Raw genomic sequence first — 57671 nt, forward strand, 5'->3', positions numbered from 1 at the left:
CTTGCAAATGCAAGCCTCCCGGTTATCAGATATACTCATTGTTTATCGGATGAGCACTTTGCCTGTCGAACCGTCGGCACGGCGGAAAATGTAGATGCCGGCCGAGGGAGTGCCGTCTACGCGGCGTCCGCAGAGATCGAAGTATTCGGTAATACCTGCCGCATCGGCCTCTATATCGGCTATGCCTGACTCGGCCGTGCCCTCGATCTTGGCGAAGCGTCCCCATAGGCTGTTGGCCTTATAGGCTTCAAGAGCGCTTTCTGGCACCGTGAGAGTTGCTCCGGCAAAAACTTGGGTCGAGAAAACCGACGAGTTTGCGTAGGGTGCGGTGTCGCGGTTGATATTGATGGCCGTCACGTTGTCGCAGCCGGCAAACGAATTATCAGGAATTGACGAGACGGCCTCGCCGATATTGATGGTCTGGAGAGTGGAACGTTTTGAAAACGGCAGGCCATTGACATCAGTCGCAGTGCAGGTCCATGAGCGGTTGAGATTCAGAGTTTTAAGGCGGCACCATGCGTCATTGTTCGGATTGGCGGTATATATGCCATGTCCAAAAACGTCAGAGCCTAATTTCAGTGGCTGAGAGGCTTCTTCAATTGTTACGGTGGCCAATTTTGCGCAGTAGCTGAAAGCCTCATTCCCTATTTCCTGAACATTTCCGGGTATCTTCACATTAGTGAGACTGGAGCAACCGGCAAAAGCCATTTTGCTGATCGTGGTGACTGTGGAGCTGATAATGAGAGTTGTGGCCCTTGAGCAATAGTTGAAAGCATCATCGTGAATAATCTCAATGCCTTCTGGAATCACTATTGCGGTAAGTGCTGGGTTGGCGTTGAATGCCTCGCGGTTTATCTCACGCATTCCCGTGCTGATCCACAGAGCATAGAGACTCCGGTTGCCATATACTCCACGTGGCTCCACTTCTGTGACGCTGTTGGGAAGCCTGAGTTCGAAAAGTCTGAGTGTCTGCGAAATGGCACAGCTTTTGATGACAGTGACGGTCTCAGGAATTTTTAGCGCGGTCAGATAGCCATTGCCGTAGAATGCGCTGTCGCCAAGAGCTGTGACGGTGTATGCTGTGCCGTTGTATTCCACGGTTTCTGGTATCACTACCGAACTGAGCTGGGCATTTTTGTCGTGTCGGCCCACTTCACAGGTTTTGTCGGCTTCAGAGAGAATATTGTAGTTTAAGCCTTCATAGGTAAAGGTCACTTTGTCTGCTGCATGAAGGCCTAAGGCAGTGCCGAGACCGATTGCAGCCGATAAAATCTTGTTTCTCATTGGTAATGCGATGAATGAATTTGGTGTATGTTGCAAATATACGATGTTGGAGTCGTTTTTGCAATATTTCAATGAATATTTGCTAATTTTGCAATAACAAAACCATCCAGTCAAACCATGCAATCAGACACAGAAGTCAGCCCGGCTGACACTATATATAATATATGTGGTGGCGAAGACTCGCTTCATGACAGCTTCGACCGCGAACATCTCTGGCATCCCTACACATCGACCATCGATCCGCTGCCGACCTATAAGGTCGACTCGGCCTCCGGAGTGCGCCTGCGCCTTGCCGACGGCCGCGAGCTGATTGACGGCATGTCGTCATGGTGGTGTACCATCCACGGCTACAACCACCCGGTGATCAATGCCGCAGTAGAGCGTCAGATATCGAAGATGAGCCATGTGATGTTTGGAGGCCTCACCCATGAGCCGGCAATAGAGCTCGGCAAGCTCCTGCTGGAGATGGCTCCGCCGTCGATGAACAACATCTTCTATGCCGATTCCGGCTCGGTGGCCATCGAAGTGGCCATGAAAATGGCGGTGCAGGCATCGGTATCGCGTTCGGGCGACCATCGGAAGACCAATTTCGTCACCATCCGAAGCGGCTATCACGGCGACACCTGGAACGCTATGAGCGTCTGCGACCCCGTCACCGGTATGCACGGAGTCTTCGGCCCGGCGCTTCCCATCCGCTTCTTCGCCCCCGCTCCGCAGGTGACTTTTGACGGACTCTGGGATCCCGCCGACATAGAGCCTCTGGCCGAGATTATCCGCAGCCACAGGGACGAGCTCGCAGCCCTGATACTCGAACCCGTGGTGCAGGGTGCCGGAGGGATGCGCTTCTACCATCCGCAATATCTCCGCGAGGCGCGTCGTCTCTGTGACGAAGCCGGCATTTATCTGATATTCGACGAAATCGCCACCGGATTCTGGCGCACGGGCAAATGTTTCGCCTTGGAACACGCCGGAGTGGAGCCCGACATCATGTGTATAGGCAAAGGCCTGACCGCCGGCTATATGACCATGAGCGCCGTGATGACATCGCGTGATGTGGCCGACACCATCTCGCGAGGCGAGGCCGGTGTGATGATGCACGGCCCGACATTCATGGCCAACCCTCTGGCCTGCGCTGTGGCCGTGGCCTCGCTGAAACTGCTGCGCAGCCAGAACATGGAAGCTCGCATCAACCATATAGAAACCCTCATGCGGCGCCATCTGATAGCCGCCGTCAGAGTGCCAGGTGTCAGAGATGTCAGAGTGCTCGGCGCAATCGGCGTGATCGAGATGGAAGAGCCGGTCAACGTGGGCGAATTCCAGAAGCGCTGCGTGGAGCGCGGCATCTGGGTGAGACCCTTCGGCCGCAATGTCTACATAATGCCACCTTATATTATATCAGACTCCGACCTGCGGCGCCTGATAGAGCAGATGATCGAGTGCATAAAGTGAAAAAATACGCTGACATACTCGACTCGCTGCGCCTGGGCGGAAATCTGCGGACCATTCCTGAGGAATGTGTCGCGGAAGCTGTGACCGATTTCTCGTCAAACGACTATCTCGGACTGGCCGCGCGCCCGGAGCTGCAGGAGGAATTCTTTGCCGATCCGCAGCGGAGACGCATCCCCATGAGCTCATCGGCCTCGCGCCTGCTGAGCGCCCGCCAGCGGGAATATGATGCTCTCGAACGCCGCCTCGGCGAGCTTTACGGACGGCCTTGCCTGCTGATGAACAGCGGCTATCATGCCAACACGGGGCTGATAGCGGCCCTGGCTGACAGCCGGACCCTCATCGTGGCCGACAAGCTGGTCCATGCGAGCATCATCGACGGCATAGTCCTGTCAAAAGCGCCCTTCGAACGCTTCCGCCACAACGATCTCGGCCATCTCGAACGCATACTGGCCAAGGCGGCCGGAAAATATGACTCGGTGCTCATTGTGGCCGAAAGCGTCTACAGCATGGACGGTGACCGGGCCGACATCAGCGGTCTCGCCGCCCTGCGTCGGCGCACTCCGGGAGCCATGCTCTATATCGACGAGGCCCACGCCGTAGGAGCCGAAGGCCCCGGCGGACTCGGACTCTGTCGCGCCTCGGAATGCTACGCCGATGTCGACGTGGTTGTCGGCACTTTCGGCAAGGCATTCGCCTCGATGGGAGCCTTCTGCGCCGTCTCGCCCGTGGTCCGCGACTATCTCGTCAACCGTTCGCGCAGCCTGATCTTCTCCACCGCCCTGCCCCCCATTACGGCAGAGTGGACCCGCTTCCTGCTTGAAAAAATACTGCTCATGGACAGCGAGCGCGATCACCTGCGCCAACTCGGCCACCGCCTGCGCGAGAGTCTGCAGCCGCTCTCTCCTGACTTCACCATAACTCCAAGCCACATCCAGCCACTGGTCCTCGGCTCTGCCGAAAAGGCCGTCAGCTTTTCACGCAGGCTGCTCGACGCCGGGCTGAAAGTGCTCCCGATACGCACCCCGACGGTGCCTCCCGGCACCGAACGCCTGCGTATCAGCCTGAGCGCGGCCATGACCACCGCTGACATAGACCGCTTAGCCAATGAAATTTCACGTATTTCCGCCGACTGACCCGAATGCGCCTGAGCGCGCCATACTCATCTTTGCCGGATGGGGTATGGACGAAAAGCCTTTTGCCTCGCTGAAGCAGGAAGGCTACAGGATCATTGCCGTGTGGGACTACCGGGAGCCCGCATTTCCTCCCTCCCTTGTGGAGGAGCTTGAACAGTATCGCGAGATAGCCGTAATAGGCTGGTCGTTCGGCGTTCCGGCCGCCACCCGCTTTCTGGCCGCCCATCTTGAGCTTCCGGTCAGCGCCCGCATAGCCGTCAACGGCACCATGCACCCGGTCAGTGACTCTCTCGGCATACCCGAAGCCATTTTTCGCGGCACTCTCGCCGGACTGAGCGAAAAGACCCTCTCGAAATTCAACCTGCGCATGTGTGGCTCTGCGGAGAGCTACCGCAGATTCTCCCTGACCCTCCCCGCGCGCGACATCGACGGCCTGCGGGCCGAACTTGTGGCTGTGGAGAGCGCGGGCGATGCCTGCGGAGCCATCTGGGACACCGCAATAGTAGGCACAGCCGACCGCATCATTCCGCCAGAAAACCAGCTGCGCGCATGGCAAGGCGGCGAGGCTGTCGAGACTCTGACAGTAGCTGATGGCCCGCATCTGCCCGATTTTCAGGCTATAATCAATGAATTCATAACCGAAAAAGGCCTTGTGGCTGAAAAATTCGGCCGCGCCGGAGAGACCTATGATGACAATGCCGTGGTCCAGCGCCAGATTGCCGAAAAACTCTGCTCGAAGGCCATAGCGGCTGGTGGCGAGCATTGCCGCACAATCCTTGAGATAGGCTGCGGCACCGGGCTGACCACCCGCATGCTTGCCGAGGCCTTTCCTGATGCCGAAATCACGGGCTGGGACCTCCACATACCCCACGCTTTCAGCCGCGCAGCCGGCTGCGGCCGCATAAAAGCCCTTGAATGCGATGCGGAGACTCAGATCAGACAGCTGCCTGACGCCTCGGTCGACATGATCTTCTCGGCCTCCACGGTCCAGTGGTTCAACTCGCTGCCTGAATTCCTGCGCCAGACCGCAAGAGTGCTGCGTCCGGGAGGCCTGGCCTTCATCTCCACCTTCGGCCCGGCTACCATGCGCCAGATACGCGACATTCTCCCGCAGGCCACCCACTATCCGCCTGCCGCAACCCTCCGGCGCATGATACCCCCCTCGCTGCACACCCTGTGTTTCGAGGAAGAGGAGCGCACCCTGCGCTTTGGCTCGCCCCTCGAAGCCCTGCGCCACGTCAAACTCACAGGCGTCAATGCCCTGAGCAGCGACAACGGCGGCGCGCGGGCGCGCGAAGTGCTCCGCCTTTATCCCGCCGAGGCCGACGGAAGCGCCTCGCTGACCTATAACCCGATCTATATATCACTCAAGAGGGTGTTATTAAACACTCTCTAAAAAACTGAACTCAAAACCGACCTATGAGCCAGGCATATTTCATTTCAGGCATAGACACCGACGCCGGCAAGAGCTACGTCACCGGTTATCTTGCTTCACTCATTATGAAGGAAGGCAAGAGCGTGATCACCCAGAAATTCATCCAGACCGGCAACACCGGATTTTCGGAAGACATCGACCTGCACCGCAAGATTATGGGAGTGGAAATGCTGCCGGAGGACCTCGACCACACCACAGCTCCGGTTATCTTCTCCTATCCCGCCTCGGCCCAGCTGGCCGCGCGTCTTGACGGGCGTGAGATCGACCTCGCGGTGATCGACGAGGCCACCCGCAAACTCAAAGAGCGTTATGACATTGTGCTCATCGAGGGTGCCGGAGGACTGATGGTCCCGGTGACCGATGACTTCTTCACCATCGACTACGTAAGTTCGCGCAGACTGCCGCTCATACTTGTGGCCAACGGAGTGCTTGGGTCGATCAACCACACAGTGCTCTCGCTTGAGGCCATCAAAGCGCGCGGCATAGAACTTGCCGCGCTCATCTACAACGAGCATTTCGACACCGACCGCGTCATAGCCGAAGACACCCAGGGCTTTCTGCGCCGCTACGTAAGCCGCCACTTCCCCGCAGCCCGCTTCGCCACCGTCCCCAGCCTTCAGGACTGAGGAAATTACACAAATAATTCGTAACTTTGCGGCGATAAAAGACCCTAATCCACATCATGGACATCAACCAATACAGCATATCCATATCAAAGGAGGAGCTATCGGTGCTGCCGACAGTCGAGTTTCCAGGAAAGATCACTGTGCTTGACAACGTAGGTGACGCCCGCGCGGCCCTGCGCTATCTGCGCAAATGCGGCACCGTAGGCTTCGACACCGAGACCAAGCCAAATTTCCGCAAGGGACAGACCAACACCGTGTCGCTGATCCAGATCTCGACCCTCGACCACAGCTTCCTGTTCCGCCTCAACAAGCTCGGCTTCTTCCAGGAGATGCGCGAGTTCATGGAGACCGATGATGTGGTGAAGGTAGGGCTGTCGCTGCGCGACGATTTCCATGTGCTGCACCGCATAGCGGCCTTCGAGCCGCAGAATTTCGTAGATCTGCAGGCTGTGGTCAAAACATTCCGCATAAGCGATTCGAGCCTGCAGAAAATCTACGGCATTCTCTTCAGCGGGCGTATCTCCAAGAGTCAGCGTCTCAGCAACTGGGAAGCCGCCGAACTTTCGCCCGGACAGCAGAACTATGCCTCGATCGATGCATGGGCCTGTCTGAGGATCTACAATCTTCTGACTGACGGAGGCTTCGACCCGGCCGAGTCGGCCTATCTTCACCCTATTGTCACAGCCGACAGCAGCGATGCCGCCGACAGCGGCAACAACTGATCATAAAACCTTATCTTAAGTATAGCATGAAACTACGCCGTTCAACTTTCATCCCTCTCATTCTGCTTGTCTATCTCGCAGTGATGAGCTACATCGGGTTCCCCGAATACCGCCAGGGCCACTATTTCTACTATTTCGGAGTGATAGGCCTGACCCTCATTATTATAGCGCTGCTCCATCTCTTCCTCAAGAAGCGCGAACGGCAGCGACCGTAACCATCCTCCCACATAAAACCGACATTATCAGCCATGCAGATCAGAATTCCACGCGAAATCACCGAAACCGCCGCCTCGGCCGGCGCCGCCAAGGCCTCGCTTACAGTCAACAGTACCGGCCGCCTGCTGACAGCCGCCTGTCTCGCCGGGGCCTACATAGCTCTCGGCGGAATACTCTCGCTCGTGGTGGGCTTCGGGTTTCCGGAAATCACCGGCGGCAATCCATCGATGCAGAAACTGCTGAGCGGGTGCATGTTCCCGATCGGGCTGATACTCGTGGTGGTGCTCGGCGCCGAACTCTTCACCGGTAACAACGCTCTGCTGATACCTTCCTACATGAAGCGCGAGCATTCGATGGCCACGGTGGTGCGCAACTGGACGCTTGTCTACATCGGCAACTTCATCGGCGCGCTGCTGTTCACCTGGCTCATGGTCTATGCCTGCGGGCTGACTTCGGCCGAGCCTTACCACAGCGCGATCACCGGCATTGCCAAGGCCAAGGTGTCGATGCCCTGGCTCACAGTGCTACTCAAGGGCATAGGTGCCAACTGGTGTGTCTGTCTGGCCGTGTGGCTTGCCTTGGCCGGAAAGACCTTCTTCGAGAAGGCTCTCGGCTGCTGGCTTCCGGTGATGGCCTTCGTGGTGCTGGGCTACGAGCACTCGATAGCCAATATGTTTTTCATTCCGCTCGGTATGATGGAGGGGGCTGAGATAGGCATAGGCGAAGCAGTGTGGCGCAATCTCATCCCTGCCACAATAGGCAATATAATAGGTGGCGCCTTGCTTGTAGGCACCGTCTACGGCTATCTTCACGGAATCCGGCGCAAATAGTGTCTGACGGCTTCACCCACACATACACCGGCTCACAGACTGGATTTTGCCGTAATCAGAATTCAGAAAAGCAGTAGGGCAGGAGCGACTTGACCGAGGGGAAGATGAAGCAGCGCCCCGCGCCTGCAAGTATGACGGGCACGTCAGCTCCGGCGAGAGTCTCATATTCAAGCAACACCTGGCGGCAGGCTCCGCAGGGCGAGATGGGCGAGTCGAGTTCCTTTCCGTCTGTTCCGCGGGCCGCGATTGCTATGGTCTTGAATTTTGCATCGGGATAGGTGGAGTGGGCGTAGAACGCAGTGGTGCGTTCGGCGCAGGTTCCCGATGGATAGGCGGCGTTTTCCTGATTTGATCCGCTGAGCATCTCGCCGTTGTCGAGCAGTATGGCCGCTCCGACGCTGAATTTGCTGTAAGGCGCATAGCTGCGGAAGGTGGCTTTGCGGGCGAGGGTGACGAGTGTCTGCTGTTCTAGGCTGAGTTCCTCGAACGAGGCCTCGGTGACGGGTATGGTGATATCAAATGTCTTCATAATCGGGAGGATAAGTCGGAATCAGATATATTCTTGTTGTCTTTTATTGGTCCTTACGGTGTCGAAAAGCCGTCGGCAACCGTCCTGCAGGAGGTCGAGTACCAGTTCGAAGCCTTCGGAACCTTCATAGTAGGGATCGGGCACATGGTCGTAGCGCTCCGACGGGGCGAAGAAGGCTGACATGGGCACTATCTTGGCCTCGGCCTGTGGCGAGGGGGCTATCCGGCGCAGGTTGGAGATGTTTGAGGCATCCATTCCGATGACAATGTCGAAATCATCGAAATCCGACTCGCTTACCTGGCGGCAGCGGTGGTTCAGGTCGAGACCGCGCTGACGTGCGTGGAGGCGCATACGGCGGTCGGGCAGATCGCCCACGTGATAGCCTCCGGTTCCGGCCGAGTCGATGATCCATCTGTCAGCCTCGTCTTCGCGTTTCACAATATCGTGCATGATGCCGTCAGCCGCCGGCGAGCGGCAGATGTTGCCGAGGCAGACGAAGAGCACTCTCACCGCTTGCTCGGAGTGATAGATGCGCCGTAGGGCGTCGATTGTATTTTCAGTGTTGGTTCCGGTCATGTATATGATTCGTTCTGTCAGAAAGTGTCATTGAGCAGCCGGTTCCGGCCGTGGATGTCCGGATGAGGTCTCAGGCTGCATGGCAAGTGCAAATATACTAATAAAATTCCACATATATATAAACACTGACGCCCCGCGGCTTGTTGCATGGCGGGGCGTCAGTGGGGTTATTGAAAAGCAAGTTTTATGGAAATGCTGCGGTATCGTGGTGCCGGCTTACTGTTCGAGGTCGCGGGGCACGGCTACGATGCGGAGGTTGACACTGTTGATGAACGAGAGGATGTTGTCACGTTCGGGAGTGTCTTCCACGTCGGCTTCGATGCGGCGCATGGCGTTGAACACCGAGGTGCCGGTCTGATAGATGTGGCGGTAGCACTTGGCTATGTCATCGATGCGCTCCTCGTCCATGCCCTGTTTGCGCAGGATTGTGGCGTTGACGCCGAAATAGGATGTCGGGTTGTGGGCCATGATGCAGAAGGGAGGCACGTTGCCGGTGATGCGGCATCCGCCTTTGATGAGCACCCAGTCGCCGATGCGTGAATTCTCGTGGACCACTACGCTTGACGAGAGGATGGAGCATTCGCCGATCTCCACGTCGCCGGCAATCGATACGTTGTTGCCGATCACGTCCTTGCCCTTGAGGTGCGAGTCATGGCCTACGTGAGAGTTGGCCATCAGGAAGCAGTCGTCGCCGATGCGGGTGCCGCCTTCGGTCTCTATGCCGCGGTTGATGATGACGTTCTCGCGGATTACCACGTTGTCGCCGATGTAGCAGTATGTGAATCCACCCTTCCAGCGGAAGTCCTGGGGATCGGCTCCTACTATCGCGCTCTGAAAAACCTTGCAGTTCTTGCCGAGGCGTGTTCCGCGGATGATGCTTGCGAAGGGCATGATCACGGTGTTGTCTCCGATCACCACATCTTTGTCGATGTAGGCGAAAGGATGGATGGTTACGTTCTCGCCTATCTTGGCCGAGGGGTCGATGTGAGCTTTGTCGCTAATCATGTGTAATCAGTGTTAAGGGTTAGGATTCGTCAGCGTCCGCCGCCGAGGTTCTGATAGAGGTTGATGACAGACTGTGCGGCGGCCAGATTTGTGGTGATCTGTGCGGTCTGTGCTCCAAGCAGGTTCTTCTGGGCGGTGAGCACTTCGAGATATGTGGTCGAGCCGTCGAAGAGCAGGAGCTCGTTGGTGACTTCCACAGCCTTGGTGAGGTTCTCGACCTGGAGGGTGAGCCACTGCTGTTTCTGCATGCTCTTTTCGTAGACGGTCATGGCGTCGCTGATGTCAGCCGAGGCGCTCATGATGGCATATTCGAAGTTGTTGAGGGCCTGCTGCTGCTGAGCCTTTGCCGCTTGGAGGCGGGCTATGTTCTGTCCGCGGGCGAAGATGGGAGCGGTGAGGCTTCCGGCAAGCTGGAGGAACCATCCGTGGGGATTGAGGATGGCTGAGCCGAGCGCGTCGGTGAAACCGCCGTTGGCAGTGATGTTGAGGCTGGGATAGAAAGCGGCGCGGGCCGATGCGGTGGAGTAGAATGCCGATGCGAGGGTCATTTCAGAGGCGCGTACATCGGGGCGCACGGCGAGTTCTGCCATCGGAATGGCGGTGCGCTTCATCACGGGGACGTTCAGAGTGGCGTCAGGCGAGATGGTCCACTTCTGAGGCATTTCGTTGACCAGGAGCGAGAGGGTGTTGTTGGCCTCGTGGAGCGAGAGTTCGATGTCGGTGATTGTGGCCTCGATGCTGTAGTACTGGGCAAGGCTCTGCACCACGGCGTCTTCTCTCAGGCGTCCGGCTTCCTTGAGGTTGCGCATTACGTTGACGCTTTCCTTCCAGAGTTCGGAAGTCTCGCGCGAGAGTTTGAGCTGAGATTCGAGGGCTGCGATTGAATAGTAGCACTGGGCCACGCCTGCGATGATCTGCGAGCGGACGGCCTGTTCGTAGTATCTGGTCTGCATCTCAGCCACCTGTGCACCGCGTTTGGTGTTGAGGATCTTGCCGAAGATGTCTATCTCCCAGTTGACGGCGAGCGGGAGCTGGTAGTTCCAGCTCAGATCGCTGTGGCCATATTTGGCTCCGTTGACGCCGGGGGCGAAGGTGAGCGATGGGAGATAGCTGAGTTTTGCGCCTTTGAGCTGAGCGTGGGCAATGTCGACATTGAGTTTGGCGTTGCGGAGGTCTTTGTTGTTGGCCAGAGCGCGGTCAATGAGGTCGACGAGGGCCGGATCTGTGAACACCGAACGCCAAGAGAGGTTGCCGAAGGCGGTGGAGTCGTCCTGCTGCTTGAGAGCCTCGGCATATTCCTTTACAAGGTCGCTGTCGATTTTTTCGGCGTTGTATTTATTGTAGATTCCGCAGCCGGTGAGCACCGAAGTGCTCACGCCGACTGCAAGAATGAGTGAAAGCTGTTTGATTTTCATTTGTCTGAGTTGTTAGAATCAGTAACTCTGTTTTGGCCGGGATCAATGAGAGGGGGTGTACTGCTCGATTTCGTTTTCGATGCCTTCATTGTCAGTGTCTTCCCACTTGAGCGGAGTGATCTTTTCCTGGATCTTCTGGAAGATCACGAAGAGGGCGGGCACGATGAGCACCTGGAGGATCATGCCTATTAGCATACCGCCGATAGAGCCTGTGCCGAGGGCGCGGTTACCGTTTGCGCCGGCGCCGGTGGCGAACATCATCGGGAGAAGACCGATGATCATGGCCAGTGATGTCATGAGGATCGGGCGCAGACGGGCGGTGGCACCCTGGATGGCTGCGTTGACGATCGACATGCCTGTGCGGCGGCGTTCAACGGCGAATTCCACGATAAGGATGGCGTTCTTGGCAAGAAGACCGATGAGCATGATGAGCGCGATCTGCAGATAGATGTTGTTCGAGATGTCAAAGATCTGAGCGAAGATGAAGGTGCCCATGAGGCCGAAGGGAATCGAGAAGATAACCGCCCAGGGGAGGATGTAGCTTTCATACTGAGCCGAGAGAAGCAGGTAGACGAAGAGCAGACAGAGGCCGAAGATGATGGCGGTTGTCGAGCCTGCGCCTGACGAGGCTTCCTCGCGGGTCATACCTGAGTATTCATAGCCGAAGCCTGCGGGGAGAGTCTCGGCGGCCACTCGTTCGATTGCTGCGAGACAGTCGCCTGAGGTGTAGCCCGGAGCGGGCTGACCGGTCACGGAGATTGACTGGAACATGTTGAATCGGTTCAGAAGGTCGGGACCGTAGACCTTGGTCAGGGTGACGTAGTTGGACAGCGATGCCATTTCGTTGCCGTTGCGGATCTTGATGGCCGAGAGGGTTTCGGGGCTGACGCGCGATTCAGGCGCTGCCTGCATCATCACGCGATATATTTTGCCGAAACGGTTGAAGTTGGAGACGTACATACCGCCGTAGTAACCCTGGAGAGTGGAGAGTATGTCCTTGGGCGAGATGCCGGCCTGCTTGGCCTTGGCGGCGTCGATGTCGATCATATACTGCGGGAAGGCCGGGTTGAAGGTGGTGTAGGCCATCTGCACTTCAGGCTGCTGGTTGAGCTGTCCGAGGAAGCCTTGCACAACTCCGAAGAAGGCGTTGACGTCACCGCCGGTGCGGTCCTGCATCTTGATTTCGAAGCCGTTGGTCAGCGAGTAGCCTGAGATCATAGGCGGTGCGAAGATCATGACGCGGCCGTCTTTGATCACCGATGTCAGTCCGTAGAGCTTGCCGAGGATGGCATCTGATGTCTGGTCGGCGCGCTTGCGCTCTTCCCAGTTCTTGAGCTTGAGGATAAATGTGCCGTAAGTGGCGCCCTGACCGGCCATGAAGCTGTAGCCGGCGATCTTCTGGCGGTATTCGATTTCGGGAATCTGTGCGAGGAGTCCGTCGAGCTGGTTGAGGACTTCTTCGGTGCGTTCCTGAGATGTGCCCGGAGGCATGTCGACCATACAGAAGAGCGTTCCGGTGTCTTCGTTGGGCACGAGGGTCGATGTGGTGATGCTCATGAGCCATACGAGGACGGCAACTGTGGCGGCCACGATGCCGAACGAGGTGATCTTATGGTTGATGAAGAACGATGTCCACTTGTTGTATTTGCTGAGGATGCGGCCGAATCCGATTTCGAATCCCTTGTGGAAGCGCTTGTTGAAGATGCCGAGAATGGTGATGAGGGCTACGACTGAAGCGATGGCCAGTTTCACGGGGTGTTCGATGTTGTACCATCCGAGCACCATGAAGGTGATTGTGGCTGCAAGGAAGGCGAAGGTCACCAGAGGGGGCATGTTGAGGGTGAAACGGCGTTTGGCGTTTCCGGCCACTGCTTCTGCTGCGGCTCCGTAGGCTTTGCCCATGCGTTCCTTAAGAGTGGAGTTGTCATCATGGCCTTTGAGGAACACGGCGCAGAGTGCCGGCGAGAGGGTGAGCGCGTTGAGCGCCGAAAGACCGATGGAGATTGCCATTGTCAGACCGAACTGGCGGTAGAACACACCGGTTGTTCCTGTCATGAATGACACGGGGATGAACACGAGCATCATGACGAGGGTGATCGAGATGATGGCGCCACCGATTTCACCCATCGCGTCGATAGAGGCCTTACGCGCACTCTTGTAGCCCACATCGAGCTTGGCGTGCACCGCCTCGACCACGACTATCGCGTCGTCCACCACAATCGCGATCGCAAGCACGAGAGCCGAGAGGGTGATGAGGTTCAGCGAGAAGCCGATGAGGTTCATGAAGAAGAATGTGCCGACAAGGGCCACGGGGATGGCGATGGCGGGGATGATGGTCGACCGGATGTCCTGAAGGAATACGTAGACCACGAAGAACACAAGGATGAAGGCTTCTATGAGGGTCTTGATCACCTCATGTATCGAAGCGTTGAGGAAGTCGTTGTTGTTCATCGGCACGGCAATTGCGAGGCCTGCCGGAAGTTCTTTCTTCATGCTGTCGACCACCTTGAGACAGTCGTTGATGATCTGGGTTGCGTTAGAGCCTGCTGTCTGGAACACGATACAGCTTGTAGAGGCGTGGCCGTTGAGCGAGTTGGAGAAGCCGTAGGTCACACGGCCGAGTTCGATCTCGGCCACGTCGCCGAGGTGGAGCACTTCGCCGGTGGGCTTGGCTGCCACTACGATTTTTTCGAATTCCTCAGGGGTTGTCAGACGGCCGCGGTACTTCATTGTGTACTGGAAGCTCTGGTCGCCCTGTTCGCCGAAAGCACCGGGTGCGGCCTCGATGTTCTGTTCGGCAAGTGCGTAGGAGATGTCGGTCGGGATCAGACCGTACTGGGCCATTACCTCAGGCTTGAGCCAGATTCGCATCGAGTAGTCGGCGCCGAACGACATTACGTCGCCCACACCTGACACACGCTGCAGCTGCGGGATCATGTTGATCTTGGCGTAGTTGTCAAGAAACTCCTGGGTGTAGTTGCCTGATTCGTCATAGAGGGCCACCATGAGGAGCATTGAGCTCTGGCGCTTCTGGGTGAGCACACCCACCTGTGTTACTTCGGCGGGCAGGAGGTTCTGGGCTTTGGCCACACGGTTCTGCACGTCGACGGCAGCCATGTCGGGGTCGAAGCCCTGTTCGAAATATACGGTGATGTCGGCCGAGCCGGTGTTGGTGGCGGTCGATTCCATGTAGGTCATGCCTTCGGCGCCGTTGATCGACTCTTCAAGGGGGGCGATCACGGAGTTGAGCACGGCCTGGGCGTTGGCACCTGTGTAGGTGGTTGAAACGCGGATGGTCGGGGGTGCGATGTCGGGAAACTGGGTGACGGGAAGCGAGAAGAGTCCGATCAGACCGAGAAGCACGATGAAGATCGAAATCACCGTCGACAGCACCGGCCGATTGATGAATGTATCTAATTTCATTGAAGTTACGTTATTGTATCCTTTTGAATCCGTTTTTTATTTCTGGGCTGTCTGGGCTGCTGCGGCTGCATCAGCGGGAGCTGCTTTGGGCTCTACCGGGGTGATGGCCATGCCGTCGGCGAGTTTGGTGCCTACACCTTCAATGGCGATGCGCTGTCCGGCCTGCAGACCAGAGGTCACTACGAAGTTCTTGCCGTCGTTGTTGGCTTCGATGGTGATGGGGGTCGATACGATCTTGTTAGAGTCGTTGACCACGTAGGCGAAGCGGCGGTCCTGAAGTTCGAATGTGGCTTTCTGGGGAATGATGATCACGTTTTCTTTGTTTTCAGGCAGGATGATCTGGCCGGTGGCGCCGCTGCGGAGAACTCCGGAGGGGTTGTTGAAGAGGGCGCGTACGCTTGATGCGCCGGTAGAGTTGTCGATCACGCCTGACACGGTGGCTACCTTGCCGCTGAGCGGGTAGAGGGAGCCGTCGCTGAGACGGAGCTGCACTTCAGGCATAGCCTTGATTGCTGCTTCGATAGTGCGCTCGCCTTCGCCTACCATGTTGAGGAGGTCTTTTTCGGTCAGCGAGAAGTAGGCATAGACCTGAGAGTTGTCGCTGACGGTGGTCAGAGGCTGTGCCGACGAGGGTGATGCGAGTGAGCCTTCGCGGTTGGGTATGGAGCCTACCACGCCGTCGCTCGGAGCTGTCACTACGGTGTAGGCGAGGTTTTTCTGAGCAGATGCAAGGGCTGCTTTAGCGTTTGCGAGCTGGGATTCTGCCTGGGCGAGAGAGTTTTGAGAGAGCTGATATTCGTATTCGCTGATGATGTTCTTGTCAAAAAGAGTCTTTTTGCTGTCAGCGGTCATTTTTGCGGTGTTGACGGCGGTCTGGGCTGTGCTCACGGCGGCACGGGCCTGATCGACTGCGGCCTGGAATGTTACCTGGTCGAGAGTGAAGAGGGTCTGGCCTTTGCGCACGCGCTGGCCTTCGTCTACAAGAACCTTTGTGATGAATCCGGTTACCTGCGGACGGATTTCAATGTCAGTCTTGCCCTTGATTGTCGCAGGGTATGTCGACTGGAGGTCGGCTGACTGCGGAGAGAGGGTGATTGTGGCGATTTCAGGCGCAGCGCCTTGCTGCATTTGCTGCTGATTCTTTGAACATGAAGGGAACAAAGCCACAGCTGCGAGCATCATTGCGATGCTGCCTTTCGATAACGCGATGGATTTCATTGCTTTTCTTTTCGTTACTTATATATACCTATTTTTTACTGTATTCGTAAATTTTAACGTGCAAAGTTACCAAGGATTTCTGCATCAAGCGAAAAAAGTAATAATAAAGTTTGTGAAATTGGCTAAAAGCCCCTCATTATTTCCGCTTTTGACCAATTAATATGACTGTTTTTTTGAGTTGAGACTAATTGGGAAAATATAAGTAACTTTGCACCCTTGAAAATTATCATCTGAAACATGTCATTTCTGAAGAAACTTCACCGGCTCGTGGATATGCCGGCTTTTCATGTGTTGCTTGCGCTGAGCGCGGCCCACTGTCTCAACGATCTGCTGCAGTCGGTGATAACGGCTGTCTACCCGATGCTTAAGGAGGACCTTGGTCTGAGTTTCGGGCAGATCGGTCTGATCACTCTCGTCTATCAGCTTGCGGCTTCGATTTTTCAGCCCGTGGTGGGCTATGCTTTTGACCGGCGCCCGTTTGTGGGGAGTCTGCCGGCCGGTATGTGCTGCACCTCCGTGGGCATTCTGATGTTTGCCTTCTGCTCGACTTTGCCGGGCATTCTTGCCGCAGTATTCATGGTGGGCATCGGATCGGCCACGCTCCATCCGGAGGCCTCACGCATCACCTCGCTTGCCGGCCATGAGCGCCGGGGGTTTGCGCAGTCGGTGTTTCAGGTGGGCGGCAATTTCGGCGGTTCGATCGGTCCGCTGCTCGTGGCTGTCATCGTGGCGCCCCACGGCCGCCGTTACGTGGCTTTCTTCCTGATTTTCGCTGCCTTGTGCTTCTGGGCCATGACTCCTATATGCCGCTGGTACGGACGCTATCTGCGCGAACTTCGCACGGCTGAAAATAGCAGTGAGTCAAGTGTCTCACTGCCGCTTTCGAAGCGGCGCACCATTTTTGTCATCGCGGTGATAATTTTGCTTATATTCTCGAAATACATCTATATGGCCAGTCTTTCGAGCTACTATACGTTCTATCTGATAGACCGTTTCGGTGTCTCCGTGTCGCAGTCGCAGATATTTCTGTTTGTCTTTGTGGTATCGACGGCCATCGGCACTCTTGTGGGCGGCCCGGTGGGCGACCGTTACGGGCGTAAGGCTGTCATCTGGATCTCTATTCTTGGCACCGCTCCTTTCAGTCTGCTGATGCCGCATGTCGGGCTGGCTCTTACTGTGGTGCTTAGTTTCTGTGCGGGCTTTATGCTTTCATCGGCTTTCCCGGCTATTCTGCTTTACGCCCAGGAGCTGCTGCCTACCAAGCTGGGCATGATCTCAGGTCTTTTCTTCGGATTTGCGTTCGGAGTGGGCGGCATTGCTTCGGCGGTGCTCGGCTCTCTGGCTGACAGCTACGGCATTGAGGCTGTCTACAATTTCTGCGCCTACACTCCGCTGCTTGGCGTGGTGGCGGCATTCCTGCCGGATCTCAGGGCGAGAAGGGCCGGGAATTAGGCAATTGGTCCAACTGGACTAATCTCCTATTATAATAAGGTGGTGCTTGGCTGGTCAGGAGTATCTTTCTGCTGCCTGTCGAAGTGTTCGTAGGCTTCCACTATGCGCTGTACGAGCGAGTGGCGCACTATGTCTTTTTTGCCGAACTCTACTTTGCCTATTCCTGGGACGTCGCTGAGTACCCGCAGCGCCTGGGTAAGGCCCGACTGCATGGAGCGCGGAAGGTCTATCTGGGTGGCGTCGCCGGTGATGATCATCTTGGCGTTCATGCCGAGGCGGGTCAGGAACATCTTGATCTGGTGGACGGTGGTGTTCTGGGCTTCGTCAAGCACAATGACCGCGTCATTGAGGGTGCGTCCGCGCATGAAGGCGAGCGGGGCTATCTGGATGACGTTCGTCTCCATGTATTCCTTCAGCTTGACGGCCGGAATCATGTCTTCGAGAGCGTCATAGAGTGGCTGCAGATAGGGGTCGATCTTGTCTTTCATGTCGCCGGGAAGGAAGCCGAGTTTCTCGCCGGCCTCCACGGCCGGACGCGAGAGAATAAGTTTGCGGACCTCGCGGTTTTTCAGCGCGCGCACGGCCAGGGCGATCGCCACATAGGTCTTTCCTGTGCCGGCAGGGCCGAGGGCGAAGGTCAGGTCATTTTCGTGGAATGCCTTGACCAGCAGCTCCTGATTCTTGTTGCGGGCGCTGATTGGCTTGCCGTTGACGCCGTAGATGATCACATCGTCCTGGCGTGGAGTTTCGGGCGACTTGCCTTTGACTATGTCAAGGATCACCTCCTCGGTGAGCTTGTTGTATTTCACGCAATACTCCTCCAACTCCTTGATCTTCTTTTCGAACTGGGCTGTCTCGCTGTCATCGCCGATGACCTTGATCACGGAACCTCTGGCTGCCATGCGCAGTTTCGGGAAGAGATTGCGGATGAGCTGCATGTTGCAGTTGTTGACTCCGTAGAAGCTCACGGGGTCCACGTTGTCTATGATTACGATTCTTTCAATCATGTAGTTCTGTTTGTGTGTCTCCCTCTGTTACAGTATTAACCTCGCTTGTCTTCTTTTTGTTTATCGGGAATGTGTACATCAGAGAGAAATTGCCCGTAACGGCTGATCCGCGTGTGCCGAAACCGGGTATGAACATCGGTTCGCCGTAGGAGCTTTTAGTGTCATGTATGAGTGAATGATAGATTATGTTCCAGCCGAGCGACCAGTTTTTGAACACCTTTACTTTCAGCCCGAATGTCACTTCGAGATAGCCCGAAGTGGAGCGCTGGTTCATGATGGAGAAATGTGACGGGTCGTCCCAGTAGCCTTCGTCGACAGTGACGTTTTCCACGCTCCATTTGTATGACGTAAATCCGTAGCGCAGACCCATCTGCAGCTTGTAGTCGGGGTTGGAGTTGTAGAAAAAGTTGTAGGACGCGCCTATCTTGAAGTAGGGCGAGACCGGGGTCCTGAAGGTGAAGTTTGACTCGTCGGGTGTGTCGTTGCAGTTGTCCACGCCGATTGCGAAATAGGGGAAATAGCGGTTGTGGAGGCTGAGCTCGGCCCACACGTCGCCGAGTCCGTAGCTCTGCCCGAAGGCTCGCATTATCGGGTTCCACAGGTTGACGCCTGCTGTCACTTCATGGAGCAGCGGATAGATCATCTTCGGTGGCGGAGCCATCAGGGCTGTGTCTTTGACTTCAGTTCCGGTGATTGTGTCGACGAGGATAGTGTTGCCGCTGGCATCGGTCATCTCCACCAGTTTGCTGCGGTCTATCCGGCGTGGGCGTTCGGTTTTCGGAGTGGTGCCCGGTTCGGGTGTCTTGACCGGTGTGACGCGCCGCTGGGCCGAAAGTTCGGTTCCGGCAATGACAAAGAGCGTCAGCAGAAGCATCTTCAGCAGTCTGCGGAGGCCGGGAGCTGTGGTTTTGGCTTGGAGATCAGTCATTGTCATCGGGATTATCGGGGTCGGCGGTGCGGAAGAATATCCTGATAGTCTCGCGGTCTATGTTGGTGATGAGCGAATCGGTCATCCCTACGGAGTCGATCAGGTGGGTGGTATAGGTGTAGCGGGTCACGCGGTAGTGATACATGGCGCCGCAGTCTTCCGAGGCGAAATAGGGCACTGCGTCGTAGTCGAAGCTCAGAGTGTCATTCAGCTCCGGGTAGTCAAGCGCTTTCTGGCAGTAGTGTATGTAGAAAGATGTTGAAGGGCTAGTGGAGCGGAAGGGCAGATAGAGCTGCTGCTGGCGAGAATCGAGGGTCAGCAGAAGGGTGTCAGACGGCGCGCCGACGCCACCGATGGTGATCGAGTCGGGGACTATGGCCTGTCCGGTCGACATGGCGTAGAAGCCGGCCAGCGGTAGGGAATTCTGGTTCTCGGTGCAGCCCACGTTGCTGCATGACTGCGTAAGCAGTGCTCCGGCGGCGAGTAGGCCTGAGATGTAAACGAGTGATTTCAATCCTGTATCGCGATAAATTTGAATCGGGTTTTGTGTGGCGGGCGTGATCCTGATGCCGGTCGGCCGATGTTCAGAATTTGCCCCATCTGACGATCTCGTCGAGGCTCTTGCGCTTCTTTTCGGGCACAGCCTGCGGATCGGCGGGATAACCTATCGGAATTATTGCCACGGGTTCTACTCCGGCAGGCAGTCCGAAAGCTTCGGCTATCGGGGCCGGGTCGAAGTTGCACACCCAGCAGGTGCCGAGCTCAAGGCTTGTGGCTGCGAGGCAGAGGTGCTCGATGGCTATCGAGAGGTCTACGTCGGTGTGGTCTTTGCCGTCGCATCCTCGGTGCCAGGCTTCGTCATGGATGCCGCAGGCCACTATGAATTCAGGGGCGGTGCGTATCCACTGGCGGTCGTAGCTGCCGGTGATGGCTTCGCGCTGTTCGGCAGAGTCGGCCACGAGGAATACCCAGGGCTGGCGGTTGCAGGCCGAGGGGGCGAGGCGGGCCACGTCGAGCACCGAGCGGAGGGTGTCGCGGCTCACGGGGCGGTCAGAGTAGTCGCGGCATGAATAGCGCAGCTGGCTCAGACGGTATAACTGGGGATAGGCGTTGGATTGCATGGGTCTGTAATGGTTTATCCGGTGTGCGGTTGGATATCTGATTAGAAATGAATGAGATGCCTGGTTAGGCTGTTCCCTGTTACTTGTCGATGCCGATTTCTTCCTTGATCTCGTAGTGGTTGCGTCCGGGAGCGTTGCGGGCTATCAGCTCGCCGATGAAACCGGTGAGGAAGAGCATGGTGCCGAGGAGCATCATGGTCAGTGCCAGGTAGAAGTAGGGAGAGTCGGTCACCAGGCGGTAAGGATTGCCGTGGGTCATGTCATAGAGCTTGCCGAAGCCGACAGCCATCACGGCTATGAAGCCGATGATGAACATCAGCGAGCCGAGCAGGCCGAAGAAGTGCATCGGCTTGGCTCCGAATTTGCCTGTGAACCAGAGGGTGGCCAGGTCGAGGTAGCCGTTGACAAAGCGGTCGAGCCCGAATTTGGTGCTGCCGTATTTGCGGGCCTGGTGGTGGACTTCCTTCTCGCCGATGCGGGTGAAGCCTGCGTTTTTGGCGAGATAGGGTATGTAGCGGTGCATGTCGCCGTAGACCTCGATGTGTTTCACCACTTCCAGCCGGTAGGCTTTCAGGCCGCAGTTGAAATCGTGGAGGTTCTTGATGCCGCTGACCTTGCGGGCTGTGGCGTTGAACAGTTTGGTGGGGATGGTTTTCGACAGCGGGTCGTAGCGCTTGCGTTTCCAGCCCGACACGAGGTCATAGCCGTCGCGCATGATCATGCGGTAGAGCTCCGGGATCTCATCGGGCGAGTCCTGCAGGTCGGCATCCATCGTTATGACCACATCGCCTTTGGCGGCGTTGAAGCCGGTGTTGAGAGCCGGCGACTTTCCGTAGTTGCGGCGGAATGATATGCCGTGGAGATTCGGGTTTTTCTCCTGGAGGCGGCGTATGGTGGCCCAGGAGTCGTCGGTGCTGCCGTCATCGACGAAGATGACTTCGTAGCTGAAATCATGGTCATTCATCACGCGCTCGATCCAGGCGGCGAGTTCGGGCAGCGATTCGGCTTCGTTATAGAGGGGTATTACAACTGATATGTCCATTCTGTGTAGTTGTGAATCAGTCTTGTGTGGAGGTGTTTCTTATGTGAGTGCATCAGAGTGCCGGCAGGTGCGGGCTATGATTCGGAGCTTCCGCGGCGGCGCTGCGATTTGTGGAGCAGGGCGAAACCTGCCGAGATGATGATAGAGAGTATCGAGCCGCTGACTATCGTGGCCATTATGATCTCGGTCACAATCGCTATCGGGGTGGGGATGAAATTGGCCCTGATCATCCGGGCGGCTATCTCGCCGGCTTCGGCCACGGGAGTTCCGGGCAACTTCTTGCCGGTCTCTACCAGCCCTTCGAGCTGGCTGAGCACGAATCCGGGTTCGATCCATTTCATGTAGATCACCAGCAGCGCTCCTGAAATGAGGATGCCGCAGATGAAAGTAACCACACCGGTCATCCACATCATGGGGAATGTGGCGCATCCCTGCAGCTCACGGTCATAGCGCCTGAGCACTATGAAGATGAACACCGGCACTCCGAGCATCAGCAGCAGTGACAGCAACCCGGTCAGAGGCAGCGTTTTTCCGAAAATAGAACTGAAAAACATCACTGACAGGTAGATGCCGAACAGGAAGCCGAAGTCGGCGCCCCGGCGGTATGGTGAGGTTATGATTCTTCTGTCTGAATAATCCATATGCGAGAGATGATGATCGTCTGTAGAAAATCTCTACGACTTGCAAAGTTAGGTATTTTTTGGGATTTTATCGAAGAATGTTGTAACTTTGTGCTTCCATGAAAGCATTTGGATCAACATATCTGCTTCGCTTCTTGCTTGTTCTCGTCATGAGCTGCATGGCGGGAAGCTGCCGCATAAGCTACAAGCTCAATGGCGCGGCCATTGACTACACGGTCTATAAAACCATCTACGTCTCCAACTTCCCCATTCGCGCGGCCCTCGTCTATCCGCCTCTGCAGCAGACATTCGAAAACGAACTGCTCGACTACATAACGCGAAACACACGCCTGCGGACCATCGACACCAACAATGCCGACCTGCAGCTCGAAGGTGAGATTGTGGGCTACAACCTCTCGCCCCAGGCCGTGACCGAAAACGCCTATGCCTCACGCACCCGACTGACCATTCAGGTAAAGATCACCTACACCGACAACCGCCAGGAGGGCAAGGACATCAGTCAGACCTTCAGCGCCTACCGCGACTTTGACAGCTCAGAGATGCTGACCGACGTCCAGGATCAGCTCTGTTCCGAAATATCCAAAGAGCTTGTCGACCTTATTTTCAACGCCACCCTCGGTGACTGGTAACCAACATTCATCCGTACTGTCATTTATGGAAGAAGCTCTCAGTCATTATCTTCGCGCTCTTGCCGACCCTGAAGTGCCGGTCAGCATTTCAGACGTCGAGCATCTGCTCAGGGAATACCCCTTCTTTACGCTTCCGGCCCTGACGCTGATGCGCCGGGAGGGCGCTTCGCTTCCGGCCGACACACGCCGCCGGCTGATGGATGGTCTGGCGCTCAATGCCGCTGACCAGGCCGCTCTGGCCATCATGACCGATCCGCGCAGCGACGTGTGGCTTGATTTCTATCCGTCAGAAAAGAAACCGGAGGTCACAACTGACAATGCCATAGACACCTTCCTCGCCACTTACGGCCATTCTACCCCTGAAGAGGACGCCCTGCTTGAAAAACTTATTTTCAACCCCACGGCCGACTATTCGATGCTCCTTGCCCGCGAGGAGGAAGAAAGTCTGCCGCCGGAGCCTGCTCCGACTGATAATTCGCAGGACGCTCTGATCAACGCCTTCATACTCAAGAATAAAGCCCCGCATCAGCCGGTTCCGCAGGACGATGATGAAGCGGCTTCCGAACCGCACGCCGCACTCGCGCCCGAAGACCATCCGGTGGCCGTCAAAGACACCGCCGACGACTCCTCGCTGAGCGAAAGCCTGGCCAAAATCTACATACGCCGCCGCCGCTACGACAAGGCATTTGAAATAATTCACAATTTGAGTTTGAAAAATCCAAAAAAAAGTGTTTACTTTGCAGACCAATTGCGGTTTTTGCAGAAATTGATGATCAATTCCCGCTATAACACCTGATTTCTAAATTAATAAACCATACAATAATTATGTATATCGTACTGATTATCCTGACGCTCATCTGCGCTCTTCTTCTCATCTGCGTAGTGCTCGTTCAGAAGTCAAAGGGTGGAGGCCTTTCTTCCTCATTCGCCGGTTCAAACCAGATCATGGGTGTGCGCCGCACCAACAGCTTCATCGAAAAGCTCACTTGGGGCCTCGCCGGAGCCATCTGCCTCCTCTCCATTCTTGCAACATTCACAATGCCGAAAGCCATCAATGCTTCTTCTTCACGTGTGAACGCGGCCCCCGCCGAGCAGGCTGTCCCCGCCGACTTCAACACTGAAGTTCCTGCAGCTCCCGTAGCGGCTCCCGCTCCTGCCGCTGACCAGACTCCCGCGCAGGCTCCCGCTGCTGAAGAAGCTCCCGCAGAATAAACCCGATCTGCGGATTTCAACACGCGAATCACATTTTATCTACTCCATCCCCCCTTACCGGCCTGCCCTGACCTTCGAGTCGGTGCAGGCTTGATTTGATTCTATATGAAAGACTTATGGCTGCTGCTGCGGAGGTTCGTGCCACCATATAAAAAGTATCTTCTACTTAATATATTATTCAACTTCCTCTCGGCCTTTCTCACACTGTTTTCATTCGCGCTGATCATTCCGATTCTTGAAATGCTTTTCAAGGTGAAGGAGGCGCATTATGAATTCATGCCCTGGGGATCAGCCGGGTTGAAAGACACACTGATCAACAATTTCTATTGGATCACCCAGCAGTGCATAGGCGAGTGGGGCCCGATAGGCACCCTCGTGGCTCTCGCCGCTGCACTGGTCTTCATGACCGGACTGAAAACAGGCACTGCCTATGCCAGTTCCTACTTCGTCATACCGATGAGGGCCGGAATCGTGCGTGACATCCGCAATTTTGTCTATGACAAGATAGTCTCCCTCCCCATCGGCTATTTCACCTCCGAGCGCAAAGGCGACGTCATGGCCCGCATGACAGGCGATGTCGCCGAGATTGAGAACTCCATCATGGCCTCGCTCGACATGCTCTTCAAAAACCCGGTGATGATCATAGTCTGCCTGGGCATGATGATCATGATCTCCTGGCAGCTCACCCTCTTCGTGCTCGTGCTCCTTCCCATAGCCGGACTGGTGATGGGGCGAGTGGGCAAGCGCCTGAAGCGGAAATCGCTCCAAGGCCAGCAGCAGTGGGGCATAATAATGAGCTACATCGAAGAAACTCTCGGAGGTCTGCGCGTCATCAAGGCCTTCAATGCAGAGTCAAAGGTCACAGGCCGTTTCCGCAACGGCAACCAGCGCTTCTACAACATCACCACCTCCGTACAGCGGCGCCAGTCGCTCGCCCACCCCATGAGCGAGTTGCTCGGCACAATGACCATCGCCATAGTGCTCTGCTTCGGTGGCGCTCTGATCCTTTCCGGCAAGACCTCGCTCACAGCTCCGGAATTCATATATTATATGGTGATCTTCTACAGCATCATCAATCCGGCCAAAGATCTCTCGAAAGCGGTCTATGCCATCCAGAAAGGTCTTGCCGCTATGGAGCGTGTGGATGCCATACTCGCCGCCGTCAATCCCATAGCCGATCCGAAGACCCCGGCTCATATCCCTGACCTCAAAGGCCATATCTGCTACAGGAACGTCACCTTCGGCTACGATCCGGAACTGCCGGTGGTCTCTGACATTGATCTTGACATTCCTGCCGGCCACACCGTAGCTCTCGTAGGGCAGAGCGGCAGCGGCAAGTCGACCCTCGCCGACCTTCTGCCACGCTTCTATGACATCAACAAGGGCTCGATCTCGATTGACGGCTGTGACCTGCGTGATCTGCCTGTGCATGAGCTCAGAGGATTCATGGGCAATGTCAATCAGGAAGCCATTCTTTTTAACGACACTATTTTCAACAACATAGCTTTCGGCGTGAAAAGCGCCACCAGAGAAGAGGTGATAGCCGCCGCGAAGATTGCCAACGCCCACGAGTTTATCATGGCCACCGAAGAGGGCTATGACACAAACATCGGCGACCGCGGCTGCCGTCTTTCCGGAGGTCAGCGCCAGCGCCTGTCAATAGCACGAGCCATTCTCAAGAATCCCCCCGTGCTCATTCTCGACGAGGCCACTTCGGCCCTTGACAGCGAGAGCGAGAAACTGGTACAGGAAGCCCTGGAACGGCTGATGAAAGACCGCACTACTCTCGTCATAGCCCACCGCCTCTCGACCATCAAGAACGCCGACCAGATCTGTGTGCTCCACGAAGGACGCATAGTGGAGCGTGGCACGCATGACGACCTGCTTGCTCTCAACGGATACTACACGAGGCTTGTTGAGATGCAGTCCATGAAATAGAAACAGTGATCCCCTCTCGGCTTCGGCCGGCGAGGGGATTCATTTTGTAAGATCAAAACCGAATATTAATATAAATAGAAAGTAATTTTTGGCAAAATGTTTGAAAATTGTTTTAAAATGTGTATATTTGTCAAAAATTCACAGAATCTGCCAAGGCTGTCTCCGATAGGAATGATACATGAGTAAAGATTTGGATTGTTCAACGCTTGGATCGGACAAAGCCTGCTTATAGAGTACATGCTAATGGAAAAAATTGACAATTTAGACCGTAAGATCCTGGAGATCATTATGAGAAACGCGAGGATAGCCTCAAAAGACGTGGCAACGGAATGTGGAGTCTCACGCGCGGCTATCCACCAGCGCATCCAGCGTATGATCGACCTGAATGTTATAACCGGCTCAGGCTACAATGTCGATCCGAAAGTGCTTGGTTACCGCACCTGTACATATATCGGTGTCAATCTTGAGCGCGGGGCCATGTATCGTGAGGTAGTGCCGGAGCTTGAAAAGATACATGAGATCGTGGAGTGTCATTTCACCACCGGTCCATACTCCATGCTCATCAAACTCTTTGCCCGCGACAACGAGCACCTGATGGAACTCCTCAACGACAAGATCCAGATGATACCCGGCGTAACCGGAACAGAGACCCTCATCTCGCTCGACCACAGCATCTCGCGGGTGCTCCCGGTCACTTACGATGACTGATCGGGCTGACTCACCTACTCTCGCACTCCTCCCTCCTCAGGCTGTTTTTCCAACTCTATATATCTATCTGCAACTGCAAACCTCTCATGAAGAAACTGATCGGATCATTGGCTCTGGCCGCAGCATTTCCGCTGGCGGCCGAACTTGTGAATATTGATGGCGGATGGCGCTTCGCCTTCGGCAACACCGACCCGGCCAAGGATTTCGGGGCCGGAACAGAATATTTCAACTATCTGACCAAAGCAGCCTCGATCCATAACACGGGGCCTTACGCCGTGAAATTCAACGATTCGGCATGGGTCAGCATCGACCTCCCCTTCGACTTCGTGGTCGACCTTCCTTTTGAAAAGGATGCAAGCCACAGCCACGGTTACAAGACCGTGGGCTATAAATATCCCGCTTCGTCTGTCGGCTGGTACCGCAAAGTGCTCCCCGTGGCGGCTGCCGACTCGGCCAAACGCATTTCTCTCGTGTTCGACGGCATTTTCCGCGACAGCAAAGTCTGGTTCAATGGATTCTATCTCGGCGGCGAGCCGAGCGGATATGTCGGACAGCGCTACGACGTGACCCCCTATGTCAATTTCGGCGGTGACAATGTAATAGCCGTCCGCTCCGACGCCACTCTGGAGGAAGGCTGGTTCTATGAAGGCGGCGGCATCTACCGCCATGCCTGGCTCGACATCAGCGAACCGCGCCACATCAACCCCAACTCCGTTGCTACGGTCTATACTCCCGGTGCCGGACCCGAAATCAAAGTCAGCGGCCGCGTGGCCAACAAGCTCCACGGCCTCAGCCCCGCTCCAGGCGAGAAGTGGACCCTCTCTGCCGAACTGATTGACCGCGCGGGCTCTCCCGTAGCCTCTGAGCGCATCACCCTCACCGACCTCCCCGCCCCTGAAACCGAAAGCGCCTGGCAGCTCACTCTGCATCCCGCCTCGCTGACCGAATGGGATATCGAAAACCCCGCCCTCTACACTCTGCGGCTCCGGCTTGACGATGGACGTTCCGTATCAGCCGAGGACATCGTCACCGGTTTCCGGCGTGCGGAGTTCGACCCCGACCGCGGATTCCTGCTCAACGGCCGTTCAGTCAAACTCAAGGGAGTCAACATGCACCAGGACCATGCCGGTGTTGGAGCCGGAATACCCGATGCTCTTAATGTCTATCGCCTCAAGGAATTGAAGAAATACGGTGTCAACGCCTACCGCGCCAGCCACAATCCGATGACCCCGGAAGTACTCGCCGCCTGTGACTCGCTCGGCATTCTGGTCATCGAGGAAAACCGCCTGCTCGGCATCAACGGCTATCACACCGGCCAGCTTCGCAGCATGATTGACCGCGATCGCAACCATCCCTCCGTAATTCTCTGGAGCGTAGGCAACGAGGAGTGGGGCGTGGAATGGGATGAAAAAGGTGTCCGCATAGTCGATGAACTGCGCGATGTGGCCCATCGGCTTGACCCCACACGGCAGATGACCGTCGCCACAAGCAGCGGACCGAAGCCGGTGATACCCGCTGATGTGGCAGGCTACAATTATATGATGCAGAATCCGGTCGACCGCCACCGTGCCGACTATCCCGCGCGCTCGGCCTACGGATCTGAGGAAACATCAGGCTGCGGCACCCGCGGCGTCTATTTCGACGACCGCGCCAACGGGCGCATGGCCTCCCTCAACCGCACACCCGATCCGGCCGACAGCTGTCTCAACCGCATTGAACGCGGATGGAAGTTCTATGACGAGCGCCCCTGGCTCGGTGGCCTTTTCTATTGGACCGGCTTTGACTACCGCGGAGAGCCCAACCCGCTCGAATATCCCGCCGTAGGCTCGGAATTCGGCATTCTCGACTATTGCGGATTCCCGAAAGACGAAGCCATGTATCTGAAATCATGGTGGACCGACGAACCCACACTCCACATCTTCCCCCACTGGAACCTCCGGGGGCATGAAGGTGAGGAGATCGACCTCTGGGCCTATTCCAACATGGATGAGGTGGAGTTGCGCGTCAACGGCAAGAGCCTCGGACGCAAGCCGATGCCCCGCAACGGCCATCTGTCATGGAAAGCTGTCTACCGTCCCGGTCGCGTCGAGGCCATAGGCTATAAAGATGGCCGCAAGGTGCTCACCAAGCGCATTGAGACCACCGGTCAGGCCGTTAAGGCCATTGCGGAATGTGCCTGGTCTGAAGATGGGCTGCAGGTGATCAATGTCAGCCTTGTCGACAGCAAAGGCCGCTTTGTACCCGATGCCTGTCAGCCGGTCACAATCTCACTGACCGACGGCCTGAGGCTGCTTGGCGCAGGCAACGGCGACCCGGCCTTCCGCGGACAGGAACGTCCCGCCCCCGGAACCGCCCCGGAAAGCTTCACCATTCCCGCCTTCAACGGCCACGCACAGTTCATCATCCTAAACCCTGACTCAGCTCCCGTCAGAGTCACCCTCTGACTATTTTCACACCCGGATCATTTTTGACGTTTCAATCTGGTTGTGCCGCTGATCCGAAATAAAACCGCGGCAGCTTCTGTAAGATGAAGCCGCCGCGGACTGTTATTTTCTCGGCAGGCAGATAGACTGCCATGCGGATAAAATCAGGGTGTGTTTTTTTTAACGACCTGTTGGATAGTTTTTTTAGAGCTCGATGAGCTTTTTGATCTGCTTTTCGAGATTCTCCTTTGATTGAGCGCCTGCGAGACGGAGATCGCGGACCTGTTCGCCGTTCTTGAAGAAGAGGATAGTGGGGATTGACATGATGCGGTACTGGGTAGTAAGATCATTCTCTTCCTCGATGTTATATTTGCCTATGGCTACAGTGTCTTTGTATTCTTCGGCAAGTTCTTCAACCACGGGAGCCATGCGCTGGCAGGGACCACACCAGGTAGCCCAAAAGTCGATTACTACTGGTTTGCCGGAAGCGATAATGTCGTGTACGTTCTGATCGGTAAAAGTCATGACAGTTTATTTTTAGTTGATTTTTAAGGTTTTAAGGATTTTGATCACGAAGCCGTCCGGGAAGCGGATTGGCCGATGCAAAGGTAGGAATTTCCTTGATATTTCCAACTTTTGCGGTCACTATTCTGCTTAGCGGTCCTGAGGCAGACCGCTAATCGTTGATGGAGAAGCTGATATCTTCCTCGGTCAGGGTGTCGACAAGCTTGCGCGAGATCGGTATGCGCCGCGACGATGAAAGATGGAGCGAGCGGTTGATCTTCGGGTCGAAGATGCGGAACGAGAGTTCGCCCTTGGCATTGGCGTCGCTGCGGATCTCCTCCTCGATGAGCTCCTTGAGGTGCTGGGTGAGCTTGTCGGCCGGGAGATCGATTGTGATGCTGTTGACCAGCTGCCCCTTCACTGTGCTCAGCAGGCGTATGTTAGTGATGTTGAAGCGCGGGTCGGAGTTGGCATATCGGCGCTCGTAGCGTCCACTTATTAATATAGGTGTGCCGGGCACTCCGTAGTTGTGGAAGTTGATGTAGTTTTCATCAAACAGCATGAACTCCGCGCTGCCCGTATAGTCTTCTATCTTGAGTATGCCGAACTGCCCTCCGCGTTTCGACGGGCGGCTGGTGAATTCCACCACCATGCCTCCGAAGGTCAGGTCAACTCCCTCCACGGGTGCAAACTCGTTGAAGCCCTTGATGGTGCAAGATGTTCCATAGTTCAGTTCCATGTAATAAGGGTCGAGCGGGTGGGCCGAGAGATACATGCCCACCAGTTCGCGCTCGCGTTCGAGCAGGGTGGCTGCGGGCCATTCGGCCTGTGGAACCACCGGCGGACGTCCCGAAGTGGAAAGCTCGGCATCATCGCCGAAGAGCGACATGGCAGACTTGGTCTTGTCGGCCTGGAAAGCCTGGCCATAGCGCACGAGACTTTCCACGAATACCTCGCCGCGCTGGTTGGTGCCGAAGAAATCCTCGCGCTTGATGCCTTCGAAGCTGTCAAAGGCACCTGCATAGACAAGATTCTCCATCAGTCGGCGGTTGATGCCCTGTGAGGGCACTCGCTCCACGAAGTCGTAGATCGACTCGAACGGACCGCCGGCCTTGCGCTCTTCTATGATGGCCTTGACCACCCCTTCGCCCACACCCTTGATGGCCGCAAGTCCGAAGCGGATATCGCCGTGGGAGTTCACACCGAATTCCATGAAGCTTTCGTTGATATCCGGGCCGAGCACCGAGATCTTCATGCGCTTGCACTCGTCCATGAAGCCGGTGAGCTTGTTGATGTCAGAGCGGTTGCGGGTAAGGATCGCCGCCATATATTCCGACGGATAGTTTGCTTTGAGCCATGCGGTCTGGAAAGCAACCCACGAATAGCAGGTGGCGTGACTCTTGTTGAAGGCATATGATGCGAACTTTTCCCAGTCAGCCCAGATCTTTTCGAGCACCTTCGGATCGTGGCCGTTGGCCTGGCCCCCCTTGAGGAAGAGGCCTTTCAGCTCGTTCATCTTGTCGATGAGCTTCTTGCCCATAGCCTTGCGGAGCGTGTCGCTCTGGCCGCGGGTGAAGTTGGCGAGCAGGCGCGACAGGAGCATGACCTGTTCCTGGTAGACAGTCACGCCGTAAGTGTCTTTAAGATACTTTTCCATCACCGGAATGTCATAAGTGATGGGGCTGCGGCCGTGTTTGCGGGCAATGAAGTCAGGGATATAGTCCATAGGTCCCGGACGGTAGAGGGCATTCATGGCTATGAGGTCCTCGAACGTAGAGGGCTGGAGCTCGCGCAGATACTTCTGCATACCGGCCGACTCGAACTGGAAAGTGCCTACCGTGTTGCCGAGACTGTAGAGTTCATATGTCTTCGGGTCGTTGATGTCAATATTGTCTATGTCTACCTCGATTCCGCGGGTCTGCCTGATGTTGGAGATCGCTTCCTTGATGATAGAGAGGGTTTTCAGGCCGAGGAAGTCCATTTTGATCAGGCCTGTGTCCTCGATGATCGAGCCTTCATACTGGGTGACGATCATCTTGTCGTTCTCCTTCGAGTCGACGCTCTTGTCAACGGCCGTAGCCACAGGCACCCAGTCGGTGATCGGGTCGCGGCAGATGATCACGCCGCAGGCATGCACGCCCGTGTTGCGGACATTTCCTTCGAGCCGTTTGGCATATTCGAGCGTCTCGCGTATGAGCGGATTGTTCGAACCGAGCTCCTGAGCGAACTCAGGCACGTACTGATAGCAGTTCTTGAGGTTGGTCTTCAGCGTCTTGCCGTCAGGGCCGTCAGGCATACGCTTGGGCACGAGGTTGGCTATGCGGTTGCTTTCGGGCAGAGGCAGCTGCTCGACGCGGGCCACGTCCTTGATGGCCGATTTGGCAGCCATTGTGCCGAAGGTGATGATGTGGGCCACCTTTTCCTCTCCGTAGCGCTCGGTCACATAGTGGAGCACATCGGCGCGCCCGTCGTCATCGAAGTCGACGTCGATATCAGGCAGCGAGATTCGGTCGGGGTTGAGGAATCGTTCGAAAAGAAGGTCATATTTGATGGGGTCGACCTGCGTGATGCCCAGACAGTAGGCCACAACGCTTCCCGCAGCCGATCCGCGGCCCGGCCCTACGCTGACTCCGAGCTTGTGGCGGGCCACATTGATGAAGTCCTGCACTATGAGGAAGTAGCCCGGAAAGCCCATTGTCTTCATTATATAAAGCTCGAACTTGATGCGCTCCTCCAGCTCGGCTGTCAGAGGCGACCCGTAGCGGCGTTCGGCTCCTTCGTAGGCGAGTTTCGACAGATAGTCGGCCTCGAATTTTATACGGTAGAGCTTGTCGTAGCCACCAAGTTTGTCAATTTTTTTCTGAGCGGCTTCGGGCGAGAGCACCACGTTGCCGTTTTCGTCCTGCGTGAACTCGTCAAAAAGTTCCTGCTCGGTGATGCGGCTGCGATATTCCTCCTCCGTGCCGAAATCGGCCGGAATCTCGAAGAAGGGCATGATAGGCGCATGGTCTATGGAGTAGATCTCTACCTTGTCAAGAATCTCCAGGGTGTTTTCAAGCGCCTCAGGCAGGTCGGGGAACACAGCCGCCATCTCGGCCTGTGACTTGAACCACTCCTGCTTTGAATAGCGCATACGGGTGGTGTCGGCCACATAGTTGTTGGTCGAGATGCAGATCAGGCGGTCATGCGCCTCGGCGTCTTCAGCGTTGATGAAGTGCGAGTCATTGGTGGCTATGATCTTGATGCCGTGCTTGCGTGCCAGATCGATCAGCACCGGATTCACCTGCTCCTGCTCTACGTAGGTCTCGCGGTTGGCGTTGGGATCGTTGGTCTTGTGGCGCTGAAGTTCAATGTAGTAGTCATCGCCGAAAGTCTCCTTGAACCACAGCACCTGCTTCTCGGCCTCATCGAGCTGGCCGTTGGCTATGAGCCTCGGAATCTCGCCGCCGAGACAGGCCGAGCAGACTATCAGCCCCTCGCGGTGGGCGGCAAGCGCGGCCTTGTCGGTTCGCGGGTGATGATAGAAGCCGTCTGTATGGGCCTGTGACACGATCTTGATAAGATTCTTGTAGCCCTTCAGGTTCTTGGCCAGCACCACCAAGTGGCGTCCCTTGTCGGTCTTGTCAGAGCGGTCGGTCAGAGAGCCTTTGGCCACATACATCTCGCAGCCGAAAATCGGTTTAAACGCAAGCTTGCGCTCTATCTTCTCGATTTCCGGAGCCAGTTCGGCGCCGATCTTCTCGGCCTCCCCTTCGGGTGCCTCCTCGATCTTCTTCTTAAGGTCGGACAGCTTGCCTTTATACTTGCCTTTGACTTTGTTGACGTAGTTGAAATATTCCTTGACACCGAACATGTTGCCGTGGTCTGTCAGCGCGAATCCAGGCATACCGAGATCCATCGCCTTGTCTACAAGACCGGTGACAGAAGCCTGCCCGTCAAGCAGGGAATACTGGCTATGTACGTGTAGGTGAACGAATTGTTGCATGTGTGATCGTGTGTGGTTTACGGGCGGCCGCCTGCGGCCATTTCTATGCAAAGATAAGTAAAAAACTGCAATTTTTTTAGCTACATTTGCGGTAGTCATATACATTTCATGCAGAATCTTCTATGAAAAGAATTATTAACCTTTTGCTGCTGGCCGTAGCGATGACTGCGGTCTGTGCTGCTTCGTCAAGACCGGCGCATGGCTACCCTATTGATCCGGTTCCGTTCACATCAGTCCGGGTGACCGATGGCTTCTGGTGGCAGAGGCTGAAAGCGAGTCGGGAAGTCACCATTCCCCTTGCCTTCTCCAAGTGTGAGGAGTCAGGGCGATATAGAAATTTTGTCAATGCCGCCAATCCTTCAGACACTATTGCTGTCGGTGGATTTTCATTTGATGACACCGATGTGTACAAGACCATTGAAGGAGCAAGCTATCTGCTGCAGACATATCCCGACAAACAACTCGAACACTACATCGACAGCATACTCGTCATAGTGGCCGCAGCTCAAGAGCCGGACGGATATCTTTACACAAGCCGTACCATGAACCCTGAGCATCCTCACAAATGGGCCGGGTCAAAACGCTGGGAGAAGGTTGAGGAACTCAGCCATGAATTCTACAATCTCGGCCACATGGTGGATGGAGCCGTGGCTCACTATCAGGCCACGGGCAAACGTAACTTTCTTGACATTGCTGTCAGATATGCCGACTGTGTGTGCCGCGCCATCGGCGACAAGCCTGGGCAGCTGACGCTTGTGCCCGGACATCAGATTGCAGAAATGGCTCTTGCCAGACTCTATCTCGTCACCGGTGACAGAAAATATCTCGACCAGGCCGCATTCTTTCTCGACAAACGTGGCCGTACTTCTCGGCGCGATGCCTACAGTCAGGCCCACAAGCCGGTCACGGAGCAGGACGAAGCCGTGGGTCATGCTGTCAGGGCGGCATATATGTATGCCGGAATGGCTGATGTTGCCGCTCTTACCGGTGATTCGGCTTACATAAAGGCCATCGACCGGATTTGGAATAATATTGTGGGGATGAAATACTATATTACCGGCGGCATAGGCGCTACTGCTGACGGCGAAGCTTTCGGAGCAAACTTCGAATTGCCTAACATGTCGGCCTACTGCGAGACATGCGCGGCCATCGGCAATGTATATGTAAACCACAGGCTCTTCTTGCTGCATGGCGAGTCGAAATACTATGACGTGCTTGAGCGCACCTTGTACAACGGACTTATATCTGGGGTCTCGCTTGACGGCGGAAGTTTTTTCTATCCCAATCCGCTTGAGTCGGCAGGGCAGCATCAGCGCGCCCCTTGGTTTGGATGTGCGTGCTGTCCGTCAAACATCTGTCGCTTCATACCCTCGCTGCCAGGCTATGTCTATGCCGTAAGAGACCGCGACGTATATGTCAACCTCTTCATGTCAAACACGGCCCGGCTCGATGTGGCCGGCAAGCGGCTTGATCTCAGCCAGAATACCGCCTATCCCTGGAACGGCGACATATCGTTATCTGTTGACAGTAACAAAGCCGGCCGCTTCAGAATGATGATACGTATTCCGGGTTGGGTTGTCAACAGGCCGGTTCCGAGTGATCTCTACACATACACCGACGGCAAGAATCCCTCCTGGCATGTGAAGATCAATGGGCGAAATGCCGGCGGAGAGCTTGAAAACGGTTATCTTGCCATTGACCGGAATTGGAAAAAAGGTGACCGGGTGGAGATACATTTCGACATGGAGCCCTGCACGGTTAAAGCTGACAACCGTGTTGTGGCCGATAGCGGACGCATCTGTCTGGAGCGAGGCCCTATTGTATATTGTGCCGAATGGCCTGACAACAAATTTAATCTGCCTTCAGTACTTCTGAACCGCCATCCTGAAATCAGAGTGGAGAATGCCCCCGGACAGCTTTGCGGCATAGTCCGACTCGTGGCAGATGCCCAAAAGCTCGGATATGGCGCTGATGGCCGTCTTGTGTCTGAAGATATCAGCCTGACTCTCATACCTTATTATGCCTGGGCGCATCGCGGACCCGGTCAGATGGCTGTCTGGCTTCCGCAGTCACTGAACGCAGTCGTCCCGGAGCAATAGCCAACTCCGATAATCCATAAAAAGCAACTTGCCCCGCTTCCTGCTTGCAGGCGGCGGGGCAAGTTGTTGAGGATTAGATAATAAAAAATTGATTGTCTCTCGACAACCAATCTTAGTTAACCTTAAATCTAATACCATGAAAAACACGTTACAAAGGTAGGCACTTTTTGGATAACCTCCAAATTCGCGGCGATAAAAGTGTATTAATTTAACATATTTTACAACAAATTGTTTTCAAAAGGCGCTTTTGGGTGATATTTTGGCAGAAACAGCCATCATGGCTGGCAATTTGCTACAATGCGCCGCGCCTGTAGCCTGGTCCCTCGTTGACGGTCGAAATGCGGTTTGCATCAACACCAAAAATTTCGTATCTTTGCCTAATCAGTAATCCAATTCTGTTTCCACCACAAAATTATGAGCGAGGATACATTCACACCAGATGCTATAGACGACCCTGAAGAAAGCCGGGAAGAAACACAGCCCGTGCGCAAAGACGGATTTGATCCGCGGATAATTGTCGACACGTCAAACGACACCATCCGCCATCAGCTCCGCGGCATGTTTCAGAGCTGGTTTCTTGACTATGCGAGCTATGTGATTCTTGAACGCGCCGTCCCCAACATCGAGGACGGTCTGAAGCCCGTGCAGCGGCGCATCCTCCATGCCATGAAGCTGCTCGACGACGGTCGCTTCAATAAGGTGGCAAACATCGTGGGCCACACCATGCAGTTCCATCCCCACGGCGATGCCTCCATATACGAGGCCCTCGTGCAGCTCGGACAGAAAGAACTGCTGGTGGAGACTCAGGGTAACTGGGGCAACACGCTGACCGGTGCTTCGGCCGCTGCAGGCCGATATATCGAGGCGCGGCTCTCGCAGTTTGCTCTCGACGTGGTCTACAATCCCAAGGTCACAGACTGGACTCTCAGCTACGACGGACGAAAGAAAGAGCCCGTAACTCTGCCCGTAAAATTCCCGCTTCTGCTCTCCAAGGGAGCCGAGGGTATCGCCGTAGGTCTCTCCTCGAAGATCCTGCCCCACAACTTCAATGAGATCATAGACGCAGCCGTGGCCTATCTCCGCGGTGAGGAATTCACCCTTTACCCCGACTTCTACACCGGAGGCTTCATCGATGTCTCGCGCTATAACGACGGCGAACGTGGCGGCGTGGTCAAAATCCGCGCCAAGATCGAGAAGATCGACAACAAGACCCTCGCCATCACCGAAATTCCCTACGGCAAGACCACTGCCACCCTCATCGAGTCGATTGTAAAGGCCCAGGAGGCAGGAAAGATCAAGATAAGGAGCGTGGATGACAACACCGGCGAACATGCCAACGTCATCGTCTACCTCCAGCCCGGCACCTCAAGCGACAAGACCATCGATGCGCTCTATGCCTTTACTGACTGCGAGGTGTCCATCTCGCCGAACTGCTGTGTCATCTCCGAAAACAAACCCCACTTCATAGGCGTCAGCGATGTGCTGCGCCACAACGTAGACTCAACCCGCACCATACTCGGAAAGGAGCTGCAGATCCAGCTCGGCGAAGTGCGCGAGCAGCTCCACTTCGCATCGCTCGAACGTATCTTCATCGAAGAGCGCATCTACAAGGACAAGGGCTACGAAGAAAGCGAGAGCCGGGCGCAGGCCATAGAGCACATCCGCGGCCGTCTCGAAAAATTCAAAGACAAGTTCATCCGCGAGATAACCGACGATGACATCATCCGCCTCTTCGAAATCAAGATGGGGCGCATCCTTAAGTTCAACGTCGACAAATGCGAGGAGCAGATCGCGGCTTTCAACGACCGCATCAGCGATCTCAATTCCAAACTGGAACGCCTGACCGACTATACCATTGAATGGTACGAGAACCTCAAGCGCAAATACGGCGATGCCTACCCGCGCATGACAGTGCTCCGCAACTTCGACAATATCCAGGCGGCATCCGTGGCCGAGGCCAACGAGAAGCTCTACATCAACCGCGAGGAGGGCTTCATCGGCACCTCGCTCAAAAAAGACGAGTTCCTATGCAACTGTTCGTCGATCGACGATGTGATCATCTTCTATAAGGATGGACGCTACAAGGTGGTCAGAGTCCAGGAAAAACTGTTCATTGACAAGAACGTGCTTCACGTCGACGTGTTCAAGCGCAACGACAAGCGCACCGTCTACAATGTCATCTATCAGGACGGCAAGGGCGGCACATATTATATGAAACGCTTCTTTGTCACAGGCATCACCCGCGACAAGGAATACAACGTCACCGGCGGCAAACCCGGAAGCCGCGTCTGCTGGTTCACCGTCAACCCCAACGGCGAGGCCGAGGTGGTCAAAGTGACCCTCAAGCCAAAACTCAGGCTCAAGACCCTGCAGTTTGACGTCGACTTCTCGAAAATCAACATCAAGGGGCGAGCCTCGCTGGGCAACATCGTGACCCGCAACGAAGTCCACCGCTTCTCGCTCAAGGAGAAAGGCCGCTCGACCCTGGGCGGACGCGATGTCTGGTATGATCCTGACGTGATGCGCCTCAACTATGACGGTCGCGGCGAATATCTCGGCGAATTCAACAGTGGCGACCTTGTGCTCGTCATCCAGAAAAACGGGGAGTACTACACATCCACCTTCGAGGCCTCGAACCATTATCCCGACAACATTCTGCGCATCGAGAAATTCGCCCCCCATAAGGTCTGGACCGCCATTCTCGATGACGCCGACCAGAAATATCCCTACATCAAGCGCTTCACCTTCGAACCCACGGCAAAACCACAGCGCTATCTCGGCGACAACGAGAAGTCATCGCTGCTGCTGCTCAGTGACGAGCCTGGCCTGCATGTCGAGGTAGTCTTCGGCGGAGCCGACTCTTTCCGCCCGGCTATGGAGATCGTGGCCCGCGATTTTATCGCTGTCAAATCTGTCAAGGCCAAAGGCAAGCGCCTGACAACCTTCGCCATCGACCATATCACGGAACTCGAACCTATAGCGACCGAGGATATCCTCGATGAAGATGACGCCGAGCCGGGCCAATCCTCCGAAAGCGCCGATCAGGAGTCTGAAGACGTGGCTGAACCTGAGAAGAGCGACGATGAGGTGCGCGACGAACTCACCGGACAGCACCGTCTGTTTTAGGACACCTACTCTGACACCCCTCTTGAAACAGTCTCTGAAATGAAAGTCCGAAAAGCACTTCTCTCACTCGCCTCGCTGCTGCTCTGCCTGCCGGCTTCCGGCATGCGGCCCGTGGCCGACGCAGATACAGCCGCCACCGTAGTGCGTCCGGTTTTTGCAGCCTACACTCTGGAATATGGCTCGGCCCACTTGACTGACACCTATCTGACTCCGCTGAGATATGAAGGCTGGCATGCCGGATTTGACTATCAGCGCTATCAGGCCATGCGCTTCGCCCCGCGCGACTGGACCATGCGCCTGCACATGAATCTCAGCGTTGACAAGACCGACAATCCCGCCCGCAACGCATCGATGTGGGACATCATGCTCTCCGCCGACTGGGGTATGATGCGCAGATTCCGCCCGCTCACAGGCCTCACTCTTGCAGCCGGCGCATCAACCGGAATCGAACTCGGCTGCCTCTACAACCCCCGCAACGGCAACAACCCGGCCTCGGCCAAAGCCGCCTGGACTGTCAACCTGACCGGATTCGCCTCATACAGTCTCCGCATCTGGCGCCTGCCGGTTACTTTCACCTATCAGCCCACACTCCCGGTCACCGGCCTCTTCTTCTCGCCTGACTACGGCGAACTCTACTATGAGATCTACCTCGGCGACCATTCAGGCCTGACTCACTGCGCCTGGTGGGGCAACTATTTCAGGCTCGACAATCAGCTGAGCGCCGATCTTCACTTCGGATCGACGAATCTGCGCCTGGGCTACCACGGCACAGTCTTCTCATCGAAAGTCAACCATCTCGTGACCAACAGATTCACCCATGCGCTCTCAGTCGGTGTCAGCGGTGAATGGATGTCAGTCAACCCGCGCAAAGGCCTTCCTCGGAAAGTCCGCATGATCAGCGCGCTCTACTGATCAGCCGTCACGCCACGCTCACCCCGTCATCCCCCCCTCATTCCCGATCATTCATGAAATCAACCCTCTCAATCATAAGCGCACTGATTCTCTCGGCCTTCATGAGCTCCTGCCACGATGTCCGTGAATACGCCGATGATCCACGCGGCAATTTCGAAGCACTCTGGACAATTCTTGACGAACACTACTGCTTCTTCAGCCAGAAAGACATAGACTGGGATGCCGTATATGACACCTACGCCCGGCGCATCGGCCCTGAAATGACGGGCGAAGAACTTTTCATTGTCTGCGCCGACATGCTTGACGAACTGCGCGACGGCCATGTCAACCTCTCGGCGGCATTCAACACCTCCTACTATCGCAAATGGTGGAGCGACTACCCGCAGAACTTCTCGCTGCGCCTGATCGAGGAATCGTATTTCAACTTCAACTACCGCCAGAGTTCCGGAATGCTCTACGGTATTCTCCGCGAGAACATCGGCTATATCTACTACGGATCTTTCGCCAACCCTGTGGGAGAAGGCAATCTCGACAATGTGCTTTATTTCCTGAAAAATACCCAGGGGCTGATCATTGATGTCCGTGACAACGGCGGAGGCGATCTGACCAACGTGCGCACTCTTGTGAGCCGCTTCATCACCCGCCCGACCGTGGTGGGCTACATCTCCCACAAGACCGGTCCGGCCCACGATGCTTTTTCAGAACCTATGGAGATCACCTATAATCCCGCCGACATAGGCCGCATACGCTGGGGCAAACCGGTCATAGTGCTGACAAACCGGTCTACATTCTCTGCAGCCAACAATTTTGCCTCTGTGATGAAACTTCTGCCCGGAGTCAGACTGGTCGGAGCCACAACCGGCGGGGGTAGCGGAATGCCCTATTCGTCCGAACTGCCTAACGGATGGGGAGTGCGTTTTTCGGCCTGCTCAATGCTTGATGCCGAAGGCCGGAGCACTGAAGCCGGCGTAGAGCCTACAGAAGGCTGTGCGGTCGACATGGACCCCCTCCAGGCCCTCTCAGGCAAAGACACCATCCTTGAATTCGCCCTCGACCTTCTCCAGAATCCCCGATAGCCTCAATCTTCGAGATTTATGAGGTCATAAAACATTAAACGTGTAGGTTTTTCGCTATCGGTACTATTGAGATAAAGGAAGCCGTTTTTAAGATAAAATTCCTCTGCGGTGCGATATGCGTCTACCGTCATAAACCGACATCCGGTTTTATTGTCTGATACGAAATATCGTTTCATGAAATCCAACAATATAGAGCCGATATGCTTTCCTCTGATGTCATTGCTTAATGCAAAGCGACATAATTTTACAGAGGGATAATTTGTCAGTCTTTTTTCATTGACAAACCGATGTTTGCGGAATTTATTAAATTCATTGTTAGACGGAAAGTCTTTAATCGTGATTCTGTCATTTGCAAGGCTGAAATAACCGACTACTTTTTTATCAGAATTCCGTTCAATGATATAAGTGACAGCCAATAAAGCCTCTCTGTATAGGGGCGCATCGTTTAGTATAAAGTCATCTAAGTCATCATCGCCACATGAAAAAGCGGTGATGTACTCTTTTAAATCGAGTTTACGTATGCCATAATCACGATAAAATTCTTCAAAATTCATTTTTTTTGATTACGGGCTAACATTTTTATGACTGTATCATAGGCCGCCTTGATCTGGGCTTTACGTTCGGTGGTTTCCGGACGTGGGGTATTCATCAGCTCAACGAACCGACGGGCATCTTCTCCACTTAGGATAGGGGTATCTTGAATTGGTCGTGCCATATCTTTATTATAATTGAATACAAATATATAACAATTTTTGAAATAAAATAATCATCGGGTGATGACCCGGTATTCGGTCGGACCGCCTGAATGCACGTGGTAGCGCCTCAGAGCATAGCCGCGGTCTGCGGCAGGGCCGGTCAGCGGATTGCCGTGTGTGGCTCCGTAGATGTCGAAAGTGCTCCCGCACTGCGGACAGCGGGCCTCGGTTGCCCCCGGAGCTACCTCGATGCGCACCGTCGGGCGTGCCTCAACCGGGCAGGCGAGGTCATAGACATAGAGCTCGCCGAGCACATCAGTGGCCAGCAGCAGACCTCCGAAACCGGTGCGGTCAAGAGCCGTGTATGGGAAATCGGCAGGAATTCTTTCAGAGGAAGTAAAGATATAGCGTTTCGAGTCAGCGGCATCGCCTTTGACGCCGTGGATGTTCCAGTCGCCAACGGTCAGAAAAGTCAGCCGCACCTCCGCATAGGGGATGCGGTCATCGTCGACCGACTCGCATGAAACGAGCGCGCCCGTCACCGCTGAGGCGGCGAGCGCTGTCAAAAGGGCGGGAATCCGGAGGAGTGGACGGATTGTCATGTCTGTCTTGGAGAGTTGCTTATATATATATGTGTGTAAAGATCTCTTACTTGAAGAGCGAGGTGAAGACTTCGCCGAATTTGTTGGCGGCCTCCTGGAGCTTGTTGCCGATAAACGGGCGCAGCATCGGGGGAATCTCTATCTTGATAGCCGGAGTAAGCACGGTTGATTCCGGGCCCTCTTCCTTAAGGTTGATGTTGAGCGAAAGAGGCACGGGGCAGCCTTCGGCTGCGAAGCCTACGTGGGTGGGAGCTGTGCGCTCGCTGATGCGGAACACGATCTGGCCGATCGAAGGTGCGTCCATGCGCACGGTTTCGCCGTCGAATTCCACTCCGTTGAGCTGTTCGCGCTGTTCGGCGGGAAGCTGCTCTACGAGGTCGCGGTATTGCGACAGGTCTGCTACTTTTTCGTAGATCTGGTTGATGGGGCGGGGCAGGGTTACGGGTTTGCCGGTGTAGGTTGCCATTGGTTCGGGGTGAAGATTTTGAAAAAAGCCACCTGACCGAGGGCTGACAGCCGTTGATCGGGTGGCTTCTGATGGGGTTATTACGTTTTTTTGAGTGTTCTGCTGCTTATTCAGCCTCAGTAGAAGCGGCGGGAGTCCAGAGAGAGGGATCTTTGCGCCATTCCTTCAGAGTGTCTACATCGTTCTCGTGGATGAAGCCTGATTCGAGAGCGGCGGTGATGAGTGCCGAATAGTTCGAAAGGGTGATGAGGTTGACATTGGCATCTTTGAAGCGCTTTGTGGCCACGGGGAATTCATAACTGAAGATAGCCACCATGCCGATCACTTCGCAGCCGGCGTTGCGGATTGCCTCCACAGCCTTGAGGCTGCTGCCGCCGGTCGACACGAGATCTTCTATCACCACTACTTTCTGGCCGGGACGCAGATCGCCTTCGATGAGATTTTCGAGTCCGTGGTCTTTCGGGGTTGAGCGGACATAGACGTAGGGAAGGCCAAGGGTGTCAGACACGAGCGCGCCCTGGGCGATAGCTCCTGTTGCCACACCTGCTATGGCATCGACATCACCGAAGTTTTCGAGGATGATGCGGCTGAGCTCGACCTTGATGAAGTTTCGGACATCGGGATAAGAGAGAGTCTTGCGGTTGTCCGTGTAGATGGGTGAGTTCCAGCCGGATGCCCAGGTGAAAGGATTGTCAGGCTGCAGTTTGATTGCGCTGATCTTCAGGAGCTTCTCGGCAAGAATAAGGTCAAGATGTTTCATTTTTTGAATGAGGGAATAATGAAAATAATGGACTGATTATAATTCAAAGTGCAAAATTAGAATATCCTGCGCTCAATTGCAACTTTTTTTAGTTTACGTTTCTTAATGACTGCTTTGAAAAATAGACATTTGAAAAACAGACAGGCCACCGCTGACCCGATATTTGCCGGACCCTCTCCGGTGTTTCACAGGCGGATAGATAAAAAAGGAGATGTCTCACGACATCTCCTTTCCTTTTTAAACCTTTATCTTAATCTAATACTATGAAAAACACACATGCAAATGTAAGGATTAAAATTGGAACATTTGCACATCATAGCGTATATTTAACAATATTTGGCTAAAAATTAGAAAATAGATCAAAAAATGGCCTCTAAGCCCCCAAAGAGCTGTCTCGGATCTTGAAAAGAGCATAAATTTGATGTAACTTTGCATTTGAAAGGGATGCAAAATCAGTGAGGTTGTTAGAAACGACCTTTAATACAATAGTTAAACGAATGAAACATCTGTATGTGACCGATATGGACGGGACTCTGCTTGGACGCGACAGCCGAGTCAGTTCAAGAAGCGCGGAGATAATCTCTCGGCTCTCAAAGTCTGGAGTTCCGGTGACCGTAGCAACGGCCCGCACTCCGGCTACAGTCGAGATGCTCCTCGAAGACACATATATTAATATACCTGCCATCGTAATGACCGGTGCCGCTATGTGGGACCGCGTCAGCCAGCGTTACATGGATGTCATGTATCCCGAAGCCGATGCGGCCTGGAGGGTGATGTGCTGTTGCCGCGAGCATGGGGTCAATCCATTTGTCTACGTGCTCCGTGACGACACCATGCTTGAGGTCTACCACAACGGACGCATGAATTCGCGCGAATGGAAGTTCTATGAAGAGCGCTGCGGCCTCACCCGCAAGCGTTTTATCTTCGATGATCCTCACGCCTATGAGGAGCCACAGGCCGGAACGGTACTGATTTTTGCCGTGGGAGAGGGCAGGGCCATCGAGTCGGTGGCCGCAGAACTGATGGCCGACGGTCGCCTTTCAGTATCTTCTTACCGCGACATCTTCAACCCCGATGTGGCCTACCTTGAAGTCTTTGCGGCCGGCGTAAGCAAAGCCGCGGCCATCGGGAAACTCGCACGGCAGATCGGTGCCGACACAGTGACGGTCTATGGTGACAATCTCAACGATCTTTCGATGTTTGCCGTGGCTGACGATGCCGTGGCGGTTGACAATGCCATGCCGGGCGTGATGGAGAAAGCCGACCGCCGGATCGGAGCCAACTACGAGGATGCCGTGGCGCTTGACATGGCTATGTGTGCGCGCGCCGAAGGCTTCAGAGTATGACCAGTGTGATGCCCATGAGCGCCATCCCGACCACCACGCCTATGAGCGACAGATGGTGATGACCGAAACTTTCGGCGCCGGGAAGAAGTTCGTCAAAGGCTATGTAGACCATTATTCCCGCAACCACGGCCAGACAGACGGCATTGACCACCGGCGACCATAACGGCAGCAGAAAAGCCATGCCTACCAGTGCGCCAGCCGGTTCAGCCAGCCCTGACAAGAGCGAATAGAAAAAAGCCTTGCGCCGGTTGCCCGTAGAGTGGTAGATCGGCACCGACACGGCTATCCCCTCCGGAATATTGTGTATGGCTATGGCTATGACGATCGGCAGTGCCATTTCGAGCCCGTCGAGTGCCGAGATAAAAGTGGCCATGCCTTCCGGAAAGTTGTGAATGCCTATGGCCATTGCGAGCATTATGCCGGTGCGTTTCATCTTGTGGTGACTGTGGCCGTCAGTGAGCTCCTCCATCGAATGGGCTTCGTGAGGATTCTCATCGGCAGGCACGAGCCAGTCTATCAGCGCTATCAGGCCTATGCCTCCGAAAAATGCCGCGAGCATTGCAGCCGCGGCCGTCCGCTCTGGCATGACCGTGGCCAGTCCCTCGGAGGCTTCCGGCATTAGCTCCATGAAGGAAATATAGATCATCACACCGGCCGACAGCCCCAGCGCCCCGGCCAGCAGGCGGGTGTCGGTGTGGCGTGTGAAAAACGAGATCATGGCCCCGATTCCGGTCGAAAGTCCGGCGAAGAGGGTCAGCAGCAGCGCTATTAATATGGTTGAAAAATCCGGCATGTACTCTGATTGCAGATAGTTGTATTGTCAATTGATTAACATGCGGGAACCTGACTTGGTTTGTCCCGCTCAGTTATAGGCCGGAACTTTCGGGGCCACCACCGGAATCTTGAATCCGAGCCTGGCAATGAGTATGCTCATCAGTGGGGTCAGTATGTTGAAGATACAGCAGGGCGCATAGGCTAAGGTGCTCACACCAAGCACCGTTGACTGGGTGATGCCGCAGGAGTTCCACGGTATCAGCACCGAAGTCACCGAGATCGAATCTTCCATCGAACGGCTGAGAAGCCTGGCTTCGAGACGGTTGCGGCGATAGAGCGGGCGATACATGTTGCCTGTGATAATGAGCGAGAGATACTGGTCGGCAGTGGCGCAGTTCATGGCCAGACCGCTCGCCACGGTGGCGCTTACAATCCCCGTGCGGCGGCGCAGGCGGCTGGTAAACGCCTCGGTAAGACTTGTGAGCATACCTGTGCCTATCATGGCCGATCCGAAAATCATGGCGCTGAGCACCAGATAGACCGTAGGGAGCATACCGAGTATGCCGCCGGTAGCTGAGAGCTCGTCAAGAGCCCCATTGCCGGTCGACAGCGATGACCCGTTCCAGAGCGCAGGCAGCAGATCGGCCGCGCCAATTGACAGCTGCGGCTGGAGCAGGAAAATGCCCGCCGCGCCGAAAATCGTGGCCGCGGTCAGCACAAAGATCGTCTTTACTCGCATGATGATCAGCACAAGTGTCAGTGCCGGAATAGCCATTGTCCAGGGCGAGAGATTAAATGTCGATCCGAGCGCATCGAGCAGCGGAGCCGACTCCGGCGAGGGTGACAGACTGGAGGTCAGACCCACGGTCAGAAACACCAGCAGTGCTATGGTCATGGCCGGCACAGTGGTGAACATCAGATAGCGTATGTGGTCGAAGAGATCCACTCCGGCCGTCGACGAGGCCACCACCGTAGTGTCGCTCAGCGGAGAGACCTTGTCGCCGAAATAGGCCCCTGAGATTATAGCACCCGCAATCCAGGGATCGCTGTAGCCCATCACTTCGCCTATTCCCAAAAAGGCCACGCCGATGGTCGCGATAGTGGTCCATGAACTGCCCGTAGCCACGGAGATCACCGAACATACCGCGCAGGTGATTATCAGAAAGAACTTAGGCGACAGCAGATGAAGCCCGTAGGATATGAGCGTTGGCACCACCCCTGAAAGCATCCAGGTGGTGGCCACGGTGGCAATGCAGATCAGAATCGGCACAGCCGGAAGAATCTGTATGGCGCTGCGGCGCAGCCCCGTGATAAGGCTCCGGCGGGTGGCAATACCCCCTATGGCGCTGAGACCGAGCGAGAGAGCCGCCGCCGTCAGCAGTATCCACGGGCCGAGTTCCGAAACGGCATCGGCGCCACGGGCAATGATTACCGAAATGAGGGTAACGAGCAGAAAAGCGAGAGGGATGAGCGAGATTGTGACTGCGGGAGAGAGACGGCGGCCAAAAATTTTTGATCTGTTCAATTCAACTGACGGTTTATGAAAGTAAATATTCTTGGAAACTGTTGGAAACACATTGTTACTGCACGGCTGATCACAGCCTGACAGAGTCTGGTGGGATGAGGCTACACTTATCTTTTCGGACATCGACATGTCACTTGGAAGCACACATCGCGTTAATAATCGTGAAAAGCAATTCTGAATATCGCAGCGTCATCCTTTTCGTGCCTACAAAATTACAAAAAAATCCCCGATTGGCATTCGTTGCGGATCACAAACTCCGCTAAAAGGTCAAAAGGCATGTTAAAACCCCTTGCCCCCCTTCCGCTCAGTCTTGACATTCCCGCCCGCATCCCATCCGGAACCGTAAATCGGTGTCCTCGACCGGACACCCAATGCAAGATGAATAGCTAACCCGTGACACCTTTGCGCTCTGCGCTGCGGTGTCACGGGCTACGAGTAAATCTGCGTCCTCCGGACGCCCCCGCAGGCGGATGTTGTCCGCCGATGTGTCCCCCTGATGGTCTTGCGGGTAGCGGGTGTCCGTCAGGACACCGATTTAATAGTAGCCCCCGACACCGCAGCGCAGAGCGCGCAGGTGTCGGGGGTAAAATATATTCACGTAAATGAGGTGTCCGGACGAGGACACCGATTTACCGTTCCGGACGGCCCCATCGTGGGTATGCGTTCGCCAATATGGGTCTCCGGACGGCCCCGTGATCAGATCGCCTCGTCTTCAACGGTTTCGAGCAGGTCGGCATCAGTCGGCGCAGGAGAATCGGAAGTCGCGGCTTCGAGCTTCTTCATGATAGAGAAGATGAAAGCGGCCGAAACAAGACAGATGGTCACAAGGATACCCCAGAGCATCGCCGTCGAAATCTTGCCCCAGAGGAGCATCGGGATCGACACCAGATAGTTGCCCACAGCCGTAGCCGCGAACCAACCGCCCATCATCGAGCCTTTGAGTTTCGGAGGAGCCACCTTGCTGACAAAACTGATGCCCATCGGCGAAAGCAGAAGCTCAGCAAAAGTCAGCAGCAGATAAGTGGAAATAAGCCAGTTGGGCGACACTGACGCCGAGGTGCCGGTGATGGCCAGCGAACCGACGAGCATCACGCCGTAGGCCACGGCGGCCATGATCATGCCGTAGCCGATCTTGCGGGGAGCCGAAGGCTCGCTCTTGCGCTTGGCCAGCCAGCCGAAGAAGGCAAGCGAGAAGGGGGTGAGAGCCACTACATAGAATGGATTGAACTGCTGATACTCCTGCGGCTGGATGCCGGTGAGCGGATCGGGTGTCACAGAATAGAAATACCAGAGCGCCCAGCCCACCAGGCCGATGATGGCCACCGAGATCACGCGGCTGAGAGTGCCCTTCGACTGGAAGAGATTGAAGGCTGCATAGACACCTACGGCGATGCTCAGAAGAGCCCACACATTGAATCCGATGCGGGTCCAGCCTCCGGCTTCGGGCGAGGTGCAGCTCTTGGCGAATTCCGTCAGCGTAGCGCCGTTCTGGTGGAACACCATCCAGAAGAAGATCACCACTGCGAAGACGAGCAGCAGTGCCACCACTCGCTGCTTGGTCTGCGTCGGAGTGAGTTCCGGACCGCTTTCAGCCACAGCCTTTGCCGCTCCGGGCTGCTTCTTGTCGGTGAGGATATGGGCATAGGTGCGGCGTCCGAGGAAATAGATCAGGAAGCTGACTATGAGCGAGCCGCAGGCAATGGCAAAAGCATAGCTGTAGCCCGCCGAGAGGGTCGAGATATAGTTTGTGGCAAAAGCCGCGAGGTCGGTCCCGGCGTTCATGCCGTGGTCGGCCGCGGTGGTTATGAGTTCTGCACCGTTTTCTGTACCGTCGAGATAGGCGTTGCATATAGCGGGCAGCGATGCGGCATAGGTCAGGCCTTGCGCCTTCATGGCGAGGTTACACATGGCTGTGGCCGCCATCGGAGCAAACATCGAGCCGATGTTGATAGCCATGTAGAAGAGCGAGAATGCCGCGTCGCGCTGTCCGCTGTAGCGGGCTTCGTTGTAGAGATCGCCCACCATCACCTGGAGATTGCCCTTGAAAAGGCCTGTGCCGCAGGCTATGAGCACGAGTGCGGCGCAGAGTATCACGAGCGAGGTGGTGCTGCGGATGTCAGTCGGGATGGCCATGACCATATAGCCGGCAAACATGACGGCCAGACCTGTGACCACACACTTGGAGAAGCTCCATTTGTCAGCCACCCAGCCGCCTATCAGAGGCATGAAATAGACAAGGGCGAGGAAGCCCGCGTAGATCTGGCCCGACACGGTGGAGTCAAGGCCGAATTTGGCCTGCAGGAAGAGCAGGAAGATGGCAAGCATGGTGTAGTAGCCGAAACGTTCGCCGGTGTTGGCGAGCGCGAGCACATAGAGGCCTGCCGGTTGGTTTTTGAACATGGCGATTTTTGCAAAATATCGGAGAGGACCGCTGTGAGGGGTCCTCTCCGGGGTGAGAATTCAGTTATTATCGAGCATCAGTTATTTATGCTTTGGTGACACGTTCGAGCCAGTTTACCATGCCGAACATGACGCCCATCGAGATGATGCAGACTGCGAGGAAGACGCTCCAGCAGATCCACAGCGGCCAGTTGTTATACATCAGCGGGCCGATCCAGAGCAGAAGATTGCCGAGGGCGGTAGCGCCGAGCCAGAGACCCTGGCAGAGACCCTGCATGTGGGCGGGAGCCACTTTCGACACAAACGAGAGGCCTAAGGGCGAGATGAAGAGCTCGGCCACGGTCAGGAAGAAGTAGAGCAGGAGAAGCACCCACGGACCGGCCTTCATTGTGGCAGCTATCGCGTTGGGGAGTTCGCGGAACTCGATGCCTGAGGGATAGGCTTCGAAATATGAATAGAGGGCTAGGAAGAGGAAGGCCATGCCCGCCAGACCCATACCGATGGCGATCTTGCGCGGAGTGGAGATCTCGATGCCGGCGCGGCTCAGGGCGCTGAACATGAGCATTACAAGCGGGGTGAGTATGATCACGAAGAAGGGATTGGCTGCCTGCCAGATCTCAGGCGCGATGGATGAGGTGTCGACAAAGTCGCGGGCGAAGAGCGACAGCGATGTGCCGTTCTGGTGGAATGAGAACCAGAAGAAGATCACCACTCCGAGCACTGCGAAGAGGGCGGTCATGCGCTGCTTGATCTCCTTGGCCATTGCGCGGCGTTCCTCGTCGGAGATGCGCACTCCCTCGGCCTTGGCTTTCTTGCCGGGGGTGGGGAGGTTTTTCTTGACGCTCACAAAGATCAGGAGCGAGAGGAGCATGGCGCAGACAGAGGCGATGAACGAGTAGTGGATACCGGTGTTGAACACATCGAGATACTGTGCGCAGAAGGCCTGGATGTCACCTGCGGCGTTGCCTCCGGTCTCGGTGATGAGGGCATAGAGGTTGTTGAGGTTCTCGGTGCTCATTGAGTCGGTCACGCTCAGATACTCATGGCAGAGGGCCGGGAGCTTGGCGTTGTAGGCCAGCGAGTGCACGCCGAGCCACCAGCTGCGGAGCATCGGGGCCACGAAGGGAGCTACCAGGCCGCCCACGTTGATGAACACATAGAATATTTGGAAGCCGGAGTCGCGCTTCGAAGCATATTTGGGATTGTCATAGAGCTGACCCACGATGGCCTGGAGGTTGCCCTTGAAAAGACCGTTGCCGAAGGCTATGAGGAAGAGGGCGAAACAGGTCATCGGCAGCAGCCATGAGATGTTGTCGGAAGTGGAGAGGATAGGAATCGAGAGAATCACATAACCGAGGGTCATGATAATGAGACCGTTGATGATGGTCCCCTTGTAGTTCTGGGTGCGGTCGGCAATGGCACCGCCCACAAGACTGAGCAGATAGATGCCGGCGTAAAAGAACGAGTAGACAAGCGCGCTGGTCTCCTCCGAGAGTCCGAATTTCGAACAGAGGAAGAGGACTAAGACGGCATTCATGATGTAGTAGCCGAATCGCTCGCCCATGTTGCTGAGTGCAGCAGGAATAAGGCCTTTGGGTTGGTCTTTGAACATAACGGATTGATTAGTTTGATTTGGGTATTGATTCAGGGGGTTAAGAAGCTGTTTTTAGAAAACTCTAAACCGGGTTCCGGCGCAGAGTTTCCGCAAAAATAAGCAAAATAATCATAATTTATAATATTCCGGTAGAAAAATGCTGCGGTGACGGGCCAAAATCACACAAAATCTTACTATGACTCCTTATCCGGACAGTTGATTCTTTTTATAAAGAAAACAATGATGCATGCCAATAATGCAAATATGAACATCAAACCGATCATAAATAACTTACCACGTAATATGCTATACATCAGGAATGTCATCAAAATCATGCTCCATGCGGTCATGCAATCAAACATCTGTCTGATGATTGAAATTCCGGCGGCCGATTTTTTTATCTCATTTCGGACATTCCACCAGTCTGGGTGATTCTTGACAAAAAAAATCATACCCCACGTTATAAGAGATAATAATGGTATTATCAGACTGACTGAAGGACTGCCATATGAATCAATAGCTCCACTTATATCCCAATGAATCGGAATCAAATCGTATTGAGTTATCAGATAGCAACTGATCCCTAATTGGATTAATATTAATGTGATGTTAAATATCCGGATAAATTTATTCATTTATTTTGAGATTTGACATAATATAGATTTGTTTGATCTAAAATTAGCTCAAAATTCATTAATATCATAACAAATCGATAGTTTTTTATCTTTAAGCTTAAAAATTACACAAGCTTATTCTTATGACAAATGTGTGTTTGTGAGCGAAAAACTATGTATCTGGAAACGCCTGAAATTAGCGAACTTCAACAAAAGAAACAATAGCCTATACAATGAATATTTCCAGCCTCGATTTACTGCCTGATGGGAAAAGATAGGAATATTGGGGCCGATTTCTTACTTTTGCAGATGTCAACGGTCGCTTTTAACAAGATCTTAATGATAATGCAAAGATGGATAATGCAGATTTTCTGATACGTTTCAGCAGCCCCCGGCTGGGATATGGCAGTGTTGTGCTTGACAATTCGGAACTTTTGGAGATACCTCAGGGTGTGTCGGTAGTGCTCGGCCCGAACGGTGCCGGCAAGTCGACTCTCGGCCTTGTGATGGAAAAAGGACGCTACGCCTATGGCAACCGCCTCGAATTCGCCCGCCCCGACATGAAGGTCAGGATGCTGACGTTCACTGACATACATTCCTTTACCGGCATCGACGTGGTCAGCCACGAGCAGCGCCTGGAGTCGACAGTCAATGACTTCGTGCCGACTGTCGCCGAGCTTGTAGGTCAGCTGGCCTCTGACGGCGAATGGCTGCGCCTCTGCGAGTCATTCGCCTTGCGCGACGTCATGGACAAACGCATCAACTATCTGTCGAGCGGCGAATTGCGCAAGCTGCTTGTGGTCAACGCCCTGCGCTCGCGCCCCGACCTGCTGGTGCTCGACAATCCCTACATAGGTCTCGACTCCGCCTCCCGCCTCGAACTCGATGCGGCCCTGCGCTCCCTCCCCGCGCGCGGCACCTCCGTGGTGATGCTGCTCTGCGATCCGGCCGACATTCCCGCCTACGCCGTAGCCGTGTTGCCGATGGCCGGAAGGACTCTGCTGCCCCTCGTCACCGACCGTGCCGCGATTGACGCCCTGCGCTCTCAGACGCCTGTCTGCGAGGAAATTGACGCCTCGCAGCTACCCCTCCGCCCGGAAGCTGACGGCGATGACTATGAAGTGGCCTTCTCGATCACCGACGGCCATGTGAGCTACGGTGACCGCCGGATCATCAGTGGTCTTGACTGGACCGTCAGGCGCGGCGAACGCTGGGCGCTCACAGGCCCCAACGGCAGTGGCAAATCGCTGCTGCTGAGCATGATTTGCGGAGACCACCCGCAGGCCTACGCCAACTGCATCACCCTCTTTGACCGTCGTCGCGGCAGCGGCGAAAGCATCTGGGAGATCAAAGACCGCATAGGCTACGTCTGCCCGGAGATGCAGCTCTACTTCCGCAGCCCCCTCTCGGTGGTCGATGTAGTGGCCCAGGGCCTGCGCTCGGCCCTCAACCGCTATGCCCGGATCACCGACAGTGAGCGCAGCGAAGCCCTCGCCTGGCTCCGGCTAATGGCCATCAGTCATCTTAAAGACCAGACCTTCGATCGGCTCTCCTCAGGCGAACAGCGCATGGTGTTGCTGGCGCGGGCCTTCATCCGTCAGCCCCGACTGCTGATACTCGACGAACCGCTCCACGGCCTCGACGCTCCCGCCAAACAGCGCATCCGCCGCCTGACAGACCTCCTGACCGGGCGCAATTCCACTTCACTCATCTTCGTCAGCCACTACCCCCACGAAATCCCCTCCGGAGTAAATCATATCAAAACGCTGATCAAGAGGTAGATATAAAAACATTGAAAATATGGCAAAGCGAATAGTTACGAGAATCGGCGATATATTCTGCGTTGAATTGGGTAATGGCTACAAGAGCTATTTCCAATACATGCTTAAAGACTGTCATTATCTTGGAGGTGCTGTTATCAGAGCCTTTAAGACTAATTATCCGGTTGAATATGAGCCTAAAATAGAAGAAATTGTCAAAGATGAGGTTGCTTTTCATGCACTTACATATCTTCGTGCCGGGATAGATGAGAATACATGGTATAAAATCGGAAATTCCAAAGAAATAGGACAGGAAGAGCTTAAAAGTTTTGTGTTTGGGCTTCCACAGGAGGAGGATACCACCATTGGATATGAAAAAGCAAATGAACTGGATGCAAATATGGAGCCATATGAACATTGGTATGTTGGCTATGCCGGATGTGAAAGAAAAGATATCGGGAAAATTCCTGAATTTTTGAAGTCGATCATTGAGTGTGACGGCGTTTTGCCTTATACGTGTATCGTGGACCGTATCAGATATGGATACTATACATGGACAATGACTTTTTATGATGAAGTCAAGCGCAAGCCTTGGCCGTGGGTTGACAGTTATGTCCGGAAAGCCGACCCTCTTACCCGTGAAACGACTTATTTTCATTTCCACGGAAGCCGTGCTGTCAGAGAGGTTATTGTTGACTGCGATGGCAATATAACGCGATTGTCCTGCGAAAATCCTGTGGATGGCTGCCACACACTTTATGCCGGAGATTTCGGCGAAATCAACTGGCGCTACAAAGAATTCATCACCGAGGATGCGTTTGAAGATGTATGGAATAAATCAGATAAAAGCAGATAATGACATCCGTCCGATGGACATATATTTTTAAGAAACATTGAAAATATGGCAAAGCGAATAGTTACGAAAATCGGCGATATATTCTGCGTTGAATTGGATGATGGCTACAAGAGCTATTTCCAATATATCGCCAACGATATGACGCAGTTGAATAGTTCTGTCATTCGGGCTTTTGTTGGACGCTATCCGATGGATTATCAGCCGGACATGGATGAACTGGTTAAATCAGAAGTGGCGTTCTATGCCCATACGGTACTTAGGATCGGGCTTGTGGGCGATCATTGGTATAAAGTAGGCAAAAGCAAAGATTTGGGCCTTGATGAACTGGCTTCAGCGTGGTTTGTCGGCGAGTCTTCAACTGTCTATAATCCGGAAACAGACAAATTTGACGACGTTGATCCGTTGGAACATTTTTATGTATGGCATTGTAACGAATCGCAGATTCCCATCGGAAAAATGACTCCGGAAATCTCGGAAAGCCCGATGACAACAAATGGCAGTGTCTTGTCATGGTTCAGAATTGTTGAAAGAATCAAATATGGATATACTTCAGCAGATCTCTATTTAAACAGATATGTTAAACAAAAACCGTGGCCGTGGGTGGAGAGTTATCTGACTTACTTTGACCGCATGGCGAGACTCCGGTATTATTTTCATTTCAAAGGAGAGAAAATCTGCAGGGAAGTAATACGGACATCAGATGGAAATTTCATAAATTTATCCGAAAACGATCCGGAAAAAGATGGTTACGCTCTTTTTGCGGGATCTTTTGGCGATATAAGCTGGTGTGCGTGGAATGTCACAGGCGAAAAATTCAATACTATCTGGGATAAACATCATGGCAAAGAGAGTTAAAATAAAAATAGGCGATGTGTTCTGCCAGGAACATGGTGACGGCTACAAGAGCTATTTCCAATATATTGCGGATGACAGCGAGAAAGATGGTTGTCCGGTGATCAGGATTTTCAAAACCCGCTATGCGGTAAGTGAAAATCCCGGAATCGAGGACGTAATCTCATCAGAGGTGGGGCTGTATGTACATACGGATGTCGTGTCAGGAAGTGAGTTTGGAGGCGGATGGTATAAGGTTGGCGAAAGTGCCGATCTCGGTCTTGACGGACTGGCATTAGCCCGTTTTGTTGAGCTTGGCGACAAAAGAGACGACGAAGGAGAATGGTCGATAGATAAATTAAGCCGACTGGACCCCTATGAAGAATGCTTTGTCTGGCGTTGCGATGAACCACGTGAGAATATCGGTCCGGTCAATCCTGGCGACTGGATAGCCGGTGATGCTTTTGACGGCTCTGTTTATCTGTGGCCCAAGACAGTAGAACTGATAAAGACCGGTTATATAACACAGCGGATTGAAATGCCCCTGATTGATGATATTGTAAAACGGCGTGCATGGCCGTGGGTCGACAGTTATACAAGCCTTATCGACCCGTTGACGAAGTTTCAGTATTATTTCCATTTTCATGGAGATAACCTTGTCTGTGAAGTAATCGAAAAGCCTGACGGTAATACAGTGTGCCTGTCACCTGACAAGCCGATAGCGGATGGCTGCTCTCTTTTTGACGGGAAGTTTGGAGATATAGGGTGGCACAGTCATGAATTTATCGGAAAAGAAAAATTTAAGTCAGTTTCGGATAAATGTGAACAGGCTTCAACAGCCCCTGCCGGCAATGGCGGTTTCTTGCGCGGACTCCGTGACAGACTATGCGGCCGATAGGTGTCCGTGCGCGGGGACGGGACAGCTGCTATTGCCGGTGACGAATTTTATCTTTTGATTTTCGGATGGAATTCTGTAATTTTGCACAGTTATTACTCTCTCCCTCCGCATACCGCAATCAATAATCTTACAATTTCTATAACATCATGGCAAAGAAAGCATTGTTAATGATTCTCGACGGATGGGGAATCGGCAATCACTCCAAGAGCGACGCTATTTTCTCTACTCCTACTCCCTACTGGGACTATCTCGTAAAAAACTACCCCCACAGCGAGCTTCAGGCTTCAGGCGAAAACGTCGGTCTGCCTGACGGACAGATGGGCAACTCGGAGGTGGGTCACCTCAATATCGGCGCCGGCCGCGTGGTCTATCAGGACCTCGTGAAAATCAACAAGGCATGTGCCGACGGCTCTATCCTCGAAAATCCTGAGATTGTAGATGCCTTCTCCTATGCCCGCGACAACGGCAAGGCCATCCACTTCATGGGCCTCACCAGCGACGGCGGTGTGCACTCTTCGCTCGACCACCTCTATGCCCTCTGCGACATAGCCGCTAAATACGGTCTCGAAAAGGTCTACATCCACTGCTTCATGGACGGCCGCGACACCGACCCCCGCAGCGGCAAGGGCTTCATCGAGCAGCTCGAAGCCCACTGCGCCAAGTCGGCCGGCAAGATCGCCTCGATCATAGGCCGCTACTACGCTATGGACCGCGACAAGCGCTGGGAGCGCGTCAAGGTTGCCTATGACCTTCTGGTGAAAGGCGAGGGCAAGCAGGCGACTGACATGGCCAAGGCCGTGCAGGAAAGCTATGACGAGGACGTGACCGACGAATTCATCAAGCCCATCAACAACGCGGCTGTCGACGGAACAATCAAGGAAGGCGACGCTGTGATCTTCTTCAACTACCGCAACGACCGCGCAAAGGAGCTCACCGTGGCCCTCACACAGCACGACATCCCCGAAGCCGACATGAAGGTGATACCCGGCCTGCAGTACTACTGCATGACCCCCTACGACGCATCCTTCACCGGTGTCCACATCCTCTTCCCCAAAGAAAACGTTGAAAACACCCTCGGCGAATATCTCTCAAGCCTCGACAAGAAGCAGCTCCACATAGCCGAGACCGAAAAGTATGCCCACGTGACATTCTTCTTCAACGGCGGACGCGAGCAGCCCTACGAAGGCGAGGAGCGCATCCTCGTGGCATCGCCCAAGGTGGCAACCTACGACCTCAAGCCCGAAATGAGCGCCTATGAGGTGAAAGACAAGCTCGTGGAGGCAATCAGGGAAGAGAAATATGACTTCATCGTGGTCAACTACGCCAACGGCGACATGGTGGGCCACACCGGAGTCTACGAAGCCATCTGCAAGGCTGTCAAGGCCGTTGACGAATGCGTGAAAGACACCGTTGAGGCCGCCAAGGAAGCCGGCTACGAGGTGATCATCATCGCTGACCACGGCAACGCCGACAACGCCATCAACGCCGACGGCACCCCCAACACAGCTCACTCGCTCAACCCCGTGCCCTGCATCTACGTGACCGACCGCGCCGGTGCTACCGTGGCCGACGGCAAACTCGCCGACGTGGCTCCCACCATGCTGAAAATCATGGGCCTCGAACAGCCTAAGGAGATGACCGGCCACGCCCTCATCGGCTGATAGGCCGAGCCGGCATCCACCACACCCTCCACTTGACCTCACAGATGGAATCCATAAAACAACTCTACAAGATAGGCCACGGCCCCTCCAGTTCCCATACTATGGGGCCGCTCAAAGCCGCGCAGGAGTTCGGAGCCAGCTATCCGGAGGCCGCATCCTTTAACGTGACCCTTTTCGGTGCCCTCGCAGGCACCGGAAAGGGCCACATGACAGATGTGGCTATCC

General features: G+C 54.8%; 50 protein-coding genes (1 of these 50 only partly in view). 25 read left to right on the forward strand and 25 right to left on the reverse strand.

Annotated features, from left to right (window positions below):
• Window positions 1-42: 42 nt before the first annotated feature.
• Window positions 43-1284, reverse strand: a complete 1242-nt coding sequence (locus tag FDZ78_RS07700; RefSeq protein ID WP_136408354.1) for a leucine-rich repeat domain-containing protein — start codon at window positions 1282-1284, stop codon at window positions 43-45.
• 117 nt (window positions 1285-1401) lie between these two features.
• On the opposite strand from FDZ78_RS07700, the gene bioA reads away from it, so the two are divergent.
• From bioA to FDZ78_RS07735, 7 genes are read left to right on the forward strand one after another with little or no spacing between them, the layout of a single operon-like run.
• A complete protein-coding gene (gene bioA / locus FDZ78_RS07705; RefSeq protein ID WP_136408355.1) occupies window positions 1402-2733 on the forward strand; it encodes an adenosylmethionine--8-amino-7-oxononanoate transaminase in 1332 nt (443 codons plus the stop codon).
• The gene (locus FDZ78_RS07710; RefSeq protein ID WP_168181994.1) at window positions 2730-3866 is read left to right on the forward strand and encodes an 8-amino-7-oxononanoate synthase; all 1137 of its coding nucleotides are present in this window, start codon (window positions 2730-2732) and stop codon (window positions 3864-3866) included. Before bioA ends, FDZ78_RS07710 begins: the two co-directional genes overlap by 4 nt.
• Complete coding sequence (locus FDZ78_RS07715) at window positions 3838-5262, forward strand: pimeloyl-ACP methyl esterase BioG family protein (RefSeq protein WP_136408357.1); 1425 nt, start codon at window positions 3838-3840, stop codon at window positions 5260-5262. The genes FDZ78_RS07710 and FDZ78_RS07715 overlap by 29 nt, the downstream gene beginning before the upstream one ends.
• 23 nt (window positions 5263-5285) lie before the next feature.
• Entirely contained in the window at window positions 5286-5927 is a 642-nt protein-coding gene (bioD, locus tag FDZ78_RS07720) for a dethiobiotin synthase (protein ID WP_107031146.1), read from the forward strand.
• Between the two features lie 56 nt (window positions 5928-5983).
• Window positions 5984-6649: a 3'-5' exonuclease gene (locus FDZ78_RS07725; RefSeq protein ID WP_136408358.1), complete on the forward strand. Its 666-nt coding sequence runs from the start codon at window positions 5984-5986 to the stop codon at window positions 6647-6649.
• A 26-nt stretch (window positions 6650-6675) separates the two neighbouring features.
• On the forward strand, window positions 6676-6864 hold the full coding sequence (locus tag FDZ78_RS07730) for a hypothetical protein (protein WP_107031148.1): 189 nt from the start codon (window positions 6676-6678) through the stop codon (window positions 6862-6864).
• Between the two features lie 33 nt (window positions 6865-6897).
• Entirely contained in the window at window positions 6898-7695 is a 798-nt protein-coding gene (locus FDZ78_RS07735; RefSeq protein ID WP_136408359.1) for a formate/nitrite transporter family protein, read from the forward strand.
• Window positions 7696-7750: 55 nt separating this feature from the next.
• Here FDZ78_RS07735 and FDZ78_RS07740 read toward each other — a convergent pair whose 3' ends face one another.
• The 6 genes from FDZ78_RS07740 to FDZ78_RS07765 form a co-directional block, all read right to left on the reverse strand.
• Window positions 7751-8224, reverse strand: coding sequence for a cytidine deaminase (locus FDZ78_RS07740; RefSeq protein ID WP_136408360.1), 474 nt, complete (start codon window positions 8222-8224; stop codon window positions 7751-7753).
• Between the two features lie 21 nt (window positions 8225-8245).
• A complete protein-coding gene (locus FDZ78_RS07745; RefSeq protein ID WP_136408361.1) occupies window positions 8246-8800 on the reverse strand; it encodes a low molecular weight protein-tyrosine-phosphatase in 555 nt (184 codons plus the stop codon).
• A gap of 216 nt (window positions 8801-9016) precedes the next feature.
• Window positions 9017-9805, reverse strand: a complete 789-nt coding sequence (lpxA, locus tag FDZ78_RS07750) for an acyl-ACP--UDP-N-acetylglucosamine O-acyltransferase (RefSeq protein ID WP_107031152.1) — start codon at window positions 9803-9805, stop codon at window positions 9017-9019.
• A 29-nt stretch (window positions 9806-9834) separates the two neighbouring features.
• Window positions 9835-11220, reverse strand: coding sequence for a TolC family protein (locus FDZ78_RS07755; RefSeq protein ID WP_123398103.1), 1386 nt, complete (start codon window positions 11218-11220; stop codon window positions 9835-9837).
• Between the two features lie 42 nt (window positions 11221-11262).
• Entirely contained in the window at window positions 11263-14643 is a 3381-nt protein-coding gene (locus FDZ78_RS07760; protein WP_123398104.1) for an efflux RND transporter permease subunit, read from the reverse strand.
• A 36-nt stretch (window positions 14644-14679) separates the two neighbouring features.
• Complete coding sequence (locus FDZ78_RS07765) at window positions 14680-15861, reverse strand: efflux RND transporter periplasmic adaptor subunit (RefSeq protein ID WP_240597557.1); 1182 nt, start codon at window positions 15859-15861, stop codon at window positions 14680-14682.
• 237 nt (window positions 15862-16098) lie between these two features.
• Between FDZ78_RS07765 and FDZ78_RS07770 the strand changes: the two genes are divergently transcribed.
• Window positions 16099-17313, forward strand: coding sequence for an MFS transporter (locus tag FDZ78_RS07770; RefSeq protein WP_240740364.1), 1215 nt, complete (start codon window positions 16099-16101; stop codon window positions 17311-17313).
• Window positions 17314-17342: 29 nt separating this feature from the next.
• On the opposite strand, the gene FDZ78_RS07775 is transcribed toward FDZ78_RS07770, so the two are convergent.
• The 6 genes from FDZ78_RS07775 to FDZ78_RS07800 all read right to left on the reverse strand — a co-directional run bounded on the left by FDZ78_RS07775 (window position 17343) and on the right by FDZ78_RS07800 (window position 22052).
• Window positions 17343-18320: a PhoH family protein gene (locus FDZ78_RS07775; RefSeq protein ID WP_123398106.1), complete on the reverse strand. Its 978-nt coding sequence runs from the start codon at window positions 18318-18320 to the stop codon at window positions 17343-17345.
• Window positions 18313-19248, reverse strand: coding sequence for a DUF6048 family protein (locus FDZ78_RS07780; RefSeq protein WP_136408362.1), 936 nt, complete (start codon window positions 19246-19248; stop codon window positions 18313-18315). Before FDZ78_RS07780 ends, FDZ78_RS07775 begins: the two co-directional genes overlap by 8 nt.
• Complete coding sequence (locus tag FDZ78_RS07785; RefSeq protein ID WP_107031159.1) at window positions 19241-19762, reverse strand: DUF6452 family protein; 522 nt, start codon at window positions 19760-19762, stop codon at window positions 19241-19243. Before FDZ78_RS07785 ends, FDZ78_RS07780 begins: the two co-directional genes overlap by 8 nt.
• 70 nt (window positions 19763-19832) lie before the next feature.
• Entirely contained in the window at window positions 19833-20369 is a 537-nt protein-coding gene (locus tag FDZ78_RS07790) for a nitroreductase family protein (protein ID WP_123398108.1), read from the reverse strand.
• 79 nt (window positions 20370-20448) lie between these two features.
• A complete protein-coding gene (locus tag FDZ78_RS07795) occupies window positions 20449-21411 on the reverse strand; it encodes a glycosyltransferase family 2 protein (RefSeq protein WP_123611088.1) in 963 nt (320 codons plus the stop codon).
• A 74-nt stretch (window positions 21412-21485) separates the two neighbouring features.
• The gene (locus FDZ78_RS07800) at window positions 21486-22052 is read right to left on the reverse strand and encodes a DUF4199 domain-containing protein (RefSeq protein WP_136408363.1); all 567 of its coding nucleotides are present in this window, start codon (window positions 22050-22052) and stop codon (window positions 21486-21488) included.
• Window positions 22053-22150: 98 nt separating this feature from the next.
• On the opposite strand from FDZ78_RS07800, the gene FDZ78_RS07805 reads away from it, so the two are divergent.
• The 6 genes from FDZ78_RS07805 to FDZ78_RS07830 all read left to right on the forward strand — a co-directional run bounded on the left by FDZ78_RS07805 (window position 22151) and on the right by FDZ78_RS07830 (window position 28983).
• The gene (locus FDZ78_RS07805) at window positions 22151-22681 is read left to right on the forward strand and encodes an LptE family protein (RefSeq protein ID WP_168181996.1); all 531 of its coding nucleotides are present in this window, start codon (window positions 22151-22153) and stop codon (window positions 22679-22681) included.
• 25 nt (window positions 22682-22706) lie between these two features.
• Window positions 22707-23477, forward strand: coding sequence for a hypothetical protein (locus tag FDZ78_RS07810; protein WP_123398111.1), 771 nt, complete (start codon window positions 22707-22709; stop codon window positions 23475-23477).
• 29 nt (window positions 23478-23506) lie between these two features.
• Complete coding sequence (secG, locus tag FDZ78_RS07815) at window positions 23507-23893, forward strand: preprotein translocase subunit SecG (RefSeq protein ID WP_123398112.1); 387 nt, start codon at window positions 23507-23509, stop codon at window positions 23891-23893.
• Window positions 23894-23998: 105 nt separating this feature from the next.
• On the forward strand, window positions 23999-25831 hold the full coding sequence (locus FDZ78_RS07820) for an ABC transporter ATP-binding protein (protein ID WP_107031165.1): 1833 nt from the start codon (window positions 23999-24001) through the stop codon (window positions 25829-25831).
• Between the two features lie 243 nt (window positions 25832-26074).
• A complete protein-coding gene (locus tag FDZ78_RS07825; protein ID WP_107031166.1) occupies window positions 26075-26539 on the forward strand; it encodes an Lrp/AsnC family transcriptional regulator in 465 nt (154 codons plus the stop codon).
• Between the two features lie 86 nt (window positions 26540-26625).
• Window positions 26626-28983, forward strand: coding sequence for a glycoside hydrolase family 2 TIM barrel-domain containing protein (locus tag FDZ78_RS07830; RefSeq protein ID WP_136408364.1), 2358 nt, complete (start codon window positions 26626-26628; stop codon window positions 28981-28983).
• Window positions 28984-29166: 183 nt separating this feature from the next.
• On the opposite strand, the gene trxA is transcribed toward FDZ78_RS07830, so the two are convergent.
• Window positions 29167-29487: a thioredoxin gene (gene trxA, locus FDZ78_RS07835; protein WP_107031169.1), complete on the reverse strand. Its 321-nt coding sequence runs from the start codon at window positions 29485-29487 to the stop codon at window positions 29167-29169.
• A gap of 151 nt (window positions 29488-29638) precedes the next feature.
• On the reverse strand, window positions 29639-33451 hold the full coding sequence (gene dnaE, locus FDZ78_RS07840) for a DNA polymerase III subunit alpha (RefSeq protein ID WP_124075710.1): 3813 nt from the start codon (window positions 33449-33451) through the stop codon (window positions 29639-29641).
• 161 nt (window positions 33452-33612) lie between these two features.
• Between dnaE and FDZ78_RS07845 the strand changes: the two genes are divergently transcribed.
• From FDZ78_RS07845 to FDZ78_RS07860, 4 genes are all read left to right on the forward strand, one after another.
• Window positions 33613-35550 carry a glycoside hydrolase family 127 protein gene (locus FDZ78_RS07845; RefSeq protein ID WP_240740388.1) on the forward strand — a complete coding sequence of 646 codons (1938 nt, stop codon included), beginning with the start codon at window positions 33613-33615 and terminating at the stop codon, window positions 35548-35550.
• A gap of 414 nt (window positions 35551-35964) precedes the next feature.
• Window positions 35965-38676 carry a DNA gyrase/topoisomerase IV subunit A gene (locus FDZ78_RS07850; protein WP_107031172.1) on the forward strand — a complete coding sequence of 904 codons (2712 nt, stop codon included), beginning with the start codon at window positions 35965-35967 and terminating at the stop codon, window positions 38674-38676.
• A gap of 39 nt (window positions 38677-38715) precedes the next feature.
• Entirely contained in the window at window positions 38716-39588 is an 873-nt protein-coding gene (locus FDZ78_RS07855; RefSeq protein WP_136408366.1) for a DUF3316 domain-containing protein, read from the forward strand.
• 53 nt (window positions 39589-39641) lie between these two features.
• Window positions 39642-40664, forward strand: a complete 1023-nt coding sequence (locus FDZ78_RS07860; protein WP_136408367.1) for a S41 family peptidase — start codon at window positions 39642-39644, stop codon at window positions 40662-40664.
• A 2-nt stretch (window positions 40665-40666) separates the two neighbouring features.
• Here the strand turns inward: FDZ78_RS07860 and FDZ78_RS07865 are convergent, their stop codons facing one another.
• The 5 genes from FDZ78_RS07865 to pyrE form a co-directional block, all read right to left on the reverse strand.
• Complete coding sequence (locus FDZ78_RS07865) at window positions 40667-41218, reverse strand: GNAT family N-acetyltransferase (RefSeq protein ID WP_123398119.1); 552 nt, start codon at window positions 41216-41218, stop codon at window positions 40667-40669.
• A complete protein-coding gene (locus FDZ78_RS14620) occupies window positions 41215-41379 on the reverse strand; it encodes a hypothetical protein (RefSeq protein WP_168181998.1) in 165 nt (54 codons plus the stop codon). The genes FDZ78_RS07865 and FDZ78_RS14620 overlap by 4 nt, the downstream gene beginning before the upstream one ends.
• A 51-nt stretch (window positions 41380-41430) precedes the next feature.
• On the reverse strand, window positions 41431-41961 hold the full coding sequence (locus FDZ78_RS07870; RefSeq protein ID WP_107031176.1) for a hypothetical protein: 531 nt from the start codon (window positions 41959-41961) through the stop codon (window positions 41431-41433).
• Window positions 41962-42007: 46 nt separating this feature from the next.
• Window positions 42008-42427, reverse strand: coding sequence for a hypothetical protein (locus FDZ78_RS07875; protein WP_107031177.1), 420 nt, complete (start codon window positions 42425-42427; stop codon window positions 42008-42010).
• Between the two features lie 106 nt (window positions 42428-42533).
• Entirely contained in the window at window positions 42534-43187 is a 654-nt protein-coding gene (pyrE, locus tag FDZ78_RS07880) for an orotate phosphoribosyltransferase (protein ID WP_107031178.1), read from the reverse strand.
• Between the two features lie 497 nt (window positions 43188-43684).
• Here pyrE and FDZ78_RS07885 point away from each other — a divergent pair, with 497 nt between their 5' ends.
• Window positions 43685-44533, forward strand: coding sequence for an HAD-IIB family hydrolase (locus FDZ78_RS07885; RefSeq protein ID WP_123398121.1), 849 nt, complete (start codon window positions 43685-43687; stop codon window positions 44531-44533).
• Here FDZ78_RS07885 and zupT read toward each other — a convergent pair.
• The 5 genes from zupT to FDZ78_RS14960 all read right to left on the reverse strand — a co-directional run bounded on the left by zupT (window position 44523) and on the right by FDZ78_RS14960 (window position 51461).
• The gene (gene zupT, locus FDZ78_RS07890) at window positions 44523-45326 is read right to left on the reverse strand and encodes a zinc transporter ZupT (RefSeq protein WP_123398122.1); all 804 of its coding nucleotides are present in this window, start codon (window positions 45324-45326) and stop codon (window positions 44523-44525) included. The genes FDZ78_RS07885 and zupT overlap by 11 nt on opposite strands.
• Window positions 45327-45395: 69 nt before the next feature.
• Window positions 45396-46832 (reverse strand): Na+/H+ antiporter NhaC family protein, encoded by a 1437-nt coding sequence (locus FDZ78_RS07895; RefSeq protein WP_240597562.1) that lies wholly within the window; start codon window positions 46830-46832, stop codon window positions 45396-45398.
• A 696-nt stretch (window positions 46833-47528) separates the two neighbouring features.
• Entirely contained in the window at window positions 47529-49232 is a 1704-nt protein-coding gene (locus FDZ78_RS07900; protein ID WP_136408368.1) for a peptide MFS transporter, read from the reverse strand.
• Window positions 49233-49317: 85 nt separating this feature from the next.
• Window positions 49318-50844 carry a peptide MFS transporter gene (locus tag FDZ78_RS07905; protein ID WP_107031182.1) on the reverse strand — a complete coding sequence of 509 codons (1527 nt, stop codon included), beginning with the start codon at window positions 50842-50844 and terminating at the stop codon, window positions 49318-49320.
• A gap of 176 nt (window positions 50845-51020) precedes the next feature.
• The gene (locus FDZ78_RS14960) at window positions 51021-51461 is read right to left on the reverse strand and encodes a DUF1648 domain-containing protein (protein ID WP_136408369.1); all 441 of its coding nucleotides are present in this window, start codon (window positions 51459-51461) and stop codon (window positions 51021-51023) included.
• A gap of 332 nt (window positions 51462-51793) precedes the next feature.
• Between FDZ78_RS14960 and FDZ78_RS07915 the strand changes: the two genes are divergently transcribed.
• From FDZ78_RS07915 to FDZ78_RS07940, 6 genes are all read left to right on the forward strand, one after another.
• Window positions 51794-53221 carry an ATP-binding cassette domain-containing protein gene (locus tag FDZ78_RS07915; protein ID WP_107032375.1) on the forward strand — a complete coding sequence of 476 codons (1428 nt, stop codon included), beginning with the start codon at window positions 51794-51796 and terminating at the stop codon, window positions 53219-53221.
• Window positions 53222-53240: 19 nt separating this feature from the next.
• Complete coding sequence (locus FDZ78_RS07920; protein ID WP_107032374.1) at window positions 53241-54056, forward strand: Imm26 family immunity protein; 816 nt, start codon at window positions 53241-53243, stop codon at window positions 54054-54056.
• 45 nt (window positions 54057-54101) lie between these two features.
• Complete coding sequence (locus FDZ78_RS14730; protein ID WP_205743436.1) at window positions 54102-54911, forward strand: hypothetical protein; 810 nt, start codon at window positions 54102-54104, stop codon at window positions 54909-54911.
• Window positions 54895-55785: a hypothetical protein gene (locus tag FDZ78_RS07930; RefSeq protein WP_136408370.1), complete on the forward strand. Its 891-nt coding sequence runs from the start codon at window positions 54895-54897 to the stop codon at window positions 55783-55785. Before FDZ78_RS14730 ends, FDZ78_RS07930 begins: the two co-directional genes overlap by 17 nt.
• A 146-nt stretch (window positions 55786-55931) precedes the next feature.
• Window positions 55932-57446 (forward strand): 2,3-bisphosphoglycerate-independent phosphoglycerate mutase, encoded by a 1515-nt coding sequence (gene gpmI, locus FDZ78_RS07935; RefSeq protein ID WP_136408371.1) that lies wholly within the window; start codon window positions 55932-55934, stop codon window positions 57444-57446.
• Window positions 57447-57490: 44 nt separating this feature from the next.
• Window positions 57491-57671, forward strand: the start of a protein-coding gene (locus FDZ78_RS07940) for an L-serine ammonia-lyase (RefSeq protein WP_107032371.1). Its footprint extends 1016 nt past the window's final position; the window shows 181 of its 1197 coding nt (coding positions 1-181); the start codon lies at window positions 57491-57493; its stop codon lies off the right edge, out of view.

The organism is Duncaniella sp. B8 (genome assembly GCF_005304985.1).
Taxonomy (GTDB): Bacteria; Bacteroidota; Bacteroidia; order Bacteroidales; family Muribaculaceae; genus Duncaniella; species Duncaniella muris.

Coding starts and splice junctions, on each gene's coding strand:
- gpmI (WP_136408371.1), top strand. CDS start 55,932: ATGGCAAAGAAAGCATTGTTAATGATTCTCGACGGATGGGGAATCGGC.
- FDZ78_RS14960 (WP_136408369.1), bottom strand. CDS start 51,461: ATGAATAAATTTATCCGGATATTTAACATCACATTAATATTAATCCAA.
- FDZ78_RS07780 (WP_136408362.1), bottom strand. CDS start 19,248: ATGACTGATCTCCAAGCCAAAACCACAGCTCCCGGCCTCCGCAGACTG.
- FDZ78_RS07900 (WP_136408368.1), bottom strand. CDS start 49,232: ATGTTCAAAAACCAACCGGCAGGCCTCTATGTGCTCGCGCTCGCCAAC.
- FDZ78_RS07700 (WP_136408354.1), bottom strand. CDS start 1,284: ATGAGAAACAAGATTTTATCGGCTGCAATCGGTCTCGGCACTGCCTTA.
- FDZ78_RS07740 (WP_136408360.1), bottom strand. CDS start 8,224: ATGAAGACATTTGATATCACCATACCCGTCACCGAGGCCTCGTTCGAG.
- FDZ78_RS07845 (WP_240740388.1), top strand. CDS start 33,613: ATGACTGCGGTCTGTGCTGCTTCGTCAAGACCGGCGCATGGCTACCCT.
- FDZ78_RS14620 (WP_168181998.1), bottom strand. CDS start 41,379: ATGGCACGACCAATTCAAGATACCCCTATCCTAAGTGGAGAAGATGCC.
- trxA (WP_107031169.1), bottom strand. CDS start 29,487: ATGACTTTTACCGATCAGAACGTACACGACATTATCGCTTCCGGCAAA.
- zupT (WP_123398122.1), bottom strand. CDS start 45,326: ATGCCGGATTTTTCAACCATATTAATAGCGCTGCTGCTGACCCTCTTC.
- FDZ78_RS07775 (WP_123398106.1), bottom strand. CDS start 18,320: ATGATTGAAAGAATCGTAATCATAGACAACGTGGACCCCGTGAGCTTC.
- FDZ78_RS07825 (WP_107031166.1), top strand. CDS start 26,075: ATGGAAAAAATTGACAATTTAGACCGTAAGATCCTGGAGATCATTATG.
- FDZ78_RS07850 (WP_107031172.1), top strand. CDS start 35,965: ATGAGCGAGGATACATTCACACCAGATGCTATAGACGACCCTGAAGAA.
- FDZ78_RS07715 (WP_136408357.1), top strand. CDS start 3,838: ATGAAATTTCACGTATTTCCGCCGACTGACCCGAATGCGCCTGAGCGC.
- dnaE (WP_124075710.1), bottom strand. CDS start 33,451: ATGCAACAATTCGTTCACCTACACGTACATAGCCAGTATTCCCTGCTT.
- FDZ78_RS07805 (WP_168181996.1), top strand. CDS start 22,151: ATGAAAGCATTTGGATCAACATATCTGCTTCGCTTCTTGCTTGTTCTC.
- FDZ78_RS07795 (WP_123611088.1), bottom strand. CDS start 21,411: ATGGACATATCAGTTGTAATACCCCTCTATAACGAAGCCGAATCGCTG.
- FDZ78_RS07875 (WP_107031177.1), bottom strand. CDS start 42,427: ATGGCAACCTACACCGGCAAACCCGTAACCCTGCCCCGCCCCATCAAC.
- pyrE (WP_107031178.1), bottom strand. CDS start 43,187: ATGAAACATCTTGACCTTATTCTTGCCGAGAAGCTCCTGAAGATCAGC.
- FDZ78_RS07745 (WP_136408361.1), bottom strand. CDS start 8,800: ATGACCGGAACCAACACTGAAAATACAATCGACGCCCTACGGCGCATC.
- FDZ78_RS07755 (WP_123398103.1), bottom strand. CDS start 11,220: ATGAAAATCAAACAGCTTTCACTCATTCTTGCAGTCGGCGTGAGCACT.
- FDZ78_RS07810 (WP_123398111.1), top strand. CDS start 22,707: ATGGAAGAAGCTCTCAGTCATTATCTTCGCGCTCTTGCCGACCCTGAA.
- FDZ78_RS07885 (WP_123398121.1), top strand. CDS start 43,685: ATGAAACATCTGTATGTGACCGATATGGACGGGACTCTGCTTGGACGC.
- FDZ78_RS07725 (WP_136408358.1), top strand. CDS start 5,984: ATGGACATCAACCAATACAGCATATCCATATCAAAGGAGGAGCTATCG.
- FDZ78_RS07905 (WP_107031182.1), bottom strand. CDS start 50,844: ATGTTCAAAGACCAACCCAAAGGCCTTATTCCTGCTGCACTCAGCAAC.
- FDZ78_RS07855 (WP_136408366.1), top strand. CDS start 38,716: ATGAAAGTCCGAAAAGCACTTCTCTCACTCGCCTCGCTGCTGCTCTGC.
- secG (WP_123398112.1), top strand. CDS start 23,507: ATGTATATCGTACTGATTATCCTGACGCTCATCTGCGCTCTTCTTCTC.
- FDZ78_RS07870 (WP_107031176.1), bottom strand. CDS start 41,961: ATGACAATCCGTCCACTCCTCCGGATTCCCGCCCTTTTGACAGCGCTC.
- FDZ78_RS07920 (WP_107032374.1), top strand. CDS start 53,241: ATGGCAAAGCGAATAGTTACGAGAATCGGCGATATATTCTGCGTTGAA.
- FDZ78_RS07860 (WP_136408367.1), top strand. CDS start 39,642: ATGAAATCAACCCTCTCAATCATAAGCGCACTGATTCTCTCGGCCTTC.
- FDZ78_RS07790 (WP_123398108.1), bottom strand. CDS start 20,369: ATGCAATCCAACGCCTATCCCCAGTTATACCGTCTGAGCCAGCTGCGC.
- FDZ78_RS07915 (WP_107032375.1), top strand. CDS start 51,794: ATGGATAATGCAGATTTTCTGATACGTTTCAGCAGCCCCCGGCTGGGA.
- FDZ78_RS07830 (WP_136408364.1), top strand. CDS start 26,626: ATGAAGAAACTGATCGGATCATTGGCTCTGGCCGCAGCATTTCCGCTG.
- FDZ78_RS07765 (WP_240597557.1), bottom strand. CDS start 15,861: ATGAAATCCATCGCGTTATCGAAAGGCAGCATCGCAATGATGCTCGCA.
- FDZ78_RS07930 (WP_136408370.1), top strand. CDS start 54,895: ATGGCAAAGAGAGTTAAAATAAAAATAGGCGATGTGTTCTGCCAGGAA.
- FDZ78_RS07735 (WP_136408359.1), top strand. CDS start 6,898: ATGCAGATCAGAATTCCACGCGAAATCACCGAAACCGCCGCCTCGGCC.
- FDZ78_RS07800 (WP_136408363.1), bottom strand. CDS start 22,052: ATGGATTATTCAGACAGAAGAATCATAACCTCACCATACCGCCGGGGC.
- lpxA (WP_107031152.1), bottom strand. CDS start 9,805: ATGATTAGCGACAAAGCTCACATCGACCCCTCGGCCAAGATAGGCGAG.
- bioA (WP_136408355.1), top strand. CDS start 1,402: ATGCAATCAGACACAGAAGTCAGCCCGGCTGACACTATATATAATATA.
- FDZ78_RS07820 (WP_107031165.1), top strand. CDS start 23,999: ATGAAAGACTTATGGCTGCTGCTGCGGAGGTTCGTGCCACCATATAAA.
- FDZ78_RS14730 (WP_205743436.1), top strand. CDS start 54,102: ATGGCAAAGCGAATAGTTACGAAAATCGGCGATATATTCTGCGTTGAA.
- bioD (WP_107031146.1), top strand. CDS start 5,286: ATGAGCCAGGCATATTTCATTTCAGGCATAGACACCGACGCCGGCAAG.
- FDZ78_RS07760 (WP_123398104.1), bottom strand. CDS start 14,643: ATGAAATTAGATACATTCATCAATCGGCCGGTGCTGTCGACGGTGATT.
- FDZ78_RS07865 (WP_123398119.1), bottom strand. CDS start 41,218: ATGAATTTTGAAGAATTTTATCGTGATTATGGCATACGTAAACTCGAT.
- FDZ78_RS07730 (WP_107031148.1), top strand. CDS start 6,676: ATGAAACTACGCCGTTCAACTTTCATCCCTCTCATTCTGCTTGTCTAT.
- FDZ78_RS07770 (WP_240740364.1), top strand. CDS start 16,099: ATGTCATTTCTGAAGAAACTTCACCGGCTCGTGGATATGCCGGCTTTT.